A 56,617-nucleotide genomic window follows, 5' to 3' on the forward strand; every position below is an offset into this window, starting at 1 on the left:
GAACTTCCCCGAGAGAAATCTCACAGGGCACTTGAAGACGACAAGTTCGATAGGATGGATGTGTAAGCGCTGCGAGGCGTTCAGCTAACCATTACTAATCGCCCTGACGGCTTGAGAAAAATATCACTTAACTTATACGCTTTTCTCCTTTACTTTCTTTCTTCTTCTTATTATCTCTCTTCTCTATCTTAGTTTTTCGCTTTGGCTGTGCTGATTGCGACGGGGAAATACCGGATCCCATTCCGAACTCCGAAGTCAAGCCCGTCTGCGGCAATGGTACTGCACTCTTAAGTGTGGGAGAGTAGCTCTGTGCAGCCTTTTAATTCTAAAGCCCCTCGGTTTTTACCGAGGGGCTTTTTTTTGTTTGAATTTAAATTAATTACTTATAATTTGGGGTTCCGACCCGCTAATTGAAGTTATAAACCTGCCCTTAAAAGATTCTGTTATCAGAAAGCAAAAATTCTATATTTACTTTTTGTCCTTCTTCTAATTGTTCGCATTTACGAATTTTGGCAGGTAACGCTATAAAAAGAGGTCCCTCTTTTATAGGCATAATAGAACTTTTCCAGGATGTTTGATTTAAAGTAAACGATGCAGCTAGTAATGCGGGCCACCTATTTTTTACTAATGGGCGCAAGACTTCACTCATCTTCTTATTCAGCTCAACGTAAAACCAGCCGCCTTTTCCCGGGAATCTTTTAATTTTGCCTGTTACTTTATATTTCTTCATTGCATTCTACTATTTTGCTTTTAATAATAAAAAACACATTCACTAAAGTAAACTTTACACTACATTTATTATATTCAGTAGTGCTCTTCACTACAAACCGCCATTAATCCAAGCTTGTGCAAGTTCAGGTTTATCTTGTGTTTTACTTAAGTTTCTTGAAAATAGTCGAGATCAATTTTTTTAATTTTATAGACATCAACAACAGAGACTCCTGTGTTTGTTTCAATCATATATTCTGCGAGTTCTGTTCCGTTAATTAAGATAATTTTAATTGCATCGAGGCCTAAACGATCTTCTTTTATGATTCCATCAATTCCACCATCACCTGTGCTTTGAAATGCTTTGCCTGCTTCTTTTCTCGAGCCTCCATAACCCATGTTAATTAATAGATCGACTACGAGCTTTTCAAAGAAAAACGCTGAACAGTTCTCAATATTTGAAATTAAATCAGCAATTATCTCATTATTTAATGAACGATAAGCCGCTTCTAAAGCTTCCTGAGGTGTAGATAAATTCTCCTGCGATGCAACTATAATTGTCTCCTTTGCAAAGGTTTTGCTATTAGAAATTGAAGGGGATTTAAATTCTAAAAACTCATCATATCTTCTCAAATAATTCGGTGTAATTTCTGTTAAGTTCTCACTTAATAAAGCTTTTCCTTTTGAATTAATAAGGACAAATCCTCTTTCAGGATAATAAATAAGTCCTGCTTTTTTCAAATAAGTTTTTGCCCAACCGACACGATTGTCAAACACAGTTTGGGCGCCTGAAGGAAGGACTTCTCTTCTTTCTCTTTCATTTAAGTCAAAGTATTTTGCAATTTCATTTCCTAACTCAGAAACACGGTGTTTTTTTTCATCGGAAATTAATTTTAAAAATGGAAGCATTATTTGATGATATTTAGGTAACACCTTTATTTAATCCTTTCGGTAAATTTTAAACGAAAAAAATTATCTAAATTTTTTTCAGCAGTATTTTTTCAATGCCAGTTGCTTTATTATAAAAATAAAGATTTCAATTAATAAAACACAATCCATGGAGTTTTGCTAATAATATACATAGAGTAACATGAGAAATGGTAAAAATATAAGCATATTTATATGTTTTTATGTATTTTTAATAAAAATACATTTTTATTTATAAAAAATAAAATTTAATTTAACGTAAGTGGTATAATCTTCTAGAAAAAAATATCCCAAAAAATTGATATATTAAAAAATAAACTATAAAGTTTAGGCATATTTATTTTGCTATACACCGTGAGGAGGACTGTTGTTATGTTTCTGAGAAAACATGTACCAATTACCTTCGTTTTATGTTTGCTGCCGTTTGCCAGTATTGCCAAGACACCGTTTGGTATGGCTGGATGTGGTTTGGGATCACAAGTCATGGGAGCTGATGGAAATCAGGTTTTTGCATCTACGACAAATGGAACTTTAGCAAATCAGGTATTTGGGATAACATCTGGTACTTCAAATTGTCTTGCTCCTTCAAAGGCTGCTGCACTAAGCGCGCAAAAAAAATTTATATCAGATAATTATTCAACTTTATCTAAAGAAATGGCACAGGGCGATGGAGAAACTCTCCGCGCATTTTCCAGCACTTTTGGTTGTAAAAATGAGCTTTATCCACGTTTTGCTTCGCAAATGCAAAATTCATTTTCTAAAATTTTTATTGCACCGGGAGTTATGGCTGCGCTTGATGTTGTGCAGGAAGAAATTAAAGGGAATGAAGAATTGGTCTCAGGCTGTTCGTTGGTTATTTAATTTTACAATTCATAAGTTACGTGGGAGATCCCAATATGAAATATTTCAAATTAGTTCGTAACTCGTTCATTGGCTTAATTTTAATGACTGCACTGCCTTCCAATGTATATGCTGCTGTAGAGATCGGTAAAGATGGTAACTATAAAGATGTTGAGGCATGGGGCATGGGTGGCTGTGGTTTTGCTTCTTTATTTATAAAAGAAAAAGAAACGCTTCCACAAATTGGTGCGTCTTTAGTGAATGAAGTTATTTCAGGTTATACGCAATCCTCAGCAATAACTTCGGGTACTTCGAATTGTGTTGAATCTCGAAGCAAAACAGCATCAGTAGAACAAGAAGTTTTTATCACTGTAAACTTATCAAGCCTATCGAAAGAAGCTGCGCAAGGCACTGGTGAACATTTAATTGCATTGGCTAACGTTTTTGGTTGTCCAAATGAACAATTCTCTAAATTTAGTCAGATGAATTATAATAAAATTTATGAAACCAATGAGCCTAATACAGTATTGCAAAATTATTTGAGAGAAGTAAATTCTGATCAATTTATGGCAAAAAATTGTGTTAGAACGATTTACTGATGTATTGGAATAGTATTTTTTATCCTTTTCCAATTATAATTTTTTTTTTCTTAGGCAGTTTCATAGCTCCATCTTCGAAAGTTTATGCAGAATCAAATGCATATATTAGTGAAATTATAACACAAGCAGAAAACGAAAAACTATGGGAAAAGAGGGCATGGAAAAAATTATTATTTATTCCTGATAGATTTTTTAGTTCACAACCAAAAAGTTTAATGAGTGATAAAAATTTTTTTCTTTCACAAGAAGGGAAAATAAATCCAAAATTAGAACTCATTGAGACTCTTAAAGCTTTTGCTGTAGAAACCCCCAAAAAACCAGACGAAAATTATTTACATCCTCAATGCCGCTTCCCAGCAAGGTTTCATTGGTTAGTGGAGGAGCTTGAGATTAATCCGAATAAAATGCATTTTCAACCTTGTCCTGAGCTGCATAAATTCATCGATTATTTAGATTATGAGGGAGTTTCTCTTGTTTTTTCAAATTATGTAGCAGATGGTCCTGGCACTTTATTTGGCCATACTTTCTTACGCCTGCATAGAAATAAAGATTATAAAAATGAATCTGCAATTTTGGATGATGCGGCAAATTTTGCCGCACTCATTCCTGCAGAGAGGGATTGGTTATTTGCGATTAAAGGATTGGCGGGGGGATATCCTGGAAAATTTGCTGTTGTTCCCTACTATATAAAAATTCAAGAATACAATAATTTTGAAAGTCGCGATCTGTGGGAGTATAAATTAAATTTATCCAAAAAAGAAATACGTCTTTTAGAATTAATCCTATGGGAAGTAGGATGGACATATATTGACTATTATTATTTAGATGACAATTGTGCTTATGTAATTCTCGCAGTCTTAGAAGCTGCTAAACCAGAATTAAAATTAACAGAAAATATTAAAATATATGCTATACCCTCGGACACAGTTCGAGTCGTTAACAGAACGCCAAATTTAGTGGAACAAATTACTTATAGAGCTTCAGTTTTCTCAAGATATATAACAAGATTATCAGTTTTGAATGGCCAAGAAAGAAAAATATTGAAGGAAATTGTTGAGAATAATAATGTAAAGTTAACTCAATCCATATTTTCTGAGTGCCACAATCAATGTAAAACAAGAATTATTGATACTGCTCTTGAATATATCGATTATAAAGAAAAGCTCGTAGGTTCAAATGATGCGATTGAATATGGTGACTTGCGTAAACAATTATTGATTTCAAGGGCTCAGACGGGAGAAAAATCTGAGCCACTGGTGGACGCTCCGACATCAGCTCCTCCAAATCAGGGTCATGATTCAGCACTTATTTCAGTGGGCTATGGCTCAACCTTTTCTGGGACATGGTTTACTGATATAAGATGGAGGCCTGCATTGCATGATTTTGAATCTCAATCGAATGGATACAGTGATGCATTAGGAGTAGGATTTTTAGACACGATCTTGAGAGCGGATTATACAAATAAAAAAGTATATTTAAAAAATTTTCATTTATTAGAAATAACCTCACTTCCAGCACAAATTCCGAATATTAATTTCTTAACTTGGCACTTTGATTCAGGCTATGAATATGGATTTGGATTTGGCGATGCAGCGACTCAAGAACGTGGATATTTGCAATTAGGTTATGGTTTAGCATTGTATGAGTTGAATAACTCTTTAATTTTATATACTATTTTACATTGTGATTTAGGCTATTCTTCAAGTACTGCAGGCCATATAGGTCCGACTCTATCCATAGGGATGATACAAAATATTTCTAAGTATTTTAAATTCATAGCTAAATCTGAAATCGCTAAAAGATTCCATGCAGAAAAATCTATTGACTCAATTAAATACTCATTGAACCTTGCAGCATATGCAAATAAAAATTTAGAATTTCAAATGAATATAATAAATAATAATGCAATGCCTGAAGCTTCTTTTAATATCAGATATTATTTTTAGAATATTAATTCGCCCTTCTAATATAGAAAATTATTTTTTTAGCACTTTTTTGTGGTGTTCTGCTAGCATTGATGGTCACATCAAATAGTTTGCTTGCTCTAAATACAAATGCAATCTTTGCATCATGGTTTGCGCATGGAATAGGTGCATGCGTCATTTTAACAATCTTTCTATTTTCCTTTGTTATGCAATTTAAAAAAGATAAGACTCAAAAAGTTACAAAAAATATTAAATGGTGGCTTTATTTGGGTGGTGTGGTAGGGGCTTTCGTAGTTATTCTTTCTTCGCTTGTTATAAATAAGGGGCTTTCCCTCTCTGCAGCAATTTCACTTATCCTAGTGGGGCAAATTTTATTTGGCATGTTTTCAGACAGTATAGGCCTATTTGGAACAATAAAGAGAAAAATTCTGTTGAAAGATTTCATTGTTATTGTTCTTGTTTTAGCTGGGAGTTATTAAATTTTATTTTGGAAATAAAAATATATGAGTTTTCTATTTTTTTTGGCTGTTTTAAATGGCATGATAATAAACGTAAATAGACTTATAAACGGGCAATTAAGTACAAAAGTAGGAGCATTAAAAGCATCGTTTTGGAATCATATTGTTGGTTTTATTTTTTTGACAATTATTGTTTTCATATTAGGCGATTGGTTTTTAATAAATGAGAACATACCCAAATTTGCATATTTAGGTAGTGTCTTCGGAGCTTTTTTTGGAGCCATAAATAGTTATGTTATTCTTCGTATTGGCGCTATGAATACAACTATTTTAATTATATGTGGACAAATAATCACAGCTATACTTTTAGATATTCAACTTTCAGGAAAATACCCTTCATATATGCAAATCACTGGGATTATATTTATTTTATTTGCAGTTTATTTATCGAAAGTACAGCGATTCAGTATAAATTGGAATCATTTTAAAAAAGCGCAATAAGAAATGCGAAAGTATGCTCGAAATATTCCATAAAAATATTTAACGTTTATATTCATAGCAATCATATTCACCCATTTCAATAAAGCCTAATTTTTTATATATGCTTACTGCTTCTGGTGAAGACGCTGTGAGACCCATATATTTTGCCCCATGTTCTTTCGCAAAATTGAGAAGATATTTCATCATCTTTGAAGCATGCCCCTGATTTCTATAATTATCATGAGTAAGAACATCAAATATGCCACAGATTTCATCTTTAAAAAAGAGCGATGCAATACATGTTGAACAGCCATCCGCTTCATGGTAAAAAAAGCGATATGGCTTATTATCTTTGAAACCCAATTCATTGGCAATTTTTAAATAATACTTTCGCGCTTCTGGATCATAATTCTCGAGTACACTAATAAAAAACTTCATACTATTTTCATCGTTGATTTCTTTAATGATATTGGAATTTAAAATTTCATCGTATAATTCTTTTATATTGGCTGAATTAAATGAGTTATTTATTTGATTAAAGGCATATGTCATACCTGTTTCACTTGCTTCTTTGACAAAGCCTAAATTTTGTAAAATTTCATTTATTTGTTTAGGAGTCGAATTGGGGCCAATCCACAAGGCAAAAGGATTTGGTTTAAAATGATTTATCAATTTATTAAGAGAAGACTCGAGATGAACAGGATTGATGTTATTTAACCAAGCTATATTAAACATGGAACTTATATAAGGTGATTTTGTAATTTTAAAGCCTTCGTAGATTTCAACTGAGCAATCATTTAAGAATTGTGGTATGTAGAAAAATTTTTCTTTGACAGTATTTTCGCATAAATCAATTAGATTTTCCATTTTAAATCTCCTAAGTGATTTTGCTTAGAAGATTAATAGTAATTATAAATTAAATCAATTAATTTTTTAATAAAATAAAAATCGTAAGTGTGGACTAAAAAGGGAAGCGCAATACCAGCTGTCATAACAGGAAATGCAGCAAAAGCATTGCCTATAATCATTGAAAATAAAGTCATTCTACTGAAATAAATAGCAACTAATAAAAAGCGATTGTCTGGATCGACAATAAGTTTGGAATTTCTTAAATAGAGTTAACAGTTTGTGCAGCCGTAAAAATCCCTCCTAGCATTGCAAGCATCATGGGCAATATTGCAGCCCAGCCGATCGAGTCAAGCAAGCATCTCTTTTGCAAATACTTGCCATTGGAGAATTGACTTAATCCTGCAATGATTGACTTTGGTAAAGGACCATATCTATTTTGACTTGCTCCTTCTGTCATTGGGGTGATCAGGGGGCGGATTGTTTGAGCATGTCCACCTAACCCAATTAACCCCATAGCAGCGGATATTTCTCTTAGAAAAAAAGAGTTCAGCGGGTGGGGCAAGCTTAATGGTAAGGGAGCTTTCATTTAGAATAAAAAATCGCGCTGGCTTTACATTCAAAGAAATCCCCTTTCTTGTAAGCTTTTTTGTTAAAAAAATGCGTCTGCTGATGGACGAGTTAATATTATAGGTTCACCATCAGTAACAACGATCGTATGTTCAAATTGAGCCGCTTTATGTTGTTTTTTTATAAACAATGTCCAGCCATCTTTACTTTCTTCAGCATAAATTTCACCAGTTGAGAGAAAGGGTTCTACCGTTATGACCATTCCTTTTTTTAATATTCTTTTTTCTTTTGGATCGAAGGTCGATGATATATATTTTGGTTCTTCATGCAATGCTTTCCCAACACCATGACTACCTAAATTTTCAATAATCGAATATTTATATTTGCGGGCAATTTTTTCCACTGATTTTCCTATGGCGGATAACTTTTCTCCACTTTTAGTCGCATTTATTCCTGCATACATTGCTTCCACTGTTGCGCTGCACAGTCTTTCATTTTGAGGAGTTTTTATACCAACACTAAAAGACCCGCCTGTATCGGCAAAAAATCCATTTAATTCAGCAGAAACATCGATGTTAATTAAATCTCCAGCCATTATTTTCTTTTGCGATGGGATACCATGTGCAATTTCATGGTTTAATGAAATGCATGTGTAGCCTGGGAAATTGTATGTTAATTTAGGTGCTGAGACGGCACCAAATTTTTTAAGAAATGTTCCGCCCATTTCGTCAAGTTCTTGTGTGGTCATTCCTACTTCAACACTTTTCATCATAAAAACAAGTGTATCAGCTACTATTGTTCCGATTTTTTGTAATTTTTTTAATTCATCGTCATTTTGTAATATCATTCAATTTTCCAATATCAATAATATCTAAAAAAAAGTTCCAATTTTTCGTCTGATCGACGGAAAGTGAAATTTTCAAATTCAAAACATAAGGAATACTCTATGCTTTATAGAATCGCAAGATGACAAAATGAAAATCTTCTTAGAAGTATAAATATCCATATGAATAAAGCGTAAATTTTAAATTATCATAAATCACTTACTAATATTAAAATTATCTTTTGCTTAAATCCTGTCATTTATGTACTTAATATAAAATTAAATTAAGTACATATTCATATTTTTTAACATGTATAAATTTTTATTTAGTACTAAATTGAAATTATATTGTTTATTTTCGGGGTTTTTTATAATTATATTCGAATAATTTTAGTAATGATATAAAGTAAAATTTTATTTTTCAAGTGTTCAATTATTTACAGTGTTAAAAGAAAATAATCCTATAAATAAGTGAATTATTTTATTTAATATGAATGGGTAATTGCACTCGGTTTCACTAATGAAACGTATTCATATTGATAAATTTTTACTATAAGTTAATTAATTAACAGCGACTCCAGCCACAGTCGGCACAAGTCATACAGCCTGCTTGGTAAATAATATTTGATTTTTGGCAATTTGGACAAATTTCTCCAGTGAATTTTGTACCATCTTTAATATATTTTTTAAGGACTCGATTGATAGCACTCGCAAAATGTGTGACACTGCCTTCGGTTTTTTCGAGTTGTTGGACAATGTATTTAATATCAACTCCGTGCCTTAAATTTAAGGACACAAGGCGTGTGATGGCACTCTCAGAAGGTTTGTTTTGTAAAAGGTTTTTTAGATTTATCTCTTTTATGTTTTTAAATTTTAGAAAATATTTCTTATTTTTTCGTTTGATAATTTCTGAATTTATAAAGTTTTCTGGTAAAGAATTTGCATCGCAGTATCCACAAAATACTTCGTACGGATCATTTTCAAGTAAACCAATTAGAATAAGCCAGTTTTTCTTATTTAATTTAAAATTATGAATATCACATGATAAAACATTGGGACGTTTTACAGCAATTATTTTTTTTAATTTTTTCGAAATATTTTCACCATTGTCAGTAGGTAAGTTTTTTAATACCCCTTCTCTACTTTTGTCACGATAAACAGTAACTGATTTTAAGCCATATTGCCATGCAGTTAAGTATATTTTCCAAATGTCTTCTTTCCGTGCATTTTCTGGTAAATTATAAGTCACAGAAATGCCACTGTCGATATATTTATACAAAGTTGCGATTAATTTTAATTTATCAAGTGGATCTATATTTTTTTCAGGTTTTTTATTCCAAGCTGCAAAAATCCATTCATTTTCTTCAACTAATTTTTCGGCATTTTGTTTTGTTAAAGATATTTTCTTTCTATTTAGTTCATTAATAACACAGTTATCAAAAATTAAATGCGACTTGTACTCCCCTGTTAGTGTCCTTTCTCTCCGCTCTAGATAAGGTGCAAATGCAGGTTCACAACCGCTTCCTCCCACTCCGACCAGCATCGATAAAGTACCAGTCGGTGCTACAGTTAAGCAGCAAACATGGCGCATTTCTGTAAAGTCTTCAAGTTCTAAAGATGTGAGTTGGCATAGTCTTTTTATAAATGGACTTTTGATAAACCACTCTTTCTTAAATTCTTTAAAGCTTCCTCTTTCTTTACCCAATTGTATGGAAGTGCGATAAGCAGTTTCTGTGAAAACCTTCATTATTTTTTCTGTTACTGAAATACTTTTTTCAGATCCATACCTTAATTTTGATTTTATGAACCAATCATACAGTCCAGTAAATCCGAGACCAATGCGAGTCATTTCTTTTAATTTTTCTCGTTGAGTGGGATGTGGTGACCGATTTTCTTGATACTCAGCAATAATAACATTGTCTAAAAATCGTACACCAAATTCCACTCTTTCTTTTAGCCATTCTTGCCAATTTTCATTGAGCAAGGGCATATTATAAAAGTTAATAGAAGCAAGTACGCAGGTATTGAATGGATCTAATTTCTGTTCAGAACAGCCATTGGTTGAAACAATATGGTATTTTTTATCAGGATGATAATTGCTATTTGAATATTTTTCGCTCTGATCCCAAAACTCAATTCCAGGCTCGCCCGTTTTCCATGCTTGAAATGCTATTTTATGGAAAAGTATTTGGGCATTTATTTCACGCTGGACGCTTAAATTTGGCCCAGGTGAGTTGTCGTCAAATAATTTAGAACCAATATATATTTTATTTTCTTTTCTTTCCCAATTCATTAATATATTTTTATTTTCGATGACTGCATTTATAAATTCAGTATCTACTTTAACTGAAACATTTTGTGAAGTTAATTTTGTGATATCAGACTTACAAGTAATAAATTCTTCTGCATCCGGGTGATAGATCCATATGTCTGGTTTCGTAGCTCCTCTTCGATTTTCAGCACCAATAACTTGCATAGCTGCATCAAATATAGAAAGAAAACTCACAGCACCTGTGCTGGCTTTTGCGCAGTTTTGTGTGATTGCCCCACGGGGTCTGAGTCCTGAAATATCGATTCCATTTCCTTGACCATAGGAGGCAATGCGACTCCAATGAGTCAGTGATTGAGCAAAAATTTCTTCAATAGAATCTTTTACAGGTGCTTGAGTTGTGCAATTCACGTATGAAATTTTATGTGTTTTATTTCCGGCAGCACGCCAAATCCCGCCGGCAGGGCTAAAGTCTTTTGCTTGAATATATTGAATCGTTTTTTCCTGCATTTCGTCAAATGCACTGTTGTCGTATTTGTTGACTTCATAAGCAACACGTTGAATAGCCTCCGTAAATTTTTCTTTCCTTTTTTCTTTTGTCAAAGTGTCTACTATTTCAAAGCAGTACTTATTTTCAATTATGTTTTTATATAATTCAGAGGTAAATTGATATTCATTCAATATTTTTGAAAGCATTCTATTTGCTCTCCCTGAAGTTTTAATTCAATAATGATAAGTTGTTATATATTATATTAAAATCTTTTATCTTAAAAAAGAAATATACATGATATAGATTATTAAGTAAAGTCAACTTAAGCTAAGCAAATATTTAAAAGTCCTATTGCTTGGTTGTCTTGTTTTACTTCATTTGCTTTTAAATAATTATTTTCTGAGTCCTTAGGGTACGTATATTTTTTTGTTTTAATATCCATACAGACGACATAAAATTCTTTTAATTCATTAGCAAAAGTATTTTTTGATAAAAACATGATAATTGTGTATATGACAAATATTTTAATTTTTTTCCTCTAAAATAATAATACATAGCTGAAAAATTATTTTATTAACTTTTTTATTTTATTTAAAAACATTTATTAGTGCAAATGTTTAATTTGATTGCTTTTTGAGGAATAAATTCAATATTATAAAACTGAAGTAGGTTTGCCATTCTCATTGAGTGCAACCATTGAAAAAACACCGCTCACAGCAAGATCTCTTTGATTTGTATACATTTGTTCGATAAAAATCTGCACTTGAATTTTTAAACTTTTATTGCCTACAAAAATAACTTTACCATGTATATCAGCAAAGGTTCCTGCAGGAATTGGTTTTTGGAAATCCGTTTTGTCTAACGAGACTGTGACAATTTTTTTTCTGCAAAAGCGGGTTGCAGTAATAAAGGCAATTTCATCCATCCAATTGAGAGCTGTGCCACCAAACAAAGTATTATAATGATTTGTAGTGTCTGGAAAAACGCATTTGATCATTCTTGTTTCAGAAACGCGTATGAGTTCTTGAATTTTATCATTATCGGTCATTTTTTCTCCTTTTTAGAGTTGCTCTAAAAAAAATTTTTCATTTTTTGCAAGATAGAAATCGGAGAAATGTCTTTAAGACATTTTAAATTTTTAAAGTGACAGTCAGATTGGCCATGGCGGGTGCATGGGCTACAAGCAATATTTTCGTATTCTAAAGTTATATTTCTAAAAATCGGAACAAAACCAAAACTTGGGGATGTCGCTCCAAAAATGACTGATGCTGGTTTTTTATAAATATCAGCTGCATGTCCAGCAAATGAGTCATTCGAAATAATATAATTTGCATGTGAGATGAGATCGAGTGTTTCACCTAAGCTTGTTTTGTTTACTAAATTTAACACTCTTTTATTTTTGGGATATGCTAAGTATTCACCTAAGAATTCTTCACTTTTACTGCCGCATATTATAATGTTATTATTGGAATTAATAAGAATGAGTTGAATTAATTCTCTAAAGTTTTCTTTAGGCCACATTTTAATAAAGCCGCTCGCGCCAGGAAAAATACAAATATAATTTTTTAAAGGTAAGTGGTAATCTTTATTAAAACTCAGTAAAGAGTAATCATCATAATTAGGTTGTTTTATATTTACTTTATCATATTTTAAAATTTGATCGACTAAATTATCTTGTAAATCATGAATTCTTACTATTTCTTTTATTTTATCTCTTCTTTTTTGCCCAAATGAAAAATATGCAAGCATGATAAGAAACAGTCTGAATAACGTTCTTTTATTAACAAATAGAGAGTTCTCGAAAAATAGATGTAACTCTTTTTTGAGAAGTTTTTTTGCTCTTTTACTACGTCTAGTTCTTTGTAAATCAATTATTATTCTATCTTTATATGTTTTAAGAGAATTTATTTTTTGACAAAAATGTTCTTTAATTAAAATTTTAGAATCATAATAGCATTTAATATCGTTGTCTTTATCAATACAAATGTATGCTTTTAAGTCGTGCATACGCCGTGCGATCTCTTCGGTTGCAAACGATGTGACCAGAATTGGAAAATATCCATTTGCTTTTAGTTTCGTAATGACTCGGGAGGTGATGATAACATCACCGATAGCTGTCATTCTAGTGATATAAACTACTCTCTCAAATTTTATTGTTTCAATATTTGTCAATATGCTCATTTCAATTTCATTTTTTCATTGCACTAAAAATAAAAAGGGCGGACCAAATTCCGATAGAAATAATATAGAGAATTCCCCCTAGTGCTGCAATAGCCGTAACAGGTGAGATAGTTCCATTTGTATTGGGATTAAAAGCTTGCAGCACAATCCCAAGACCAAAAATTGGGATACTGATTGTATTGATAATTATAAATAAATTTGCATATTTTTGTGAAAAATATGTCTTTAAATGGCTGAGGGTAAGGCCTATCAGCACAGTTGTTATTCCCATTAAATTCATATGAGCATGCGCTGATCGTAATAGCGTTCTTTGCCACCCAATCAACCAAGCGGGATCTGCATTGGTTGCGCTCATTATTTCTATGCGTGAACCAAGTATGCTACCAAAAACACTCCAGGCAAAAATCCAAAAAAATCCGAGACCAATTAATAGTAATTTCGTCCTTTGCAAAGTAAAACCTCGTTTATGCATGTTGTGAGATTGTGTGGCATCTCAAAATCTAAAACCGACAAAATAATTTACTTTGTCTATAATGACTTTACATCTACGTCGACAGAAGTTTAAACCTCTATTACGATCATTTTGTAGCAAAATGATCAAAACTAAAAACGTATTGTAACTGGTAGAAATCAATGCACCTTCGACTTGAAAACTTTGATGGCCCTCTCGATCTTCTCCTGCATCTTATAAAAGCTCAGGAACTTAACATATTTAATATTCCTATAGCTATTATAACAGAGCAATATCTTAGTTTTCTTAAGCAAGTGCCAGAATTAGATTTTCATTCTGCAGGTGAGTATCTTGCAATGGCTGCTCAACTAATTGAAATAAAAGCGCATTTGCTATTGCCTGTGTTACAAAAGAGCACTGAAAATCTTGAAAGCTTAGAGCAAATTTCTGAAGAAGATCCGCGTCGTTTGCTTGTAGAACAGTTGCTTGAGTTTGAAGCTTTAAAAAAAGCTTCGGAAATTTTGGAATCTATGGGCACGGTTGCCGGCAATATATATCCAACAGCAGAATACAAGCGGCGTGAAGATGAGTTTTCTAACTTTGAGCATCCTATAAAAGGCAATCCTTTCGATCTTATTATTTCGTTAGAGCGCGTGCTCTTAAAGTTTTCAAATACATCTCGCCCCAAAGTTATTGTTAAAGCACAAAAAATTACTATACAGCAAAAAATGGAAATTGTTAAAAAGCGTTTAGAAGAAGTTCAAATTATTTTACTTCAAGATTTTCTTATGGAATGCATTTCTCGCTATGAGCTTATCGTAGTTATTATGGCTGTGCTTGAATTGTGTAAGGCAAACCAAGTGAATATTAGGCAAGACAATTTATTTTCTCCAATTGAATTAACTAAAGGCGAGAAATTTTATGATGAAAGTATTATTCTTCAAGATATTGAAGCAACTTTGTAATATGAGTTCTAAAGGCTACGCTTAAAGGATATTCATCATCATTTAAACGCATTTCTAACCTAGCTTTGACTATATTTTCTTTAGAAATTGATATATTTAACGAGTGTATTTCTTCATCGATCATTTCTCGGAATTTAATATGACTTGTATTTAGCTCAATCATTTTTTGTTCTAATTTTTTTATTTCAGAAATATTTTCATTTAGTTTTGATAATTGAATGCTTAATCTATTTGTATAAGAAGAATTCTCTTGTTCTTTGTTAAGGTTTTCTTCTGATTTCTCTATATTTTTATTATTTTTTAAAATAAGTTTTATAAGTCTTAATATAAAATGTGTTTTGTTATATATTTCCCTTATTGAGCTTGCGAAAATATCTTCTTTTATTGAGATGAGTGAGCTAATTATTTTATTATCTTTCATATTTGTAATATAGCTAAATGAATAAAGAGAGCATTCTATAAAAGATATGATTTGATAAAAGGATTTGCGAATTGATTCTTCTTCCCAGAAATTGAGAGGAGCATTTAATTCTTCTTTTTTGCTGTTTTTTTGTTTCTCTAATCGATTGAGAAATTGATTCATTATTTCTTCGTATGGTAAGATCTCAGCTTGTAATTTTTTCTTATTTTCGAGTAGAGAAAATGCCCTTGAAATCTTTAAGGGTAGGCTTGGTTTGTCTGAAATTCTATTTAGATTTATCTTTGTTTTTTCTATAAGATTCTTTTTGATCTTATCAATGATTTCATTTGCTTCATAATACAGATTCGTAAGCATCGATATGGCTAAAAATTGACGTGCGACAGGAGTGCCTTGGTAAAAATCAAATTGTTCTATTAAGTTATCTATTTGATTATACTGGATATTGTTTGTAATTAATTCATTTGCATGGATAAAATCTATAAACTGGGACTCACCATTTTCAATCAAGCCATACGAAGCTTTCACAATAAATTTTATGCACTCTAGATAGGGAAGAGTCGTTATTTCCTGATTTATTAAGATAAATGAATTTTCATTGTTGACCACAAGCAAAGTTCCCGATATAAAGCCCCTCTGCATGTTTTTTTTTGCAGGGCTGTGTGAATGAAAATGCGTTTCGCTTCATTCTACATCCAATGCGGGGTTGTGTCACTCCTTCTGCAGGAACTCCACACCTATTGGAGAAGTGGCACGAGTGATTTTTATTTCTCTATGATATCAGTATTTTGCGTTGGGATAACGCCCGATTTGCTGAAAGCTACGAGGAAAAGAGGAACGCTCGCAAGCGAATTTGTAATTAATTGAATTTACAGGGTAAATTCATTATTTTTTGTTAAGTGGAGTTCTTTATATGAAAACTTATTCTGCCAAAGCTTCTGAAATTCAGAAGAAATGGTTCATTGTCGATGCTGAAGGTAAAACTCTTGGGCGTCTTGCAACACAAATTGCTTATATTTTACGTGGTAAGCACAAACCAACATTCACTCCGCACATGGATATGGGCGACAATGTTGTTGTTATTAATGCCGCTAAAGTTAAGCTTTCTGCAAACAAAGAGCTTACCAAGCTTTATCATCGCCACACAGGTTTCTTTGGTGGGTTGAAAACCCAAACTGCTGCTGAAATCCGTGCAACTCAACCTGAGCGTTTGTTAGAACTTGCAGTTAAAGGTATGCTTCCCCACAATCGTTTGGGTGATGAATGCTATCGCCATCTAAAAGTTTATGCTGGTACTGAGCATCCACATGTTTCACAAAAACCAGAAGCTTTACCTGAGCGTACAATTAAAAACTAACAAACGATTAAATGAGGTAGCCCTAAAATGGCAGTTAAATATATTTCTGGCGTAGGCAAACGTAAAACTTCTATAGCCCGCGTTTATTTGGTTAAAGATGGCAAAGGTGCTATCACAATTAACCACCGTAGTCTTGAAGATTATTTTAAGCGTCCAACTTCTCGTATGGTTGTTGAACAAGCTTTAAACTTAACGCAAACTCTTGGTAAGGTTGACATCCGCGTAACTGTCGTTGGCGGAGGGCTTTCTGGTCAAGCTGGTGCAATTCGTCACGGTATTACCAATGCTCTGTTAAACTTAAACCCAGAATTCCGTTCTGTGCTTAAGTCTTCTGGGCTTATCACTCGTGATGCGCGTATCAAAGAACGTAAAATGTATGGTTTACGTTCCGCTCGTGCTCGCTTCCAATTCTCCAAGCGTTAAAAAGAACCGATTTTTCGGCTTCAAAAAAGAGTGCAAGTTATTCACTTGCACTCTTTTTTTTGTTTAAAATTTTATCACAGAGAAAAAAATTAAGAATTGAGTCCAGAGATTTTTTTTGCAATTTGCACTGATAATTGAACGCCATAGCCTGAGCTGCCTTTTTGCGTGTAACCTATGGCTTGGTTTTTATCAGAAACTCCAGCAATATCTATATGGGCGAAAGGAATATCTTCGGTAAATTCTTTTAAAAATGCCGCTGCAACCATGCTGCCAGCACCACCTGAATTTTTTCCTAAGTTAACAAGGTCGGTTATACTGCCTTTATTGTCATCCGCAATCTCTTCCCAAACAGGGAGTGGATATGCTCTTTCACCTGTTTCTTCAGAGGCTTTTATAACAATCTGTTCAAGCTCTTTATCGAAGGCAAAAACACCCGCTCCAACATGGCCAAGAGCTCCGATCATAGCTCCCGTTAACGTCGAATATTCTACAATATAATCTGGTTTTAAATCTTTAGCAGCATAATGAAGTGCATCGCTTAATACAAGGCGACCTTCGGCATCTGTGTTGAGAACTTCGATGGTTTTTCCGGAATATCCCGTGATGATATCTCCAACCCTAAAAGCCAATGCATCCACCATATTTTCGCAGAGGGCTCCAACGGCATAAACATGTATGGGTAATTTTTGTCGAGCTATGGCGAGAATAGAGCTTAAAGTAACAGCAGAGCCAGACATGTCGTACTTCATTCCTTCTTGATGAATAGACGGGGTTTTTAATGAATACCCACCCGTATCCACAGTTAAACCTTTGCCCACAAAGGCAATTGTTTTGCTAAACTTTTCAGGTTTATACTCAATAACTACGAATTGTGGTTCAAGCGCACTGCCCCCTGCAACAGCAAGCATAGCATTAAATCCCATTTCTTTGAGCTTTTGTGCACCCCAAATTTGGACGTTTAAATTCAGTTTCTTTGCTTGTTCTGCAATGTTTTCTGCAATGTATTTTGGAGTAGCGATATTAGGTGCCCCGTCTTGAAGCAGGCGGCAGGTATTCACAGAATTATTTATAATCTCAGTATGATTGAGTTCTTCTTGGCAGCCCGATATATTTGAAATATAAGTTACTTGAAGAGGTTTTTCGCTTTCAGCCATTGCTTGTGCTGTGGCATTGGAATTTGGGTATTTATACATACCTAAATTAAACCCAGCATGCACTTGAGCAATAAGTTCTTTAGAATTTATAAGTTTTGAATATGGTAAAAATGTAACTTGTTGGGTTTTGAGTGCAAGGGCAATTTCAGCAGACTTAATCCCAATTTGTCGAGCTCTTGATGGCTTAATATCTTGTTTTTTACCAGCACCAATCAGAACAATTCTTTTACTTATTTTTGAATTATCTGAAATTGAAACTGTGGATTGTAGCCATTTCCCTTCAAAATCACCAAATGATATCAGTTTTTGAATGATACCATTAAACTGTGAGTCAAGATTTGTGAGTTCTGAAGAATGAATTGTTCCCTTTTCGATATCAGTTTCATCTATTACGATTATAGCAAGGTCGGTATTGTTATTTTCAATGATAGGTTTGGAAATAAATTCAAGTGGTTTAATTTTAGGTAGTGACATAAAAGTACCTCATCTTAGGGTTAAAAAGCTGCCAATTTATTTTGCTTTAATCACTTAATCTTAGCAAGGAATTAGAATGAAAGTTTTTTCTACATCATTTTGGTTTATAAAACTTCCATTATTTTGTTTCGTTGCTTTTATTCTCTGGTTTATCCCTTGGGTTTTTTTATTATATTCTGGATTACTGATATATTTTCCTTATGAGAGTGATGGAAAATCAAGATATATTCGTATTACAGGTCCAGTCGTTAGTGTTTTTTCCCCTCAATCTTGGAGCTCATACAATGAAATCCCTAAAACCTGTAAAGCAGCCTTGATTGCAGCGGAGGATAATCGTTTTTATCAGCACAAAGGAGTGGATTTTGAAAGTCTAAAAATGAGTTTTATTACAAATCAGAAAATTGGAAAAAAAAAGCGGGGTGGAAGTACAATAACGCAACAACTTGTTAAAAATGCATTTCTTTCGCGTAAAAAAAGTTATTTACGGAAATCGAGGGAAATAATGGGTGCGTTTATTTTAGATGGAATCATGTTAAAAGATCAGCAGCTTGAATGGTATTTTAACGTTGTTGAATTCGGTCCAAAAATTTATGGACTCGAAAATGCTGCACAAAAATATTTTAACACGGAAGCGAAAAGACTCACTCCATCTCAATGCATTGCTCTTGTGGCAATTATTCCATCACCTAAAAAATGGAATCAAAGTTTGGTAACACAAAAACCGACATCGTTTTTTGTGCAAAGATATAAAAAAATCTTAAATACAATTCAAAAAATGGGTATTCTCAACAACAAGGATCTCGTCATAGCTCGTAACTATGAAGCTATAAAAGGCAAAGAACAATTGGACAATGCTTTGCTAAACAAAACAAAACTTCCTGATAATACTATAAAAACCATTGAGGGTGTGGAAGATTTTGATGAAAATGATGAAGATGAAAATTCAGAAGATTATTAAATTCTAAATTTTTAGTTGGATTATTGAAAATAATATCATAAAAACAATATCTTAATTTGTACTACTTGACCAGTTTGCGCTGCTTATGTATTAAGAACCAAGTTTGAGTAGAGAATATTTAAATTCGTTTATATTCTGGTCTCGTCCGCTTGGTAATGGATTATTAAAAGAGGAAATGAAATGAAATTAGGTTTTAGACAGTTCTTTTTGCATACCTTTTCCCTGCTTACTCTTATCCCTTCAATGAGTTCATTTGCCTTAACCGAAAAAAGTGTAACTCTTAAAGTAGCTCAAGAAAAAAATGATCAAGCGGATTCGAATAAATTAACAGAAAATGATAAAATTGATAAAAGTTTAAAAAAGGTTCTAGACGCAAAAGTCCTCAAAGTTTGCTCTGATGCAGGCTTTCTTCCATTCGAAATGAAAACTCAGACAGGTGAGTGGACTGGATTTGATATTGATATGATGAAACATTTTTCAAAATCTCTGAAGGTCGAATTAAAAATGATTCAAATTAGTTTTGACGGAATTATTCCAGCATTAATTTCTGGTAAATGTGATCTTATCGCGGCTGGTATGACAGTTACACCTGAAAGAGAAAAAATTGTTGCATTTAGTGATTCAACCTTTATCAATGGTCTGAGCATTGCACTCAAAAACACAGAAGATAATAAATCTGCTTATAAAAGCCTTGAAGATTTAGATAAAGATGATAACAATATTGCCGTTAAAACGGGATATACGAGCGATATTTATCTGTCAAAAACCTTGAAAAAAGCAAGAATTTTAAGATTCGATCAAGACTCTGATCTCGTTCTGGCTGTAACGCAAGGAAGAGCAAAAGCCTTTGTTACAGATACGACATATGTTAATTTAATGGATAAAGATAAACAAAATAAATTTATAATACTACCAACCAAAATTGTTTCAGATAGTTTTTCAATCGCAGCAAAAAAATCAAGTAAAGAATTGATTGGCTCCTTTAATGAGTTTTTAAAGACCTGGAAAGAGAGTGGCGGTTATGCGCGGGCAGAAAAATTTTATTTTCAAGATCAGCTTTGGAGATCTCAAGTTCTTGGGGTTAAGTAGATTTTAAAATAATATCTTTTTCGCTTACAAGCTGAGATTTTTTTGGATTTATAAAAAGAGAATTATAGGGTACGAATTTTCTTTCTCCAAAATACGGCACGAATTTTTGTGACCAATGATACCATTCTCTCTCGCTAAATTGCCAACTATAGTATTTATAAGTGAGTAGAGCATACAAATTTTTTAAAAGTCCATATGTTTTTTTAAAAGATTTATCCAGTTTAATGACTTGAGGTAGATTTGTATCGCCTGAGTAAGGGTCTATATAAATCTTTATCAAGTCAAGGTTTCGAGTGCTCGTTGAGTTTATAAGTTGTGATTCGAAAATGATATCAATTCTATCTCTGTATCTATTATTTAAGGATGAAAGTCTCCCAAAACTTAAGGTGACACCTTCGTATGCTTTATCTACCTCAATCCGATCGTGATAAAATAAGAATCCCTGAGCTCTCGTATCATGCAAAATATCTCTTATAAAAAATTCAGAATTATCATCAAAGTAATGTGTATTTTGTAATAAAACTGTTCTAAATAAAGTTAGTAAGTCATAATCAATTTTTGTATACCAACGATAACTTTCGAAAGTACAAACATTAATTTTATTCCATGGGCGAGACCAACCCATTTTTCTTTTGGCTCTATAATCTTCAAATTTTTGCATGAGGGAAGAAAGTAAATATATAGGAATATTTTTACTAGTTAATACTTCATAAGTATTTTTATAATTTGTTTCTGAATTTATTTCAGGGACACTATCGAGCATTTTACCCCTCGCATTTATTTTGCAATGTTGATATATTAATTTGAGTTGAGAAATAACTATAGCGTCATAGCTTTGTCATTCTTACTGAGCATATTTATTGATATAAGGTTTTCATACTTGCAGAAATATAATAACAAGATTCTATCAGATTTCAAACCTATTTGGTGGATGAGAAATCGACATTTACAGACGTTATTTCCCGCTCTTTTTTCATGTCAAAAAAATCTTTTATTAAACCGTGAAACCATTTATTTGCCAGATCATGATTTTATTGAAGTTGACTGGACGGCAAATAAACAGGAAGACAAACCGCTCATTTTGCTTTTGCATGGATTAGAAGGATCCTCGAATTCTTCTTATATTAGACGGACAATGCAGAAAGCGATTGATTCTGGTTTTCGCGCTGTATGTATGCATTTTAGAGGGTGTTCAGGCGTGCAAAATAAATTGCGCAGAGCTTATCACGCAGGAGAAACTGAAGATCTCAATTTTTTTATTAATTATTTAAGGCAAAAGGAAAAAATAAAATCTCAGGTATTTATTGTCGGTTTTTCTTTAGGCGGTAATGTTTTATTGAAATGGTTATCTGAAAATAATGAAAATGAATTTATTTCATCTGCAGTGGCTGTTTCAGTTCCATTTGAATTAGAAAATTCTGCTCAGAAAATGAACAAAGGTTTTTCAAGATTATATCAATGGTGGTTACTTAAAAGTTTAAAAAATAATTTGCTTAAAAATAATCGCTATAAAGATTTTAATTTATCTAAAGAAGAAATTGTTAGCATTAAGAATTTTTGGGAATTTGATGATAAAATAACTGCCCGTATTCATGGATTTAAGGGGGCTAAAGATTATTATAACAAATCAAGCTCAAGACAATATTTATCTCTTATCAAACATAATACGCTCATCATTCATTCACTTGACGATCCTTTTATGAGTGCGGCTTGTGTGCCACATCAAACTGAATTATCTCAATCAATTCAATTGGAATTGACATCGCACGGCGGGCATGTCGGTTTTATTTCTTGGCATTCTCTTTTAATTCCAATGTATTGGCTAGAAGCAAGAATAATAAAGTTTTGTCTTGCTCAAATTAAAATTTAATATGAATGTTTATTTTTATATAAGCTAACTTGCTTTTGTTGCTCAAGAGTTGTACTTCTATAGAGATGTATATCACCTTTAGTGGAGTGCGCTTAAAAATGAGGCTTCAAGTAAATCCGCATTCTTCAATTCCTCTCTATGCCCAAATTGTCGAGCAAATGAGAAATCAAATTCTCTCTGGCATCATTCAAGCTGGTACCGCTTTGCCTTCTGTACGTGAAATTTCAGAAATGATTGAAGTGAATTCACTGACAATTCAAAAAGCTCTTAAAATATTAGAAGTTGAAAAATTTATCATCATTCGTCGTGGTGTGGGTGCCTTTGTTTCCGAAAATATTAACTCGCTCAATCAAAATCAAAAAGAAGATCTTCTTAAACCTAGTTTGAGCAATATTGTATCGCATGCGCGTGAGTTAGGTGTTGAACAAGATAGATTTCAAGCTCTCGTTGAGGAATGTTGGAGTGGACAAGAAATATGATCGAAGTAAATAATTTAAAGCTATATGGCAAAACGCAAAATATAAGACTCGAGATTCCTCAACTTAAATTCCACTCGCCGGGTATTACGGCACTTGTTGGACACAATGGAGCAGGAAAATCGTCTCTGCTTAGATTGATGGCGGGTTTGGATAAACCGGATCTTGGCTCAGTTATTTATTTGGCAAAAGATATATTTAAGCATTTTGAATTATTGAAAGATAAAATTCATCTTATCTCTTGGAATCTTGAACTTTATCAAGGGCTCACAACTGCTGATCATCTTAAATTGATCAAGTCACTTGCGCAAAATTGGAATAGCGAAATTGAAAATGCTCTCTTACGGGATCTCGCTGTGCCTGCACATAAGCGCATCGATAAACTCTCCCGCGGTGAGCAAGTGCGTTTTCGCTTGTTATTAAGTTTGCCAAGAATGCCGATGGTGATTCTATTGGATGAAGTGACCAATGAATTAGACACGGATTCCAGAAGAACTATTTTTAAGAAGTTGGATGCATATTCTTACGATACAGGAGCCCAAGTGGTTGTCGCCACGAATATGGTCGAAGATATAGAGAGATATGCAACAGATATTATCCTTTTAAAAAAAGGGAAAGTTATTCTTCAAAGTGCACTAGATGCCATTAAAGAGGAGCATAGAACAAGCTTTGAAGAAATAATGCGAATTTATGAAAGAAAGGATTGTTAAACGTGATTGCAACATTCATGTTTCTGTTTAAACAGTATTGGTCTTTTTTTCTGTTGTGTTTAGTTGGCACTGTTGCGGGAATATATTTTGGCGGAATATGGTCTTTTCTTCCATTTATTTTTCTTATTTTATTTTTCTATGAATGGAATATTGCACCAAAAAAAGAACGGACTTGGAGTTTTATTGAATCTCTTCCTCTGACGTTTAATAAAAGATATTTTATCAGAGTCATTGTTCCCTTTACTTTAAGTGTGTTTATCATATTCCTGATAACTTTTTTTAAAAAAAATATAGAAAACGATTTGATCAGCAGTATTGCCGATGCGACCCGTATTTCATCGCTGTTTGTATTAAGTTCGATATTAGCAAGAAGTTTATCTGGTTTTATTGCTTGGATTATTTTTCTTTATCTCTCATCCTATTTTTTAGTAAATTATGTATGTTATGAATTTGCTATTTTCATTTTAAGTCTTTCATTTGCTTATTATTCTATGTCTGAAAAACGTGCATCAAAATTAAAAACTATAGTCTTGCCTTTAGTTTTATCGATTTCCATTCTTGTATCCGCTAATTATTTTAGATTAAATATATATGAGCTGGGTTTATCTATCCCAAATGAAAATTTACAGCTTACTGTTGCAAAAAAATTGTTAAAAGAAAAAGCTTTTGTTGGAAAAAGTGTTTCCATAGAATGGTTGGGAAATCGCAATGATGCGTTTTCAGAACCAATGCGTATTATTATTCCATCTTATTATAATGATAAATTACTTGAAAAAATGGAAACAGTTATTTTGCATGGAAATCATTGCACTGATGTTTGTAAATCACTTGCTGATTCTGTGTCTAATTATTCTAAAAATTGGAATCTTGAACGGATTGAAAAATACTTAAATTCAAATCGAGCGACCGAACAAATTTATGCTTTACGTATTCTAGAGAGTTCACCACAAGTCATTTATATCAGTCGTATTCTTCAGCTCGCAAAGAGCCCAGATGACGAAGTCAGTTCTATGGCAATTGATATATTACGGAACTGGGGAGATATTGATTTTTTTCATATTCCAAGCAATCCAATTTTTTAGAATTTCAATAGTATATCTCTTTATTTAATGTCTTTTATTGCATTTTACCAATTGAATCTTTAAATGTATCAGTTGGAAAAAGAGTCATTATTTGGACTTTTAGTGAGATATTATTGACAACATATATTTTATAAGAATATTATTATTTAAATAAAACAAATTAATTATTCAATATTTATTATTATATATTGTTTATTTATAATAAAATAGTGGAGCACATTTATTTATGCCTTTCTTGCTAAAAGTCTTTGTTATTTTATCTCCTATTTTTATTTTGACCTCATGTTTAAGCTCATTAACTTTAAACGAAACAGGTCGAACAGTGGGTAAAGGCAATCATGAGATTTCGATTGCTGCAGGTGTCCCTTATGCTTATGCCATAAAATGGAATTACGGTTTAACAGAAAATTTTGATTTTGGTTTAAAATTAGAGTCATTAACTCAAAGCTTCAGATTGAAATATGCTCTTATTCAAGGGAGTAGTGTTGATTCAGGTGCTTTAGCGATTGCAGGTGGTGCAGGAATAGGTGATGGAGGAAAATCCAAACACTATTATGGAGATATTATTGCAAGTGCTTTAGGCAGCAGTTGGGAGCCTTATGCTGCATTGCGATTGGGATATGTAGATGCAAAAACAGATATAAAATCAGATAACTATCCTTCTTTTATTATAAGTTTAACTGAAAATTTAGCTGCTGGCAGGACAACCTATGCCTATGGTCAAACATTTCTAGGGACGCGCTATTGGTTTTCCAAATCTACTTTTTTATCCCTTGAGGGGGCATATCTTTTTGTTTTTGATGAGAAAGGAAATATAGAACCCTCTGGGGCGGCAACAGGAGGTATAGCTTTGGGCTTCCGTTTTTAGTTATTGAGTTTTGCAGCAAATTGATAGAATCACAGAGAGTTGTATTAAAAAAGCCCACTTAAATATTTATTTAGGTGGGCTTTTAATATTGTTTGAACCTAATTATGAATTGGATTCAAACTCAGCGTCAACAACTCCATCTTTATTTTTGGAATTATTTTGCTTGTTGTTTGTATCGTCTGCTGTCTGTGCGCCGCCTGGTTGCGCGCCTGTGTTTTTATACATTTCTTCAGCAAGCTTGTGTGCTTTTGCTTCGAGAGAAGCAATTGCGGCTTCGAGAGCAACTTTGTCTTCGCTCTTTGTTTCGAGAACAGAGCGAGCGCTTGCAAGTTCAGTTTCAAGCGATGACTTCATTTCTGCAGGAAGTTTGTCACCATTTTCACGGAGATTCTTTTCTGTTTGGAAAATAATGCTGTCAAGCTTGTTGCGTACGTCGATTGTTTCACGACGTGTTTTGTCTTCAGCAGCATGACGTTCTGCTTCTTCCATCATGCGTTTGATGTCAGCTTCAGAAAGTCCACCCGAGTTTGTCACAGTGATTTTTTGTTCTTTACTTGTCCCAAGATCTTTTGCGGAAACATTCAAAATCCCGTTTGCGTCGATATCGAAAGTCACTTCGATTTGTGGAACGCCACGTGGTGCAGAAGGAATTTCAGATAAATTGAAGCGGCCGAGTGAGCGGTTGTCGCGTGCCATTTCGCGTTCACCTTGGAAAACACCAATTTCAACGCTTGTTTGATTATCTGCAGCCGTAGAGAAAATTTGGCTTGCACGCTTTGGAATGGTGCTATTGCGTTCAATAAGCTTTGTAAATACGCCGCCTAAAGTTTCAATTCCGAGGCTGAGCGGAGTTACGTCGAGCAAGAGAACGTCTTTCACTTCTCCACCGAGAACGCCTGCTTGAACGGCTGCTCCCACTGCAACAACTTCGTCAGGGTTCACAGAGCGGTTTGGTTCTTTTTTGAAGAATGCTTTTACTTTTTCGCCAACCAAAGGAATACGAGTGGAGCCACCGACCATAACAACTTCGTCAATTTGATCGATACTGAGGTTTGCGTCACGCAAAGCGCTGCGGCAAGGCTCTATAGTTTTGTCAATAATATCCATGATCATTTGTTCAAACTGGGAGCGCATAAGGCTCACAGCCAAGTGTTTAGGGCCTGTTTGGTCAGCAGTCAAATAAGGAAGATTGATATCAACTTTAGTTTGGCTAGAGAGTTCAATCTTAGCTTTTTCAGCAGCTTCTTTTAAGCGTTGCATAGCCATAGGGTCTTTAGAGACGTCCATGGATGTTTGTTTTTTAAATTCAGCAACGAGGAAGTCGATGAGGCGTTCATCCACGTTGTCACCGCCAAGGTGTGTGTCACCGTTTGTAGAAAGAACTTCAACAACGTTGTCACCAACTTCAAGTACAGATACGTCGAAAGTACCACCACCAAAGTCATAAACAGCAATTTTTTGGTTTGTTTTCTTGTCAAGACCGTATGCAAGAGCCGCTGCGGTTGGTTCGTTAATAATACGAAGAACTTCAAGTCCTGCGATTTTACCAGCATCTTTAGTTGCTTGTCTTTGTGAGTCATTAAAGTAAGCCGGAACAGTGATCACCGCTTTTGTTACTGTTTGGCCAAGATAACTTTCTGCTGCTTCTTTTAATTTTTGAAGAACCTTCGCAGAAATCTCTGGAGGAGCCATATCTTTGCCGCCAATTTCAAATAAGATCTTATCACTAGGACCTTTTTTTACAGTGTATGGCATTTTGTTGGCTTCTTCTGTGCGCTCTGCATAGTGGCTGCCGATAAAGCGTTTTGCAGAGTAAATAGTATTGCGTGGGTTTGTCACGGCTTGGTTACGTGCAGCGCGGCCTACAATAAATTCACCGTCTCGTGTATATGCTACAACAGAGGGAGTGGTGCGCTCGCCTTCTTGATTAGCAATTACGATGGGTTTGCCGTTTTCCATAACTGCAACAACTGAGTTGGTTGTACCTAAGTCAATACCAATAATTTTACTCATACTAAAAACCTCCGAGGTAAGGAAATGAAAATTAAGCTCTTTTTATTGAAATAGAATTAAGAAAAGAAATTAGTATTTTTAGCCGCTTGTCGACAAGCAAAAAACACAGGCTGCATTTCTTTTCCTGCTTGCGAGGAACATAAGCACCGATTTTATTGTGTCAACACAGAAAGTCAGAAATCTATTTTGAATGCGTAAGTATATGTTTGCGTGCTTTGCTAGTATCAGTTAAATGGGGATATGCTGAGTTAATTTTTTTTTACACAGTTTTGGAGTTACCGTGTTGTTAGATAGCCTTATCGAATTTTTTACAACTTATGGTTATATCGCTGTATTTGGTGTTCTTTTGCTTTGTGGATTTGGCCTACCTATTCCTGAAGATATTACCTTAGTTGCGGGTGGAGTTATCTCCTCTGTTGCTTGCGCCGTGGATGGGACATTTATGCAGGCCCTTCAATCTTGTCATCAGGTGCATTTAATGTTTGCAGTTTCCATGGCAGGCGTGTTGATTGGTGATAGCACAATGTTTTTTTTAGGATATATATTTGGCAATAAACTTTTAAAAGTAAAGTTTTTTGCTCGTATCGTGACACAAGATCGTTATAATTGGACCCAAAGCAAATTTGAAAAATATGGTTTTTGGTTTATTTTTGCAGCACGCTTTATGCCTGGACTCCGCTCACCTATTTACGTCGTTACGGGGATCACCCGCAAAGTTTCTTATATTAAATTTATTTTAACAGATGGACTTGCTGCTATTATCAGCGTGCCTCTTTGGGTCTATTTAGGTTTTTGGGGGCAAAGACAATTGACAGGTTCATCTGAGCTTGAGCATTATGTTAAAAAAGGGCAGATGGGTATCATTACCATAATAGGCATAGCAATTGTAAGTCTAATTATTATCTGGTATATAAAGAAAAAAATAAAAGAAAAAACAAATATATAATTTTTTAAAAAATAGGTGAAAATAAAATGGGATCTTTTTCAGAGTCTACAATAGCATTTGGTATTTTAAAATATTTAGGATTTTTAATAGCTATTATATCGAGTCAAGCTGCTATTGCCATTATGGCAAGAAGAAGGGGCGATAATTCGATGCAAACAAGTTCTATGGCGACCCTTAATCCTGTCCCACATATTGATCCATTGGGCACAGTGATATTTCCAATAATTACTATTTTAATGAATTCCCCAATCGTCTTTGGTTGGCCAAAAAGATTTAATATCGATACACGCTCATTTAGAAATATTAAAAAAGACATAAATATTATTTATTTGTCTGGTATTGGGATGAATTTTATAATCGCAATTATTTGTATGCTTTTATTGCGTTTTAGTGGCATGGGAGTGATTTTACCAACGAATTTATTAGACTTCACAAAGCCCGAGTTACAAATTGGCTTAATCGTTTCATTAATCGGGATATCAAATATAACAATTGGGGCTTTATCACTTTTGCCGATGCCAGGTCTGCCTGGTTGGAATATTCTTATCAATAATTTGCCATATAAATCTGCCAATACAGTGAGTAACAATGCAAATATGATATCGATTGCAGGGTTATTGCTGATTGTGTTTGGCGCTTTAAATTTCTTTTTTAAATTTTTCTTTTATTTATTTATATTAGGAACTAATTGATAATGGTAATAACATAATGGCACACGATAAAATCTATACGATCTACAGTCACTCCGATGCAGATGGGGGGATAGCGGCCGCATTATTTTCAAAATTTATAAACGATAAATATGCAAAATATGGTTGGTATATAAATGTGCAGCCTGTCAATCACGTGTCGAGTTTAGGTGAGTGGAGTTTAAATGAAATCAAATGGCCCTGCTCAATCTTAGATTTTACATTGCATCCTTCTTTACTAAGTGAAAGATTTTTCACGCAAAAATTTGCGCTCGAAAAAAGTGGCGAGTCTAAGAAATCTATACCGGACTGTTATTGGCTTGATCATCATCCAACGGGATCGAGTTATCCATTTTTAACCGAACAAAATACTGCCGAGATTCTCCCAAATGTTATCACAAAATGGGATATATCAGCGATTAGCACCCCTGGCCTTTTGCGCACGCATCAACATGAACTTGAGTTGCCTGCAAAACTAATGAAAGAATACGAAGAATTTATTGACTATGCCGAAATTATTGATGGAGCACTCTACGCGACCTGTGAAGCTGCACATGATTACTCTTCAACAGCTGTAAAGTTACAAGTTTTATTCAATCCAAGCCATCCGGCTATTCATAATGAAACGCTTTATAAAAGAATTGTAAAACAAATCACAAAAAGTCCATCCATAGAAGAATTATTTGATTCCGATTCGCTCTACTCAGCAATATTTAGCTTTGAAGAGCAAATTTTTAATAAACAACTGCGACTTTATAAAAAGAATACAAAGCTCAAAGGAAAAGTTGCTTTTGCAAATTTCAGTGAAAGTCGTGAATTTTCAGGGATGGGTCGCTTTGTGCCATATATGATATTTACTGAAGCCCAATATGCGTTGCATATCATGCCAAGTTTTAACAAAGGATATTCATCCCTTTCCTGTGGAATTAATCCATGGAATAAACCTGCAGATGCAAACAAACATTTAGGAAATTATTTTGCCAAGAATTTTTCTGGAGGTGGGCATGCGTTTGTTGCGGGTGGCAAAGTCATGAATCATGAATTTGCCAAAATTGAACAATTATTAGAGTTTTTAAATGAATGACTTTTTTTGGGATTTCTATTCTAATGAAAAAGTCATTTTGAGTGAAGTGTTAAATTCCGTTATAGTTGGTGATAATCTTTTTGTCTTAGAAAAATTAAATAAATATTACGCAAATAAAATAAAACTAATTTATATCGATCCTCCTTATAATACGAAAAAAAAATTTGTATACAATGATAATTTTGGTAGCCATCAGCATTGGTCGCAGATGATGAAATTGCGCCTTGAAATTGCCTATAAATTGTTAAAAGAGGATGGATTTATTTTTATAAGTATTGATGACAATGAAGTACATTATTTACGCATGCTCATGGACAGTATTTTTGGTGAAGAAAATTTTAGAAATTGTATTGTTGTTCCAAGAGGAATAAAAAATGTTCAATCACAGTTTTCTACCTCACAAAAAATTACTATTGGGCATGAATATCTTTTATTTTATAGCAAAAATAAAAATATAAAAATTAAAAAATTTGAATTTGATCGCAAAGAATTAAGAAAAGGGATTTGGAATAACCATTGGCGAGGCACGGAAAGGCCTAATTTGCGCTATGAATTATTTGGGATTATTCCTAAAAAAGGACAATGGCGTTGGAGCAAAGAGCGCAGCGAAAAAGCAGTAGAGAATTATCATCTTATGTTTCAGGATCTAAAAAAAATATTCTGCAATTTATTAATGGAAGATTTATTTTTAAAACAAGAATTAATTGACAACTGGTACATGGAAAATACTTCACATGGCAAAAAAATTGATCTTTTGCGTTTAAATAAAAATAATAAGCCAGAGCATTATATTTCTCCCTCATATAAAAGGATGGGAAATGATGTGTGGTTTGATATAAAATGCACCGGCAGTTATGATCTCAGAAAAATAATTCCTGAAGCACATTTTGATATGCCAAAGCCAATCGATCTTATTAAAAGAATTGTGAATTTAATCACAAATCCTCTTGAAAATGATATTATATTGGATTTCTTTGCTGGCTCTGGCACCACGGGACAAGCCGTTTTTCAGCAAAACATGGAAGACAAAGGTAATAGAAAAGTTATTTTAGTTCAGCTTTTTAAAAAAATAGAGGGGCTCTCTCAATACGAAATTCATTCTTTAGCAGAGCTTGCTTATAAAAGACTCGATCTCTTTATCAAGAAAAATAACTTAGATTGTTCCTTTAAATTTTTGCAGTCTTAGGTTTTTTAATAGGAATACTTAATAAAATCAATAAAAAACTATTTACCCCTAAAATATATAAAAATAAATGTGGATATTTTGAAAAAAAAGTATCACCCTTTCCTAAAGGAACAGCCACTATAGCATAGGTTGTTTTTGTTTCTGAGGTCGTTATCTTGCTTAATATTTTTCCTGTTTCATCACTCACCATTAATATTCCTTGAGCGGGAGCGCGTACGACTGAAAATCCACCCTCAATACCTCTAAAAATTGCTATTTTTCCGTGTAACCAGGCGTCTGTAACAAAATCCAAAGCGGGGACAAAAACAATGCTGGCTTTTTGCTCTGAGTTTGCCAGTGCTGTTGCTTGAAAATCCATATCTTTACAGATGGCAATTCCAAACTTATTTTGCTCATAGTTAAAACCTAAAAAACTCTTACCTGGCGTCAATTCAGGCAAGCTATTCTTTGTCTTTATTTCGAAACCTGGTAATAAATAATTTTTATTATATGTTGTTGTGAGAACACCTTCTTGAGAAAATATCCAGGCAGAATTATAATTTTTATTGTCTATATTCATGCGACGAATCCCTATGATTATCATCACATCATTTTTCTTGGCCGATTCTGCAATTAAGTTTGCAATTGAAGATTCATACTTAGTTGTTAGGGTTACAATTTTTTCCGGGAAGACTATAATTTGTGCACCATCCTTCTTAAGAGCTGGAATGAGTGCTAAATATTTATGAATTACTTCGGTTGCAGTTTTTTCATTTGGGATAAAAGATAATGCAAATAAACTATCGATGGAGGCTAATCCAACTTTAATTTTTTCTGATTTATTGTCTTCCAATGAATTTATTCGCCAGAAGCCAAATATAATTACAGAGAGAAAAATGATAAAAGTGGGTAGAAAAGATATAAGTGATTTTTTGCAGCCATTTATTACCAAAATATAGATTGCTTGTGCTAAAGAAAAAGAGAATAGATAAATTAAAAAGGTAACGGCATATAACCCTGCAATGGAAACAATCTGAATTAACGGTAGATTATCAATTTGACTGTATGCTAAACTGCCAAAAGTTCCATGGTCTGATATGAGTGAAAAAATAAATTCTGTAAAGGCAAAGAGCGAAGGTGGGAAAAATACGAGATACCATTTTTTGTTTAATAAAAATATATATTTACTTAACAAAATAAGACACGAATAAACTAATGATTTGAAAATAAGAGTTAAAATAATATCAGGCAATGTTTTAAAATATTCAAAATAGCTTAGGCTTCCTATAAAAAAGGATATAAGAGCTAGTAATGCAGTCCTTTTATAATTATTAAAAAAAGAATAAAGAAAAATTGGTGTGGCTGCAAACCAAATTAAAAAACCCGTATTATTAAAACCCGAAGAAAAATATGAGCTGTTCGAACTTATAAAAAGTGCAATAAAAAATACCAAAATTTCAATTTTCTTCATGAAAAAACCTGTAATAAAATAATAAATATTTAATTGAATTAATTATAAGAAGATTCAAGTCCCAAAGGTGATAAACTCTTCCTCGCCGGCTGGTGAGGGAGCGGGTGTTTCTGGTGCTTTAACTTCTTCAAATCCACCCATAATGAAATCCATTTGTGCACCTGTCAATAAATATTTTTCTTTGCTTTCTGGAGTTGGTGCTTCTTGGGGTTTAGGAGTTTGTGCAGGATCTCCTTTAGCTTCTTTTTGTAATCGATCTAAAAGTTTTTGAGGTTTAGTATATTCTTTAGGGGATTTTTCCATTGCTTTTTTTGCATAATCTAATGCTTTTGGATTATCGCCTAGTTTTGAATATGCGAGGGCAATATTATATAGTAATAAATGTTCTCTTACTTGGTCATCTAAAACTTTAATAGCATTTTTATATAAAGTAACGCCTTCACCATATTTTCCGGCTTTGACTAAAAGGATTCCTTTGTTATTAAAAAAACTTGCAAGTTCAGCTCCTTTTTTTAAGTTTGCTAGAACTTTTTTACTTTCATCCGTTTTGCCTTGAGTTGCGAGCGCGCGTCCTAAACCATAAGTTGCGCGTTCATCATTTGGATTTAGTTTTAAAATAGAACTAAAGTTTTCTTCAGCTTTATCAGCTTCTCCAGATCCTAAATGCAGTTCGCCAATCACAAGCAATCGATCGATATTATGTGGACTGTATAATTTTGCTTTTTCAAGAACTTTCATGGCATCGTCAAAGCGATTTGTTTTAATATATACTTTTGACATCAAGTTTAGAGCCATAATATGATTCTGGTCAATTTTAAGAACTTTATTTAAAAACTCTTCCGCTTTTTTTATTTGTTGAGCTCTTAGTAAGAGTTCAGCATATAAAGTCAAATAGCGAAGAGATTTTGGATCTTGCTTAATTCTTGGCAAAATAAGATCTTCAGCTTGTTTATATTTTTTATCGATAAGAGCATTGTTAAATTGAGTTTGAAAATTTTTATCACTATTGGGATTTTTATGTTGTTCACCTAATTCTTCGAGACGCGCAATAAATGCCTTTTCTGCAATAGGCTTAGTGACTGTTTCAAAAAAACTAAATTCAGAAAGAATGGCCTTATCTTCTCTGCCAATACTCCCAACTAATGGAACGCAAAATGTCTCTCTAACTTTTTTTTCAGAATGAGTTTTTATATATTGAACAAGGGCTATACCCGAAAAAATTGGCATACGCACATCGACGATCACTAAATCATAAAACTCTTGTGACTCTTCTAATTCCTTGAGTGCTTTATCAGCACTTAAAAATGTTTTGTAATTTTTATTTCCTAATTTAACAAATATTTTTTCAACTTGTGAAAGAATATCTGGATCGTCATCGACAACCATAATATGATTAAATGCAAATTGTGTCATTTTCTCCTCCGTCCGATCCTTTAGATTTTATCATAATCGCTCGATATCTCTTTATGTCAGTTAATTGCTACCAATGCTTACTAAATTCAGACAGAAAGAATGAAGGGATAATGTCAAGCCAAAACCCCTTAGAAAAAAAGTTAGATAGATACTATGAAGATATTATGAATAAAATTATGGAAATTTTGCAAACACAAAAAGATCTTCTTGGCGAAGAGAAAGACTTGAAAAAGGATGTTGCTAAATTAAAGGAACATGTATTAGAAATTAAAACCAATATTCAAGCAATTGAAGCAAAATTATCAAGTAAATCTTCTGGAATAAGTCATGTGAGTGGTTCTCATCAACCTCACCCCCCTTTAGGAACTTCGATCGCAAGTGCTGCGACACTTTCGTCAGCAGCGGGTTCAAATCAAGGTCAACAAACGGGTGCTCATTTGCCTGCTTCATCAAAAAGTCTAAAAGATTTTTTGGCGCAGGAGTTTGCAATATTTGATGTAAAAGTTTTAAACGCTTTTATAAAATCAACCAAAGAAGTGATAAAAACAAATACAAAAAATGATCCAACATTTTTGAAACCTGTGATTGAAGCTGGAATGACTTTACCAATCGTTATTGCGGGAAAAATGCCCTTATCTCGCGATAAAGGAAAGGGAGCAATGGCGTTTAGTATGGCGCTAGAAGCTGCACAGGCTATTACGAAGGCAGTTTTTATGATGCCAGAGGATGGGAAGGTGAATGATGCGGATATTAAAGATGTGACAAGTGAAATTTGCAATCAAATCTGTGGAAAATCAAAATTAACTTTAAAAAGCGAAGGGTACAGTTTTGAAATTGGCTTACCCGAAATTCATCAAGGAAATCCAACAGAATTATTAGCAAAACTTGGGCATCCCAAAGTTGCTTTACATTTTGAATATTTAAAGAAACCATTTTTTGTCTTTTTTTGGGGTTAGATTATTTAGATATATATATTATAAATAATTATATATATCTAAATAACTATATTTAATGTTGAGCGGTTGTAATTTATTCAAAATTTGGGTGCGCATGACAATTGAATATTTAAGTTTTGTTACGCTAAAGTCATAATATAATAATATAAGATTACCAGAAAAATAATATATCAATCCCTTGATAATTGAAAATACAGTGCTAGATTAAATTAGTCTCGTCTCTATTATAAAAGGAAATATTCATGAAATTAAAGTATTCTTTGCTATTGCTTTCAGCTATTTCAAGTACTGTTTATGCAAAAACCTATAATTTAGATACAGTTATTAATAAAGATAATATCAGTCAAATTATTTCTGCTATGACTAAATCTTTTGAAAAAGGCGAAGTTGATTCGACTTTTCCAGTAGGAATTTCTGGGACTTATGAATTAGATGAGCAAAATCGTTTGGTCTCGATAAATGTTGATCATGCTGTTTTTAAGATGATTAAAATCCCTCTCGTGGGAAGTTATCAGACAGATGTTTCAATCTCAGGAAAAATTAATGCAGGTAATTGTGGTAATATTGAGCAAGTAACTCATAAAGTCAATTCTGGCATACCAGAAGCTATCAATGCAAGATTTAGTGAGAGAGTTAAAGTTCAAGGGGCTAAAGCTCTTCAGCTTGGTATTGAAAATTCAGGCTTAAAAAAATATTGTATAACTCCTAAGTACGATTTATATTTCTATTAAAAATAAATAATTAAAAAAAAGTATACAGGGACGAGGCAAATTTAAAGATCAAAGAAAATGCTTTGATCTTTTTTAATTTATACTATTGATATTGATTGTTATTATAATTTTTTGCAATATTTTCATTTATTTCACTTTCAAAAATTTTATAACTCAAAATTTCTAGAAATCTATCCATAATATAATTTTCATTTTCTAAAGCGGCTTGAGCTAATACTTTTTTAGATTCTTTATTGCTGTATAAAAATAAACATGTTTCACATGGATGGGTCGATGATAAAGGTAAGTCAATATTTGGATTTATTTTTCTACTTGCTTCAAGCACTGCTTCAGGTCCATCGGTATGGATCCACATTTTTATCAAGTCATCAGGTGTCGTTTTTAGAATATCAATAAGAGATTTATTTCGTAAATTTCCGATTTTCATTTCACCGATTTTTTCTAAATGAAGTCCACAACAAGAGCTCAAGTCAAGATCGGGAGTGACTGTCAAAACGTTTAAAACAGTATTGCAACGTGTTTTATTTTGCTCTAAAAAGCGTGAGCGACTCGAGGGATGTGAAATCTCTTTGACTCCATCGGATTTAATCCAAACATTTCTTTGAATGATAAGTTTTTTATTTTCAATGAAGTTTTTTATGTCAGGGTCTGCAAAAAAAATATTATTATTTAATTCAAATGATTCATTACATATTTCAATATTTACAACTGTTAATATATCATTTCTTACTGCAGCTTTTACTCCATTTAAAATCCGTTCAATTTTTACATATTTCTGATGAAAATTGCCCGTGCTAAAATTTATTTCACTTAATCCACAGTTTTTTAAATCAGTCAGCTTTTTTTCAGCCGCAGCCTCTGAGTAAGCCCAGTAACCATTTGTTATGCAGCGGGTACGAAAACCAAGGGAATGTGCTTGAAAAACTCTTTCTTCAAGCTCCTTGCCCAGGGTAAAACACTCACCTCCCGTAAAACAAATTAGTTTTAGAGTCGGAATAAGTGCCGCTTCATCAATGAGGCTTTTTAAGTTTTCCTTGGGAATTCTTTTCGTAACTTTAGGATTGCAAGCAAAACAGCAATGTTCGCAGGCTGCAGTGCAATGATGAGTGGTTATCAATGAAAGAGTTGTGGGAAGTATAAACATATTTTTTCTTTTAATTTAGATGATGAAAACAGCTAATACAACAAAAACTTCAGCAGCAACAACTGCATTTGTGACACCTGCCACATTGGAAACGGCAACAGCATTGGCAATGGCCACTGCATTGGCATAGGCTTCTGCGTTTACAGCCGCATTGGTGTTTGCTGAATTGCTGTAAAGTAAAATTTGATTTGTTGGTGAACCTTGGTTTTTAATTTTTGAAAGAGATGGCTTATCTTTAGATATGAGTGAAAAAGTGTTATAAAAACTTGGATATGTTTTATTTATATATGATTTTAACTCATTTGAATCAGCAACTAGTTCTTTATAATCATCTGAGTTTTTATCTATGCTTTTTTGTTTTAATGTTTTTTCATCTTGTGAAATAATTTGCATTCTTCTATGAATTCTCGAAACGAGCTCTATGAAATATTGATCTTTAGACATATTTAATAGATCTTGATTGTTTTTTTCGATATCAAAATTTTTGCCACTTTTGCTTTTTAGATTTTTCAAAAATTTTATATAATTAGCAATTTTATTTGCACTGTTTTCTTGAGGTTTCACCAAAATTTTATCGGAATTTTCATTAACAGTGTTTTGGGCAAAAGTTGAGTTTGCTGAAATCAATGTTAAAAAAGCTAAAATTTTTTTTAGATTTTTAGAATTCATGATGATATACCTCAGAAATATTTTATATTATAAAGCTATATGATGAGTATAAAATTCGTCGGAAAATTGACATTCGTATGGGTTTCTAATTATTCAAATTTAATATCAACATTTGCTATATAATTTTCTATTTTTTCAATTGATTTTAAAATATTTGGTTCTTTTTTTATCTTTGCAGCGTCTTCAATTTTTTTCCCTAATACACTTAACTCCTTAAAGCCATAAGAGCCACAGGTGCCTTTCAATTTATGCCCTAGGGATTCTATTAAAGAAAAATTTTGCTCTTCTAATGCTTTGCGTATCATTGCGATATCGCTTTTACGTTTTATAAGAAATTCAGGGATTATTTCTTCAAAATCTTTATCTAAAACAAGCGAGTTTTTTTTCCCCATATTGTCCATCCAGTTTATAGAAAAAATTATGAATCTAGATATTTTTTTATTTCGCTGAGAAAATCATTTTTTTTAATCGGTTTTGTTATATGTGCATTGCAGCCAGCCTTCAAGGTTTCCCCACCTCGTTCTTGTAAATCATTTGCTGTGATTGCAATAATTGGGATTGCGTTTCTTTTTTCATCAACCTCCCATTTGCGAATGGCACGGGTCGCTATGAGGCCATCCATTATCGGCATTTGTACATCCATTAAGATCAGATCATATTTTTTTATTCTAATTTTTTCAAATGCAATTTCACCATTTTGGGCAAATTCATATTTATATGCTGATTTCTTCAGATAAATAGACATGAGTAGACGATTCTCTTCATTATCGTCTACTATAAGAATTGTTTTTTCTGTTTTACTGGGAAGATTCTTTTCATCCATAATATCCTGCTATAAGAGTAAATTGTTAGGATGAAATATATAATTCATCCTAACAAACGGATTGCGAGTGCTGGTGTTTGATTCGTTTGTGCGAGAACAGCAACACCAGATTGTTTCAGTATGGAAGTTTGTGCGAGTTTTGCTGTTTCTTCTGCAAAATCAGTGTCTCTAATGCGGCTGTTACTTGCAGCATTGTTTTCAGCTTGAATACTGAGCTGATTGATGGTAGAATTGAGACGACTTTGAATCGCACCCATTGTTGCACGATAACCTGAAACTTTTGTTATCGCGTCATCGATGACACTTATAGATCTTTGTGAATGATCTTTTGTATTCACACTTGATTTTTCATCTTCTTCAGATGTACCAAGGTTAAGTCCTTCTTCATCAACCGTTGCATTTACATTACTTAAGTCAATGCGGATGATATCAGTTGGATTGATTTGATCTTTACCATCAATACTTTCAAAAAAGTTTTTACCAACTTGAATTTCGAGTGGGTATTCATTTGATCTCTTTTTAATTTCATCAGGCACATTGTCCTGATTACCTACGAGCAAAAGTGTTCCGTTAAATTCTGTAGTTTTTGAAATTCGTGTGATTTCATCTTTTAATTGTGAAAATTCTTTATTAAGGAATCCTCTTTCAATATTACCGATCGTATCACTTGCACCTTGCACAGAAAGTTCACGCAAACGACTTAAAATATTTCCAATTTCATTCAAACCACCCTCAGCTGTCTGAATTAACGAAACACCGTCACTCGCGTTACGTCTAGCCATTACAAGCCCGCGATAGTCAGCTTTTAATTTTTCACTAATTGCGAGTCCAGCAGCGTCATCAGAGGCTTTGTTAATTCTAAAACCTGAAGACAGTTTTTCCATTGCAAGATTATTCATATCATTGCTAATATTTAAGTTACGTTGTGCATTTAAAGATTGTACGTTAGTTGCAATGCGGAAACCCATAGTTTTTAACCTCCTGACTATGAACCATGATCCTGCTGCGCGAAAAAATCTTTAATTTTTTCTTATGCAGGATGCAATAATTTTGACTGCATCAAATTTGCATTCCTTTAATCGAATTAATGTTGGTTCACTTTAGGATTTATTAATAAAAAAAATGAATTATATTTTTATTTATAAAATTATGTATTTTAAATGAATGAGATTATTTTTATTATTTATTTTTTTATCAAATTTTATAGAATACGATTCCGAGCTTCTAAATATTCCATTTTTAATTTATGAACTAATTTGGTACAACTTAAAATTTCTTTAATTTCAGAAACAATTTGACCTATTTCAAGCTCGCCTTCTTGCAAATTGCCATTGAGCATTCCTTCTTTAGCTCTTCCTTTGCCAAGAAGTTTAAGCAGTTCTTCATTTGAAACGCAGTTATTTTCTGCTTGGGCTACTTTTTGGGCAAAGTCATTTTCAAGCAAACGCACGGGCACAATTTTTTTCATGCGAAGAAAAGTAGAATTGTACTGAGCATTGCACATAGCTTGTTTGAAGTTTTCATGAGCAGAGCTTTCTATTGTTGCTGCAAAGGCTGTGCCAATTTGAACTCCTTCCGCACCCATGGCAAGAGCTCCAAGAATGGAGCTGCCTGTCGCGATCCCTCCAGCTATAATAAAAGGGATTGCTAATTTATTTTGCAATTGTTGCAGCAAAACGAGGGTTGTTATTTCGTCACGTCCATTGTGCCCTCCCGCTTCAAAGCCTTCTACAACCACGGCATCGACGCCTGCATCTTGGCTTTTTTGGGCAAACTCTGGGGTGCTTACAACATGAACGACAGTACATCCTTCCTTTTTTAAAAAAGGAGTCCATTTTTTAGGGGAACCTGCACTGGTAAAAAATATTTTTATCCCAGCGTTTAGGGCGACTTTTATTTGTTCCTCGGTTTTGTCATATAATAGAGGGATATTTACACCAATAGGTTTTTGCGTCAGTGCATGAGCCTTATTAATTTGTGTTTTTAATAAATCAGGATTCATACTTCCTGCGCCAACAAGACCTAAGCACCCTGCATTTGCTGCTGCTGCAGCTAATTTCCCACCACTTACCCAAACCATACCAGCTTGGACAATTGGATTTTCAATATCAAATAATTCAAGAATTCTTGATTTTGGCCATTTAATTAATTCTGTATTCACTATTATTCTCCATTCATCTAAGTTGAGAGAAGATTATTCACTTTCTTTTTTAGCAGATGGAGCTTCTTGATTGGAAGAGTTTTTCTGAGATTCTTTTTTCCGCTTATTTGTTTCTTCCTCAATTTTTGAAATATGAGTTGGATAAAGAGGCGATGGATCGAGTTTAAAACCACAGGAATAAAAAGAACAAGAAAAAAGAACGAGTATAAAGAATTTGGTTGGTTTAATCTTTTGCATTGTTATTTCTTTTTGCAAAGAATGTAGTTATTCTTTTTTTATGTTCAAAATTTAAAAAATATTTATTGAAAATCTCATTGTCATATTCTTCAAGTTGATATGTTTCTTTAATATTAAGTCTATGCATAAGATCATTTCTGATATCAAGGGGAGCCTGTTCAATATTATCACGCCATTCATTGAGAGCGCGGTAACAGTTTTTTATGTTGAGAAAAGTGTTGTCGATCAAATTGAGATTGACCATCTGCTCGTAAAAAATGGAATGTCTCCCTATAATCATGGCAGATATTTTTTTGTGTGAGAGTTGCGGACAAAGTTCTGCAAGTCTAGACATTCCTCCCCACCCTGCAGGAATCGCAAATCTCATTTGGGTGAAATGCAAATCTGATTTTTTCCCAATACTCCATCTAAAATCAGTCGCTAAAGCTAATTCTGCTCCGCCTCCATAGGCTGAGCCCGCTAATAAGGTAACGGAAGGGATGGAGCAGCTGTGCAGGAGTTTACAGAATGCTTTTATGGATGAAGCATAGTTTTGGCAGAGTTCCTTGGAAGCATTTTTGAGGTCTGAAAGGTTTCCACCACTAGAAAATATGCCTTTGACAGAAGATTGAACCACAATTAATAGACAATTATTATCGGCAAGAAATTTTTGAAATATTGATAAATTGTTTTCTTTTTTCCAAGATATTTCTTGCATAACAGCTGACATGCGCAGACTAATAGCATTGCGCGTGGATGGAGAAGAAAATGTAATAAAGCATATATTATTGATTATATTTATTGAAAAATCTTCTCCATCAACAAGTTTTATCATCTATTTATTTCCTGACGTAAGCTTACTGAGTTCGATATCTACAGTATCTTTTTTATTATATGAAATGTTAGAACTGCTTGGTAATTCTGCAAAAGGGTCATTTTTAATCGTTGCTTTTTTAGAACTCACAGCATCGTCGAATGCGGACAGATGTTTAGAACGAGATCCCGCTAAACTGAGTTCTTTATCAAGATCTGTTTTTTCGGCACCTGTTAATTCTGTCGATAATTTTGCCACAGCTTTTGATTTTTGCCGAGCATTGCGGATGGCTTCAAGATTTTTAGAAGAAGAATCTACGGATAATCCTGAAAGGCGATCGTTGAGCTCTTTAATTTTTTGACTGCTGATAATATCTGCAACTGTTTCTGCCTCTTCCTTATTGAGGGAATCTATTTGTGTTTGCAGTTCTAATAATCTGACTTTGTAGCGCTCGATCGCTTGTTGTTGTTCGATGATTTCAGCTTCAAGCTCTTTGACCCTTTGCTCATTCTTTTCAGATTTATCAGCTAGTTGTGTATAAGCTGCTTTATATCGCTCATCGGGATTTTTTTTATACAGTTCGATCGCACCTGCCATTTTTTGTTGAAGTTCTTCGGATTCCCTAGAGATCTTTTTAACTTCTTCTGCCTTCATTTCACGTATACGAATGAGTTCTGCAACGGCTTCACGCATTTCTTGGTAATCTTTGCTCCAATCTTCTTTTGTTTTGCGAAATTGTGAGCGAATGGCATCGGCATTGGAAGTGACCATTTTGTCAGCCATCCTTTGTGTTTTACCTTCTGCAAGTCCAAATGCGCTTGAAAAAAAACGCCCTAAGCTATCTAAAAAACCCATATTTCCCTCCAATATTCCTAGTTTCCCCCGATTCGTATTCCGTCTCAGTGGCGAGTTGCTCGGAATAATACCAGTCATTTTTAATTCTGTTAAGGATCCAATATAATTTCTAACTTTATTTAAGATTCATCATTTTCTGAATAACCGATATCTTCTACAGTGGGAGGGGCGTCGTCTTTTTCTTCAAGAGAGTTTAGAGCAAGAGTAGCTTTTTTCTGTTCATCCAAATTTAATTGGAGTGAACGTAAGTTTGGTAATTCATTGAGGCTTGTGAGGCCAAAAACTTCTAAAAACTTAGTTGTTGTTTTGTATTCCAATGGATTGCCAACTTCTTTTCGAGTTCCAGATGCGTAAATAAGATCTTTTTCTTTCAGAGTTTGGACAATTGAGGAGCTATCAACCTGCCTTAAAGCATTGATTTGTGCGCGGGTAACGGGTTGGCGGTAAGCAACGATCGCTAGGGTTTCAAGCGCATTTTTACTTAATGAGCGAGCTTTCCCTGCATATTGTTTTTTAATTAACGGCAGATGCTCTTCGCGTGTCCGTATTTGGTATTTGTGATTGACCTCAACGAGTTCAAACGCTCTGTGTTCATAATCGAGAGCGATCGCTCGCAAAGCCATGCGCACATCCGAAAGAGAAACTTCCCCAATCCAAGCGCGAATTTCACCCGCTTCCAAAGCTGAATCGGCAACGAATAAAATGGCTTCAACCCTTGTTTTTAGAATATCGAAAGCAGATTTTGTATAAATACTGCTTTCTTTTTTGGGAAGTTTCTCTGTGTTTTGTAGTAAGTTTTCTTCTTCCATAATTTCCTAATGCTTAATTAATTTTCTTTTTTGCTATGCTCTTTTTTTTTGAGTTTTTTTTTCAGGTATAATTTGCGCGTCGATAATATTTCTATCAGCAATGCGTTTTTTTGCATCAGATATAAGTGTTTGCCCAATATTTTTTTTGAAGTTTTTAAATGCCTCAAGGCTTGTTGGTGCATTATTTAGCAAGACACTATTAACATATTTTACTATAGGAAGAAGATTTTTACCATTGTTATGTTCAACAAGCATTTTGGTAATTTCTTTTCTCACTTCTTCCGTTGCTTGATCTTGAGGTTGTTCTTTTAAAATATTTTTAACAGCAGAAGTCACAATCTTTTCTATTTCTGCATTTGTTTTTTGTCCAAGATCATTTGCTTTACCAAGTAAAACATTAATTTCTTCTTTGGAAAAAGAACGGGCTGAATCCACCGCTTTACGGGCAAATTGGAGGACGGCTTTTGGATGCAGATTCTCTTGGTTTTTTTTGAACGTATCGACGATTGAAGCAGAATTAATATTTTTAATATTGCTTATTAAAGCGCTAAATTTGCTTTCCATTTCATCATTCCTTGTGTTTTTAGCAAGCTTCCGCCGAGCACACTTACCTGACAGTTACTATTGCTGAGAAACTAAACCTCTAAGTATTCTCATACACCAAAACAGCGCATCATCAAATGACTAAATCAATGATTTTACAGATTTAATTTTAACTGTTTCCCTCTCAATCCATTTTGAAAATCAACAGCAGAGATGACCTTTTTTCCGGGAAGCTGCATCTCGAGTATTTCAAGGATTTGGGAGTCTCCACAGCAAATATTTAATGACTTTTGTGTAAAAATCAAATCACCTTTTTTCATATTTGTTAAGTTCTCAGAAACTCGGGTGGTAATGATTTTCATCTCAATAGATTCATTGTTCAAATTAAATGAAGATTTTGTATTTGGCCAGCCTGCAAAGGCACGAACTTTGTTATGGAGAGTCAAAGCAGGCTGGGAGAAATCGAGAAAACTTTCTTCGACTTTAATTTTATCTGCTTGAGTTGCTTTTGTGTGGTCTTGCTCATGCGCAGTTAAAGTGTTTGAGAAAAGTTTTGGCAAGGTTTTTAATAGAAGATGTGCCCCTTTTTCAAATAAAATATTGAGCAGATCTGGAGCTTTTATGGAGTTATTCAATTCATATTCTTCTTGAGCAGCAATAGGCCCTGCGTCCATTGCTGCCACAGAAAAGAGGATGCTCACACCTGTTTGACTCACACCGTCAGCAAGAGCTCTTTGGACAGGTGATGCTCCTCTGTAAAGAGGTAAAAGGCTTGGATGAATATTCAAGGTTCCATATTTAGGAATTTCTAAGAAGGCTTTGGGCAAGTAATTTCCATAGGCAGCAGTCACGCAGAGGTCTGGTTCTAAAGCTTTAATTGCAGCAAGAAACTCGGGATCTTTTGCGGATTGAGGAGTGAGAACGGGAACACCCTTTTCAAAAGCTAGCTTATGGGTGGGTGAGGGGGTTTCCCCTTTTCCGCGGGCAGAGCGACTCGGGGGTTGACTCACAACAAGAATAACTTTTAAAAATTGCTGGGCTTCGAGTAGAATTCGCAGAGCAATTTCTGCCACTTGAGGGGTTCCAAGAAAGACAATTTTTTTTCGGTTATCTGTATGCATAAGTTGAATAACTCTAGTTAATAATTAATTAAAAAGCACTAAAATGAGGTGCTGAGCGCTACTTTAGCTGAATATTTGCTATTGTTAAAGGGCGTCAAGGCTTTTTTAAAATAATTCTGTTTTAAAATGCCTTAGTAAAGTGGCTTCATTGATTTTAAGTTCATTTTCGACCTGTTCACGCCAGAAATCACGGTTTAAATAATCAACGTGTGGCACAGAAAAATCGGGTGCTTTTTTAAATGGAAAGGGTGTGCAATTGGCAAACTCTTTCGAATCATTTCGTGCACAAAAGAGGAGATCGATATCGAGATTGCGTGGCATCCATCTACTTTCTCTGGAATGACCGATGAGATCTTCAATTTCTACAATAAAATCATAAAGTTCATCGGGAGGTAGTGCAGATTCTGCGATACATACGAAGTTCAAATAATTTTCGTGATCATCGGTATTGTAAAGTGCATGGACAAGTGGTTTTGTCTCTATCCATTCACTTTGGGTGCGGATTTTAATTTTATTATCTAGTAACTTTATAGCTTTATAGAAATTCTTCCTTCTGTCGCCTAGATTGGAACCAAAGGCTAGAATGTATTTATAAGCGAAATTATAGTTGCTTTTCATAAAAAGAATGGGGTCCAAAAAAAAAGACGCAAATGAATGCGTCTTTTTAAGCTTGTAAATGGCTCATTTACTTGGAGTAAACGGTTGCCGCAAGTTGAGTGCGACCTTTTGAACGACGACGTTTGATAACGTTGCGTCCATTTTTAGTTGCCATGCGCGCACGGAAGCCGTGTTTGCGTTTACGAACTTTATTGCTAGGTTGAAATGTTCTTTTACTCATAGTGAAAATCCTCTCAAGTCACAGGAATCCTGTTGCTAGCACAAGCCTAAAGTTAGCGCAAGAGTAAAATTTAAAAATTGCAAAAAGGGAATTATTCTTCTTTATAAGTTGTTAAGCGAAGATAGTTTTTGACATTGTTGTATCCTGTGGCATAGCTTGTTTTCCTGATGCGTTAACATCATTTTACTTTAGTACGAAAGAGATTTAAAAATGGTTTTTAGAAAAAGAGAAGAGCGTTCACCTAAGAGAGAAGAACGTGTTGGCAAAGCAAAACAATCTTCAAGGTCACAAAGGGGTGAAAAGCCTTCCTTTTCAAGAGAATCAGCGCGTAAAAGCGATGATTCACATAAAAAACCACAAAGAACTGAAAGATCAAACCGCTCAGAAAGACCGCTCAGAACAGAGCGGTCAACAAGAACTGAAAGACCTGTTCGCACAGAAAGACCACAAAACCCAAGAAGTCGTTTTACCCGTGAGGTTAAAGAAGGTCGCAGCACTCTTGAAAAATCAGCAAACTTTTCAAAAAGACCAGAAAGAAGAGAACGCTCAAACGACAGAGCGCCGCGTGAGCTCTTTATTTGGGGTAGACGGACAGTCGAAGCATTTTTGTCAAATTTACATCAAAATAAAGAAATCGATAATCAAAAATACACACTGCACATCATTGTAGACAAAGCGGGCAAAGCGCCTTCACAGTTGAAACCAGCAGTCGAATCTTCACAATTGCTTGGCATCAAAGTTATTCCGCACACTTCAGCTGAAGAAACCTGGCCTCTTGCCGATGCTGCAGAAGATTTAAACCACCAACGTGTTTGTCTCAAAATTCCCGAATATCCAACGCAAAATATCGTTGATGCCATTGAATTTATTAAAAGTGCCAACGAGAATTCGGAACATGGTTGTGTCGGACTTGTCCTCGATCAAATCCAAGATCCACGCAATTTTGGTGCTATTATTCGCAGTGCAGCCTTTTTTGGCCTCAAATTTATCGTTTATGGCAATGACAGACAAGCGGATATCACTTCCCTCGTGTTAAAAACTTCGGCTGGTGGAGCTTTTTCAATTGCTCTTATTCCGACAGTGAATATCAATCGCGCGCTTATTCAATTGAAAGAAGCGGGTTCATGGATTGCAGGAGCCGCTTTAAGTGAAGATGCTACCTCGCTGAATGACCTACCTAAGGACAGAACTTGGGTTGCTGTGATGGGCAATGAAGGCAAAGGTTTGCGCAATGAAGTCATTAAAAACTGTGATTATGTCGTAAAAATACCGGGTGGACATGGTACAGTTGATTCTCTCAACGTAAGCGTGGCGACAGGCGTATTGGTGCATTCACTCAATAAATAATGTTGGTTTTATGCAAATTTTAGTTTCTTTAAACTTAAATGATTATCCAACTTATATCCCGCAATCTTTTGTACAGCGGTTTTTGCCAAAGACCGTTGTACTAAAAGAGGCTCCATTTTCTCAAGATTCTAATAAAAATATTCCAGTTTCTGGGCTCAATTGCCCAATTGCTTTTACTTTAAATGAACCTTTAACAAGTTCCTATTTATTAAAAGCGTGTCACAGCAATCGGGTGGTGCCAGCAGGTGACGAAAGCGAGGCCGATTCTCACTATATTTGCCTTGAAAAGTCTTTATCGACTCAGCCTTTACATGGAATGAAAGAAAATTTAGCAATTCGCACTGCGGATTGTTTAGCGGTGGCTTTCAGCTTTGAAGATAAATACTGCTTTATTGGGGCATTAGCGCATGCGGGTTGGCGGGGTTTGAGTTCAGGAATCTTACAAAACACTTTAGATAAAATTATACAGGAAGCTTTGCGTCTCGGTTATGCAGAGCAAGATTTTTTGCAAAATCTGCACATTCATATTGCCCCAGCTATTTTTGCTGTCAGTTATGAATGCGGAGAAGATGTTTTGCAGGCATTGACGCAACATAAAGATCTTCTTTTGCAAAAGTATCAAAACCAAGATTCCTTTGAAGATCTTTATCTGGAGCTGATTGATCTTAAAAAGGAGAATTCTTTTAAGAGTTTGATTGAAAGTAAGCATATATCTTTGGCAACACCCAATAGCAATGTAGTTAAAATTTTTCCCGATCTGCAACTTCTTGCTGCCCTTGAATGCGTGATTTCAGGGATACCTGAACGAAACATTGAGATTTTACGCGAGAATACGTATAGTCATCCAGTCCTATTTAGTTTTCGAGAAGCGACTCACAAAAAGACTGACAAGAGTTTTCGCCAATGGACACATCTTAGACTCCCCTTGTTAAATCGAAATTTATAAGGAGATTCTCATTTTTTGGCAGCTTTGTGAGCATGATTTGTCTTGCTCAATAAAATAGAACCGTGTTAGCTCTCACACTTATGGTACGTTTGGCTGAAAAGCTTGACTCGACAGGAGAACAAAAGCAAATGAATGAAGTTTCGAACATTGCCTATCGTTATGCAGCTCTTTTGTATGGTATTATAGCAGCATATTTCTGGTATATTTTTTATTCACTTTGGGTCTTTCTCGGAAAGCATTATTTCCCACAAAATGTATCAAGTATTTTTAGTCTTCAGAATCACAATTTTACGACTGTAAGCATAGTCGTAGCAACGGTTTTAACTTTGCTAGTGACCGTTGGTTTGATTCTGAATAAAAAGTTAAAGACATTCATAGTTGATGTTGGGGATGAGCTTTCTCGCGTAGCATGGCCAACTTTTAAAGAAGCGCAAAAAACCACTGCAATCGTTATTGCTTTGGTTATCGTTGCATCTATTGTGCTTTTTTTAGCGGACACTGTCTTTTTAAAGATAATTAATTTAATTATGTCTACAGCAGCATAATAATAGAGTAAAATTTTTGAGGAAAAAAACTCATGGTAGAACACAAAACAAATGAAACAGACGCATCCACTGCGCCATCTTCTTTTTCTCATGAAAGATTCAAATGGTATGCTGTTTTGACACAGTCAGGTATGGAAAAGAAAGCAAAAGCGACTCTTGAAGAGCGTATTAAAAAGCTAAAGATGACAGATTATTTTGGGCAAATTTTAATTCCAACCATGACCATCGAAAAAATCGACGAAAGTGGAAAGAAAAAGAAGGTTGAGCAAAAAATGATGCCTGGCTATCTATTTGTTCAAATGGATCCTGTGCATAAAGCGACTTTTGGTTGTGTGAAAGACACACCAAAAATATCTTCATTTATAGGTTCTGCTGCCAATCAAGATCCAAAACCAGTGCCCGATGAAGAAATCAGCCGTATCTTTAACCGTGCTGCAGAAGCCACCAAGGCATCGCCTGCGAAACCAGTTACAGCCTTTGAAAAAGGTGAAAAGGTTAAAGTTATTGACGGGCCATTTACAAACTTTGTGGGTGATATCGACGAAGTTAAGGCTGACAAAATGAAATTGCGTTTGCTTATTTCTGTGTTTGGTCGTGCAACACCGGTTGAACTTGAGTTCAGCAAGGTTGAAAAACTAAAAGACGGTGAGTGATTTAAGAATCAATTCATTTTGTATCTAATAAAAAAAACGAAAGCTCTGACTGTAAAAGTTGGAGCCTTCGTTTTTTTATGCGGAAAAAAATTCTGTATTTTATAATAATGCTTTCAAATTTGCCCAGCACGGGAAGTTCTCTCACTCAATGTTTGTGGTTCTGAAAATAAAGCGATTTGGGTCAGTTTATTATCATTAAGCTGGCTTTGGGCGAGTCCATGGGAAGAGGGGGGCTTGGCATATTGTTATATGGAAGACTCAATAGTTGCAATGATTATTGACTCTCTCTATCAACTGCTACATTTACTACGATAATTTAAATCTATTTTTCGAAGTATTTAATCAGTCTTATGAAAATCCATGAAAAATTGATCGAACAAATAAATTAATAAATTTAATTTTGAGGTTCTATTTTATCAATAGATTCATTCCATTCGTTATATGCAGTCATATCAAGGAAATAATTAATTTTTGGAACCTCAAAGGTGACAGATTTGTCTCTATAAGTATATAAAATAGGATTTAATATTTTATTTATATTTTCTATAATCTTTAAATATATTTTTTTAGGGATTTTTTTATAAGCATAAGCTAATGTAATATGAAAAGGTTTTGGAATTTTACTTTCTAAAGAGAAATGAGCTGCAGTCATTTGAATCTTTTCCATTTGCGCATACTCAAGAGGAACCTTTAATGATATTACGCTAGTGACTCTTGTTTTTAATAATTCAACACGTTTTAAATGAGGTTCAAAAGCATTTTTTTCGAGATATATTTTTAAATTTTTAAGTAAGGGTTTTTTTAATTTTATAAAAGAATTCCAATCTTTTCCGTTTTGACCACCATGATTTCTTTTTGTAAAAAGGTTAATTGTTGTCATATGATAACTTTTTGCTGGAAGGAGAGAGAAATATTTAGTTATTAATTGATCTTGACTTAGTTTTTGTTCAATTTCGTCCCACATTTTATGATTATCTTTATTAACTTTAGAAATCACTGTAATGCCAGGAAATTGAGAATATTTACCTGAAGAATCAATTTTTTTCAATTCAGCATAGGATAATTGCGCGAAAAATAAAGAAATTAATATCAAAAAGATAAAAATAAGTCTAAGCAGTATAGTGAATGCAAAGAGGATCCGCGAGTACATACTCATAAATAATTTATCCTACAGATTAGAGTTGATTACATTTGATTATAAATGAAGAAAAAAAATATTCATAGAAGATTAAACAAATTCTTTTAAAATATGCCTTGAATTCAATTTGGGATTCTTTTTTGCAAATATCAAAATTTAAGTTTATAATTTTACTAAAAAAAATCATTATATCTTCCAAAATGACCAAGTTTCGATTTCTTACTCATCTGCTCATCAGTATTGACATATATATGGTTTCCATTGCAGAAAAAAACAGTTTTTCATTTGTATTTTGAGCGTGTGATAGCTTCTGCTCTAAGTTTAAAACTCTGTTAAATTCATGAGCATATTGGCACGTATTTTCGAAAAGATATTAAAATTAGAGGTGCCTTTTAATTCGTTCCGACTGCATGCTGGAAAAAAAAGTATGGAAGAATACATATTGAAATAATAAGATTTTTTATACGATGATTTCATCGAAAAATCCTTAATATTTTATAATTATTGGATAATAATAATTATTTTGAGAAAAGAATGCACTCATCAAATGATCACATTCTTTTTATGCTAAGAAGTAACTTTAAGAAAACAAGTAAGTTCATACTCAACCTAAATCTAGCAGAAAGTTTTTTAGGAAAAATAGGAAAATTACACGCTCTTCAAATTTTTTGAGAAACTTGCAAAAAGTCAAGTAATCTTCAGTATTTTAGAATATTTCGCGAATCAATCCTATGAAAATCCGTGAAAAATTGTTCGAACAAATTAATTGCTGAGAAGCTCCTGAGGAGCAAGGGCATACACTCGGTGCTATAGATTCTAAAAATTTTTTCAAAAGAATAGATTCCCAAAAGTATAAAATTAATCAAAAATGGAATTAGAGGCAAAGTTTTATAAATTAAAACTCTTCGTGTAAAAGGTATGCAGCACTTCATCTACACTTGAAATAATAAAGGAATGCTGCAAATTTTGAAGATAGTAACTCATTTTAACGAAACTTTAAAGAGACATCTTAATAAAAAATTCTCCGCACAACTTCTAAGAAGATTTGTTATAATTCTGCTCTATTTAAGGGACATTAAAGTGAAAGAAATATCAGCGTTATTGAAGTGCAGCGCCAAAACGTTGTACCAAAAAATACGAAAATTAAAATGAATTGGAATGATGAATCTTTTAGAAAAAGCAAGTATGGGTAGGAAAAGTTTGTTAAACTTGGTAGATGTTTCTGATTTAAAAAAGCAGTTAATTTTAAAAAACTCTCAGGATTCACATGCAAAAGTTGTTCGTGTTGAAATTATAAAAAATCTTATATATAAAAATAATAGTAAAAAGTTTAGTAGATCTGGCATTTATTCATTTTGTAAGAAAATAGGTTTAAGAAAAGTCAAACAGAGACCATTACATGTTAAAAATGATCCAGAAATTATTGCAGAATGGAGAAAAAACTTATCTAAATTTTTAGATAAGGTAAAAAACAAGTATTCGGATAACAAAGTTATTCAATATTATTAAGATAAAAGTAGATTTGGGCAATAGACAATTACGTCAAGGATCTGGAGTCCAAAAGGGATTCTTTCTGAGTATAAGAATGAAAATAGCTTTTTAAATTCTTGGATATACGGAGCAATAAATATTGAAACTGGGAAAAGATTCGGGCTTGTTCTGCCAACTTTAAACAGTGAGAATATGCAGATTTTTTTAAATGCTTTTTCAAGAAAAATAAAGAGGAGTGAACATGTACTAATGATATTGGATGGCTCAAGAGCGCATAATAATTGCAAGATTGTTGTACCTAAAAATATTACTTTACACTTTCTTCCTCCCTATAGTCCGCAATTAAATCATATTGAAAGATTGTGGAGTTATTTAAAGAGAAATTATTTGTCTTTTAGATTATACGAAAAAATAGAAGATATTATTCAAACATTAATTGATAATTTTAATAAAATAATGTTTAAATTTATTATATAAATAATTATTTAATAAATTTAAAATTGTTATTATGAATTTTAAAATAATTTCTTATAATGATTGATGTAATAAATTTAATTTGATACTAAAAAAATTGATTCACAGATGTTTTAAAAAAAATTTTCAAAAAATGGAGTAAAGTATATGAAAGCAGAAAATTCAATTAATAACTTAATTTATGATTTATTTGGTGAGGATCTTGCCGCAGAAGAAATGAGTTATGGAGATTATGGATGGATAGATGAACCGACTCCAAATTTTATTTCAGCAATTGATAAAATTTCGGACACAGAAAAATAGGTAGCACTCTGTTGAGATTAAAAGGTATTTTCTTATTATCTATAATTGAGTGCATAGATTTTTTAGAAACGTAAAATTGTTGTAAGGCTATATTTTAAAATGTCTGTGAATGTTGATATGTTATTAAATGAACAAATTATTCGACAAATTGAAGAAATGAATGAAATTAGACGAAAAATTTTTAATTTTATCTCATTATTAAAACCGAAAGCAATATTGAGTGTAGGTGAAGGAGTTGCAAAAAAGCAAACTTGTATCGGACAATGCATTTTGAATAAATGCTTGCCTAATACTGTAAGAACAATTGTTTTAATTGATCTTCTTAATCGAAGCTCGGATTCATTTTTTTCAGATCCTGACTTGTGCCTTTCGAGTAATGTACATATTGTTCCAGTATATGGAGATGCTACTAAATTACCATTTCCTAATAATTTTTTTGAATTAACAGTTGCCCCATTTATGATTGACGATTGTGCTGATCATTATAAACTTTTTAACGAACTCTTAAGATGCACTAAAAAAAATGGTTATATTATTATTTCCGGTCATGGTCTAGATACAGTGAAAATGAAAGATAAATCTTTTAGTTTACTTGGTTCTTGTCATAGAAATCAAGCTGACCCTAATGAAATAAATACATTTGCAGCCTTAAATGGTTATAACATAATTCAATCTGTTCAGAATAATCATGCTTGGTTTAGAATTATAAAAAAAGAACAAATTAATTGTAAAAATTAATTATTAATTGGAAATATTTTTGTTTTATTCGATAAAATATGAAGTTTATAATGCTGGAAAAACTCGATGAATATTTCAAAAAAAATAGAAGATATTAATTTTAATCAAATATCATGTATGTTTCCCTCAAATGAATTTGATTTGAGTATTGCTGAAAATGAACAAGAAATAATAGGAAAAATATTTTCTAAAAAATCAGTAACTCTTTATATACCCTATGTACAACATGCATTAACTTGTGAAAATAGAATGCCAACTCTAGGTATGTGTATTATTAAATCTTATTTAGAAGAAAAAGGCTGTCAGGTTAAATGTTTAGATAATTATATTTGCCAGTTCGAAGATCATAAGCTCTCAAATATATTGCATATTAATCCTACCACATTAATATGTGGATATATTGCAAATAATTTTATGCTAAAAGAATTTTTGAGAACAATTTTGTTATTAAAAAAAGAACATGGAAGTATATCTTTTAAATATGTTTCGATAGCAGGGCCTTTTGCAGAAATGAATTCATTAGAGTTGATTAGTAAGCTGAAAGGTCTAATTGATTTCATTCATGTAGGTGATTGTGAAAACTCGATTTTATCAACATTAAAAGCGTTAGAGAATAGTAATGATATAGACTTTGAAAAAATTGATTCTATTGTTTATTTTAATAAATTAATAGAAGCTCCTACCAAAACTAAAAGATTTGATTCTAAATACCTTTTTCATTTAAAAAGGCCAGATTATTCTTACTATTTAAAGAAATTTGGATCAAACTTAACATATACAGTATCATTAGGAAGAGGTTGTGCTGGAAGTTGTACATTCTGTACAATTATAACTATGTCTCGTCATAAATATAGAGATTTTTCAGAAGAATATTTTTCAGATATTTTTAACCTTTTTCAATCTGAAAAAATTGAAAATTTTACTGTAGTTGACGATAATTTTTTTTCTACTTATGATGTTGATGCTAAAGTAAATATGTTATTAACTGGTGCAAAAAAACTAGGAAATCCTAAATTTTCGATTACTACTAGAATTGAAGATATTAATACTTATCAAAGTCAGATAAAAATTCTATGCGAAAATGGTCTAAAAAATATTTTTTTTAGCATTGAAAATTTTTACCCAATTACTCAAGTTTTATTTAATAAGAAAATTTCAATTGATGATATATATAAATGTCTAGAATTTACAAATAAAATGAGAATAGGAGTTAAATTTGGATTTATTTTTTTTCATCCGTGGGTTACTAAAGAAGAGATGCTTTTTAATTTGAATTACTTAACAGAAATATTTGAAAAATATGATAATATACAAACTACTGCACCAATGCTTAAATTGGATATATTCAAAGGAACACCCATATATTTGCGAGCAAAAAGGCAAAATCTTCTTTCTGGTGATATTTTTCGAGGATTTAGTTGGGATTTTATAAACGAAGAAGCTCGAAAAATATTTTATATATGGAAAGATTTGAATCGAACGTTTATCTATGAATATCTTAAAAATAAGCAGATACGTCCCTTAGTGTTTAAGCAGATTCAATCATTAAGATCAATAATAAAATCGGTAGAACAAAAATGAAAAACTTCTCAGAAATTAAGAAATCAATATATTTTTCCATTAAATTATTATTAGAAAACAAGAGCTCTTATCTTTATTTATATTTTGCTCTTTTATTGGTGGAAGCTTTTCTCGGGACGTGTATCTTTATTTTTCAATATGAACGGATGGGGATCGGAGGCAACGATCTTATAAAGGACACGACAAGCGTAATTATCATTCCTCTTATATTAATTTATTTTGCCATTACAATTTTAAATCCTTTGATAATTCAGTTAACAGAATTGTGTTTTCAAAGAATGCAGGTTTTTATTAAAGCAAGAGTGGCTTCAGCTATTTTAACAATGCCGTATGACAACTTTTCGCAATATGAAAAAGGCTATTATACTTCTGTTTATACAAAAGACACTTACTTATTTGCTCAATTTAATACCAAAAAATTGTTACCTAACTTAAGTTTGCTTATACGTCTTATACTTTCTTGTATCCTAATCTCCTTGTTGGATTTTAGAACGATATGCATAGAAATTTTTGCGCTTTCTGTAATTCTTGGTTTTCGAAAACTTAATCAAGTCAAACTCGAAGCGGCTCTTCCTGGAATGTATATTGCCTTTGATAAAGTAACAGCATTTTATCATCAGATCATAGACAATGCCGCATCTATTAGGATGAATCGTATTGCCAATATGTATCAATTAAAATACGATAATGCGTCAGAAAAATTAAAAAATCACAATGATTTTATTTATACAACACATGGAAAAATATCTATGCTTACTGCTATTGTGAGCTTCGTAACAATCATAGCAATATTAGCGATGAATTATTATTACCCGGCTGGTTCTTTGTCATGGGTTAATTTATTTTTGTTATTTTTATTATCGAGAGAGTTCTTTATTTCTGCAGATAGAATGATAGAATTTTTCTTTGAGATTGATAAATGCGCGACATCAGTTGAGCGGATCAGGAGAATGCTTGAGGCGGCCGAAAATCTTTTAGTTTTTAAGCAATCTTCTTGGGAAACTCCAGAAAATACTAGCTCCTTAGATTCAAAAATAGTATCGTTAGAATTAAATAATATTTGGTTTCGTTACCCATTTACCTCTCAAGGGGAGAAACAATGGTTATTTTCTGAGCTTAATTTATGTTTCGAATCTGGGAAAATTTATGGGATTTCAGGGGAATCGGGAGGAGGAAAGTCAACTCTCCTCCATCTTATTGGGGGGCTTTATTCCCCAACTCAAGGATCAATAGTGGTGAAAAATGCAGGCAGCAGTGTGGACACACAGATAGCGCATATTGGCCAAAGACCCTTTTTATTAAAAGGGAGTATAAGGGAAAACCTATGTTATGATTCTTTTGATAGCAGCACAGAAGAGCTCAATAAAACTCTCTTAGAGGTAGGTTTGCTAGCTTCGTTGAGTCAATTTTCTCGTGGCCTTGAAACCGATCTCGATGAGTACTTAGGTGGCCTGTCCGGAGGGCAAATACAAAGGCTTGAAGTTGCTCGAGCTATGCTGCGAAAAGCTACAATCTATTTGTTTGACGAG

Annotated in this window: 61 protein-coding genes, 2 rRNA genes and 2 pseudogenes (2 of these 65 cut by a window edge); 34 read left to right on the forward strand and 31 right to left on the reverse strand. The window is 33.3% G+C overall.

The genetic code is table 11. The annotated features are described in order from the left end of the window. Both EZS29_RS02095 and rrf read left to right on the forward strand, forming a co-directional pair. Positions 1-119 (forward strand): 23S ribosomal RNA (locus tag EZS29_RS02095) (it extends 2,776 nt beyond the left edge of the window). Between the two features lie 84 nt (positions 120-203). Further along, positions 204-318, forward strand: a 5S ribosomal RNA gene (gene rrf / locus EZS29_RS02100). Positions 319-430: 112 nt separating this feature from the next. Here rrf and EZS29_RS02105 read toward each other — a convergent pair. After that, positions 431-730 carry a DUF1905 domain-containing protein gene (locus EZS29_RS02105; RefSeq protein ID WP_130606051.1) on the reverse strand — a complete coding sequence of 100 codons (300 nt, stop codon included), beginning with the start codon at positions 728-730 and terminating at the stop codon, positions 431-433. Positions 731-876: 146 nt separating this feature from the next. Then, complete coding sequence (locus EZS29_RS02110; protein ID WP_216678702.1) at positions 877-1,641, reverse strand: restriction endonuclease; 765 nt, start codon at positions 1,639-1,641, stop codon at positions 877-879. Between the two features lie 366 nt (positions 1,642-2,007). Between EZS29_RS02110 and EZS29_RS02115 the strand changes: the two genes are divergently transcribed. Genes EZS29_RS02115 through EZS29_RS02135 form a run of 5 tightly spaced genes read left to right on the forward strand, consistent with a single transcriptional unit; the run spans position 2,008 to position 5,958 of the window. Next, a complete protein-coding gene (locus EZS29_RS02115; RefSeq protein ID WP_130606053.1) occupies positions 2,008-2,496 on the forward strand; it encodes a DUF3015 family protein in 489 nt (162 codons plus the stop codon). Between the two features lie 35 nt (positions 2,497-2,531). Continuing rightward, entirely contained in the window at positions 2,532-3,074 is a 543-nt protein-coding gene (locus EZS29_RS02120) for a DUF3015 family protein (protein WP_130606055.1), read from the forward strand. Beyond that, on the forward strand, positions 3,074-5,020 hold the full coding sequence (locus tag EZS29_RS02125) for an Lnb N-terminal periplasmic domain-containing protein (protein ID WP_130606057.1): 1,947 nt from the start codon (positions 3,074-3,076) through the stop codon (positions 5,018-5,020). Before EZS29_RS02120 ends, EZS29_RS02125 begins: the two co-directional genes overlap by 1 nt. A 32-nt stretch (positions 5,021-5,052) precedes the next feature. Beyond that, positions 5,053-5,478, forward strand: coding sequence for a DMT family transporter (locus EZS29_RS02130; protein ID WP_281276327.1), 426 nt, complete (start codon positions 5,053-5,055; stop codon positions 5,476-5,478). Between the two features lie 24 nt (positions 5,479-5,502). Then, a complete protein-coding gene (locus tag EZS29_RS02135; protein ID WP_130606061.1) occupies positions 5,503-5,958 on the forward strand; it encodes a DMT family transporter in 456 nt (151 codons plus the stop codon). Positions 5,959-5,997: 39 nt separating this feature from the next. Here EZS29_RS02135 and EZS29_RS02140 read toward each other — a convergent pair whose 3' ends face one another. From EZS29_RS02140 to EZS29_RS02170, 8 genes and pseudogenes are all read right to left on the reverse strand, one after another. Then, on the reverse strand, positions 5,998-6,804 hold the full coding sequence (locus EZS29_RS02140) for a GNAT family N-acetyltransferase (RefSeq protein WP_130606063.1): 807 nt from the start codon (positions 6,802-6,804) through the stop codon (positions 5,998-6,000). Positions 6,805-6,896: 92 nt separating this feature from the next. Then, a pseudogene (locus EZS29_RS16285) lies at positions 6,897-7,153 on the reverse strand (5-oxoproline transporter, DUF979 family subunit); the annotation flags it as partial. 39 nt (positions 7,154-7,192) lie between these two features. Beyond that, positions 7,193-7,321 (reverse strand): annotated as a pseudogene (locus EZS29_RS16290) (5-oxoproline transporter, DUF969 family subunit); the annotation flags it as partial. 114 nt (positions 7,322-7,435) lie between these two features. Further along, entirely contained in the window at positions 7,436-8,200 is a 765-nt protein-coding gene (gene map, locus EZS29_RS02150) for a type I methionyl aminopeptidase (RefSeq protein WP_130606065.1), read from the reverse strand. 541 nt (positions 8,201-8,741) lie between these two features. Then, positions 8,742-11,141, reverse strand: a complete 2,400-nt coding sequence (locus tag EZS29_RS02155) for a TSCPD domain-containing protein (RefSeq protein ID WP_130606067.1) — start codon at positions 11,139-11,141, stop codon at positions 8,742-8,744. 446 nt (positions 11,142-11,587) lie between these two features. Then, a complete protein-coding gene (locus tag EZS29_RS02160) occupies positions 11,588-11,983 on the reverse strand; it encodes an acyl-CoA thioesterase (RefSeq protein ID WP_130606069.1) in 396 nt (131 codons plus the stop codon). A 23-nt stretch (positions 11,984-12,006) separates the two neighbouring features. Next, positions 12,007-13,116 (reverse strand): glycosyltransferase family 9 protein, encoded by a 1,110-nt coding sequence (locus tag EZS29_RS02165; protein WP_130606071.1) that lies wholly within the window; start codon positions 13,114-13,116, stop codon positions 12,007-12,009. A 7-nt stretch (positions 13,117-13,123) separates the two neighbouring features. Beyond that, positions 13,124-13,567, reverse strand: a complete 444-nt coding sequence (locus EZS29_RS02170; protein WP_130606073.1) for a hypothetical protein — start codon at positions 13,565-13,567, stop codon at positions 13,124-13,126. 182 nt (positions 13,568-13,749) lie between these two features. Between EZS29_RS02170 and EZS29_RS02175 the strand changes: the two genes are divergently transcribed. Beyond that, positions 13,750-14,532, forward strand: coding sequence for a segregation and condensation protein A (locus EZS29_RS02175; RefSeq protein ID WP_130606075.1), 783 nt, complete (start codon positions 13,750-13,752; stop codon positions 14,530-14,532). Here EZS29_RS02175 and EZS29_RS02180 read toward each other — a convergent pair. Next, positions 14,501-15,559 (reverse strand): PolC-type DNA polymerase III family protein, encoded by a 1,059-nt coding sequence (locus EZS29_RS02180; RefSeq protein WP_130606077.1) that lies wholly within the window; start codon positions 15,557-15,559, stop codon positions 14,501-14,503. The two genes, EZS29_RS02175 and EZS29_RS02180, sit on opposite strands and share 32 nt — an antisense overlap. Positions 15,560-15,863: 304 nt before the next feature. Here EZS29_RS02180 and rplM point away from each other — a divergent pair, with 304 nt between their 5' ends. Together rplM and rpsI are read left to right on the forward strand one after the other, a co-directional pair. Then, positions 15,864-16,307: a 50S ribosomal protein L13 gene (gene rplM / locus EZS29_RS02185; RefSeq protein ID WP_130606079.1), complete on the forward strand. Its 444-nt coding sequence runs from the start codon at positions 15,864-15,866 to the stop codon at positions 16,305-16,307. Positions 16,308-16,334: 27 nt separating this feature from the next. Further along, entirely contained in the window at positions 16,335-16,730 is a 396-nt protein-coding gene (gene rpsI, locus EZS29_RS02190; protein WP_130606081.1) for a 30S ribosomal protein S9, read from the forward strand. Positions 16,731-16,819: 89 nt separating this feature from the next. Here the strand turns inward: rpsI and EZS29_RS02195 are convergent, their stop codons facing one another. Continuing rightward, complete coding sequence (locus EZS29_RS02195) at positions 16,820-18,358, reverse strand: leucyl aminopeptidase family protein (RefSeq protein ID WP_130606083.1); 1,539 nt, start codon at positions 18,356-18,358, stop codon at positions 16,820-16,822. A gap of 76 nt (positions 18,359-18,434) precedes the next feature. Here EZS29_RS02195 and EZS29_RS02200 point away from each other — a divergent pair, with 76 nt between their 5' ends. Next, a complete protein-coding gene (locus EZS29_RS02200; protein WP_130606085.1) occupies positions 18,435-19,316 on the forward strand; it encodes a biosynthetic peptidoglycan transglycosylase in 882 nt (293 codons plus the stop codon). 180 nt (positions 19,317-19,496) lie between these two features. Beyond that, entirely contained in the window at positions 19,497-20,405 is a 909-nt protein-coding gene (locus EZS29_RS02205) for a transporter substrate-binding domain-containing protein (RefSeq protein ID WP_130606087.1), read from the forward strand. On the opposite strand, the gene EZS29_RS02210 is transcribed toward EZS29_RS02205, so the two are convergent. Then, complete coding sequence (locus EZS29_RS02210; RefSeq protein ID WP_130606089.1) at positions 20,398-21,168, reverse strand: hypothetical protein; 771 nt, start codon at positions 21,166-21,168, stop codon at positions 20,398-20,400. The two genes, EZS29_RS02205 and EZS29_RS02210, sit on opposite strands and share 8 nt — an antisense overlap. Before the next feature lie 117 nt (positions 21,169-21,285). Here EZS29_RS02210 and EZS29_RS02215 point away from each other — a divergent pair, with 117 nt between their 5' ends. The 5 genes from EZS29_RS02215 (at position 21,286) to EZS29_RS02235 (ending at position 25,411) form a co-directional block, all read left to right on the forward strand. Continuing rightward, entirely contained in the window at positions 21,286-22,275 is a 990-nt protein-coding gene (locus EZS29_RS02215; protein ID WP_130606091.1) for a hydrolase, read from the forward strand. Between the two features lie 98 nt (positions 22,276-22,373). Beyond that, a complete protein-coding gene (locus EZS29_RS02220) occupies positions 22,374-22,754 on the forward strand; it encodes a GntR family transcriptional regulator (RefSeq protein WP_172603728.1) in 381 nt (126 codons plus the stop codon). Beyond that, on the forward strand, positions 22,751-23,461 hold the full coding sequence (locus tag EZS29_RS02225) for an ATP-binding cassette domain-containing protein (protein ID WP_172603729.1): 711 nt from the start codon (positions 22,751-22,753) through the stop codon (positions 23,459-23,461). Before EZS29_RS02220 ends, EZS29_RS02225 begins: the two co-directional genes overlap by 4 nt. Positions 23,462-23,463: 2 nt before the next feature. Then, positions 23,464-24,543 (forward strand): hypothetical protein, encoded by a 1,080-nt coding sequence (locus EZS29_RS02230; protein ID WP_130606097.1) that lies wholly within the window; start codon positions 23,464-23,466, stop codon positions 24,541-24,543. 226 nt (positions 24,544-24,769) lie between these two features. After that, positions 24,770-25,411 (forward strand): hypothetical protein, encoded by a 642-nt coding sequence (locus tag EZS29_RS02235; RefSeq protein WP_130606099.1) that lies wholly within the window; start codon positions 24,770-24,772, stop codon positions 25,409-25,411. A gap of 102 nt (positions 25,412-25,513) precedes the next feature. Here the strand turns inward: EZS29_RS02235 and dnaK are convergent, their stop codons facing one another. Then, positions 25,514-27,424 (reverse strand): molecular chaperone DnaK, encoded by a 1,911-nt coding sequence (gene dnaK / locus EZS29_RS02240; protein WP_130606101.1) that lies wholly within the window; start codon positions 27,422-27,424, stop codon positions 25,514-25,516. Between the two features lie 283 nt (positions 27,425-27,707). Here dnaK and EZS29_RS02245 point away from each other — a divergent pair, with 283 nt between their 5' ends. Genes EZS29_RS02245 through EZS29_RS02260 form a run of 4 tightly spaced genes read left to right on the forward strand, consistent with a single transcriptional unit; the run spans position 27,708 to position 31,329 of the window. Continuing rightward, on the forward strand, positions 27,708-28,370 hold the full coding sequence (locus EZS29_RS02245; RefSeq protein ID WP_130612719.1) for a DedA family protein: 663 nt from the start codon (positions 27,708-27,710) through the stop codon (positions 28,368-28,370). A 26-nt stretch (positions 28,371-28,396) separates the two neighbouring features. Then, entirely contained in the window at positions 28,397-29,062 is a 666-nt protein-coding gene (locus EZS29_RS02250; RefSeq protein ID WP_130606103.1) for a site-2 protease family protein, read from the forward strand. Positions 29,063-29,078: 16 nt separating this feature from the next. Next, the gene (locus EZS29_RS02255; RefSeq protein WP_130606105.1) at positions 29,079-30,143 is read left to right on the forward strand and encodes a hypothetical protein; all 1,065 of its coding nucleotides are present in this window, start codon (positions 29,079-29,081) and stop codon (positions 30,141-30,143) included. Continuing rightward, positions 30,136-31,329 carry a site-specific DNA-methyltransferase gene (locus EZS29_RS02260; RefSeq protein ID WP_130606107.1) on the forward strand — a complete coding sequence of 398 codons (1,194 nt, stop codon included), beginning with the start codon at positions 30,136-30,138 and terminating at the stop codon, positions 31,327-31,329. Before EZS29_RS02255 ends, EZS29_RS02260 begins: the two co-directional genes overlap by 8 nt. On the opposite strand, the gene EZS29_RS02265 is transcribed toward EZS29_RS02260, so the two are convergent. Next, the gene (locus EZS29_RS02265) at positions 31,310-32,779 is read right to left on the reverse strand and encodes a nitrilase-related carbon-nitrogen hydrolase (RefSeq protein WP_130606109.1); all 1,470 of its coding nucleotides are present in this window, start codon (positions 32,777-32,779) and stop codon (positions 31,310-31,312) included. The two genes, EZS29_RS02260 and EZS29_RS02265, sit on opposite strands and share 20 nt — an antisense overlap. A gap of 54 nt (positions 32,780-32,833) precedes the next feature. After that, on the reverse strand, positions 32,834-34,192 hold the full coding sequence (locus EZS29_RS02270; protein ID WP_130606111.1) for a tetratricopeptide repeat protein: 1,359 nt from the start codon (positions 34,190-34,192) through the stop codon (positions 32,834-32,836). A gap of 110 nt (positions 34,193-34,302) precedes the next feature. Here EZS29_RS02270 and EZS29_RS02275 point away from each other — a divergent pair, with 110 nt between their 5' ends. Both EZS29_RS02275 and EZS29_RS02280 read left to right on the forward strand, forming a co-directional pair. Next, entirely contained in the window at positions 34,303-35,148 is an 846-nt protein-coding gene (locus tag EZS29_RS02275) for a chemotaxis protein CheX (protein ID WP_172603730.1), read from the forward strand. A gap of 242 nt (positions 35,149-35,390) precedes the next feature. Next, on the forward strand, positions 35,391-35,879 hold the full coding sequence (locus EZS29_RS02280) for a hypothetical protein (RefSeq protein ID WP_130606115.1): 489 nt from the start codon (positions 35,391-35,393) through the stop codon (positions 35,877-35,879). Between the two features lie 82 nt (positions 35,880-35,961). On the opposite strand, the gene EZS29_RS02285 is transcribed toward EZS29_RS02280, so the two are convergent. The 14 genes from EZS29_RS02285 to rpmH form a co-directional block, all read right to left on the reverse strand. Continuing rightward, on the reverse strand, positions 35,962-37,023 hold the full coding sequence (locus EZS29_RS02285) for a radical SAM protein (protein WP_130606117.1): 1,062 nt from the start codon (positions 37,021-37,023) through the stop codon (positions 35,962-35,964). A 15-nt stretch (positions 37,024-37,038) separates the two neighbouring features. Next, positions 37,039-37,692, reverse strand: coding sequence for a hypothetical protein (locus EZS29_RS02290; protein WP_130606119.1), 654 nt, complete (start codon positions 37,690-37,692; stop codon positions 37,039-37,041). A gap of 89 nt (positions 37,693-37,781) precedes the next feature. Next, complete coding sequence (locus EZS29_RS02295; RefSeq protein WP_172603731.1) at positions 37,782-38,084, reverse strand: Hpt domain-containing protein; 303 nt, start codon at positions 38,082-38,084, stop codon at positions 37,782-37,784. A gap of 26 nt (positions 38,085-38,110) precedes the next feature. Continuing rightward, positions 38,111-38,515: a response regulator gene (locus EZS29_RS02300; RefSeq protein ID WP_130606123.1), complete on the reverse strand. Its 405-nt coding sequence runs from the start codon at positions 38,513-38,515 to the stop codon at positions 38,111-38,113. 44 nt (positions 38,516-38,559) lie between these two features. After that, on the reverse strand, positions 38,560-39,483 hold the full coding sequence (locus EZS29_RS02305; RefSeq protein ID WP_130606125.1) for a flagellin N-terminal helical domain-containing protein: 924 nt from the start codon (positions 39,481-39,483) through the stop codon (positions 38,560-38,562). 233 nt (positions 39,484-39,716) lie between these two features. Then, positions 39,717-40,676: an NAD(P)H-dependent flavin oxidoreductase gene (locus EZS29_RS02310; RefSeq protein ID WP_216678704.1), complete on the reverse strand. Its 960-nt coding sequence runs from the start codon at positions 40,674-40,676 to the stop codon at positions 39,717-39,719. 33 nt (positions 40,677-40,709) lie between these two features. Then, positions 40,710-40,913 (reverse strand): hypothetical protein, encoded by a 204-nt coding sequence (locus EZS29_RS02315; protein WP_130606127.1) that lies wholly within the window; start codon positions 40,911-40,913, stop codon positions 40,710-40,712. Further along, positions 40,900-41,727, reverse strand: a complete 828-nt coding sequence (locus tag EZS29_RS02320) for an enoyl-CoA hydratase/isomerase family protein (protein ID WP_130606129.1) — start codon at positions 41,725-41,727, stop codon at positions 40,900-40,902. The genes EZS29_RS02315 and EZS29_RS02320 overlap by 14 nt, the downstream gene beginning before the upstream one ends. Continuing rightward, on the reverse strand, positions 41,728-42,561 hold the full coding sequence (locus EZS29_RS02325; protein WP_130606131.1) for a PspA/IM30 family protein: 834 nt from the start codon (positions 42,559-42,561) through the stop codon (positions 41,728-41,730). 119 nt (positions 42,562-42,680) lie between these two features. Continuing rightward, positions 42,681-43,370: an SMC-Scp complex subunit ScpB gene (gene scpB, locus EZS29_RS02330; RefSeq protein ID WP_130606133.1), complete on the reverse strand. Its 690-nt coding sequence runs from the start codon at positions 43,368-43,370 to the stop codon at positions 42,681-42,683. Between the two features lie 33 nt (positions 43,371-43,403). Further along, positions 43,404-43,934 carry a hypothetical protein gene (locus tag EZS29_RS02335; protein ID WP_130606135.1) on the reverse strand — a complete coding sequence of 177 codons (531 nt, stop codon included), beginning with the start codon at positions 43,932-43,934 and terminating at the stop codon, positions 43,404-43,406. A gap of 134 nt (positions 43,935-44,068) precedes the next feature. Continuing rightward, on the reverse strand, positions 44,069-45,034 hold the full coding sequence (gene fmt / locus EZS29_RS02340; RefSeq protein ID WP_130606137.1) for a methionyl-tRNA formyltransferase: 966 nt from the start codon (positions 45,032-45,034) through the stop codon (positions 44,069-44,071). Positions 45,035-45,139: 105 nt separating this feature from the next. Then, the gene (gene folK / locus EZS29_RS02345; protein WP_130606139.1) at positions 45,140-45,652 is read right to left on the reverse strand and encodes a 2-amino-4-hydroxy-6-hydroxymethyldihydropteridine diphosphokinase; all 513 of its coding nucleotides are present in this window, start codon (positions 45,650-45,652) and stop codon (positions 45,140-45,142) included. Positions 45,653-45,719: 67 nt separating this feature from the next. Next, positions 45,720-45,872 (reverse strand): 50S ribosomal protein L34, encoded by a 153-nt coding sequence (gene rpmH, locus EZS29_RS02350; RefSeq protein ID WP_130606141.1) that lies wholly within the window; start codon positions 45,870-45,872, stop codon positions 45,720-45,722. A 210-nt stretch (positions 45,873-46,082) separates the two neighbouring features. Here rpmH and rlmB point away from each other — a divergent pair, with 210 nt between their 5' ends. The 4 genes from rlmB (at position 46,083) to nusG (ending at position 49,363) form a co-directional block, all read left to right on the forward strand. Further along, positions 46,083-47,219 carry a 23S rRNA (guanosine(2251)-2'-O)-methyltransferase RlmB gene (gene rlmB, locus EZS29_RS02355; protein ID WP_130606143.1) on the forward strand — a complete coding sequence of 379 codons (1,137 nt, stop codon included), beginning with the start codon at positions 46,083-46,085 and terminating at the stop codon, positions 47,217-47,219. A gap of 10 nt (positions 47,220-47,229) precedes the next feature. Further along, on the forward strand, positions 47,230-48,165 hold the full coding sequence (locus EZS29_RS02360) for a laccase domain-containing protein (protein ID WP_130606145.1): 936 nt from the start codon (positions 47,230-47,232) through the stop codon (positions 48,163-48,165). 128 nt (positions 48,166-48,293) lie between these two features. After that, positions 48,294-48,710 (forward strand): preprotein translocase subunit SecE, encoded by a 417-nt coding sequence (secE, locus tag EZS29_RS02365; RefSeq protein ID WP_172603732.1) that lies wholly within the window; start codon positions 48,294-48,296, stop codon positions 48,708-48,710. Positions 48,711-48,742: 32 nt separating this feature from the next. Beyond that, positions 48,743-49,363 carry a transcription termination/antitermination protein NusG gene (nusG, locus tag EZS29_RS02370; protein WP_130606149.1) on the forward strand — a complete coding sequence of 207 codons (621 nt, stop codon included), beginning with the start codon at positions 48,743-48,745 and terminating at the stop codon, positions 49,361-49,363. Between the two features lie 394 nt (positions 49,364-49,757). On the opposite strand, the gene EZS29_RS02375 is transcribed toward nusG, so the two are convergent. Further along, positions 49,758-50,519 (reverse strand): DUF1868 domain-containing protein, encoded by a 762-nt coding sequence (locus EZS29_RS02375; protein ID WP_130606151.1) that lies wholly within the window; start codon positions 50,517-50,519, stop codon positions 49,758-49,760. Between the two features lie 936 nt (positions 50,520-51,455). Here EZS29_RS02375 and EZS29_RS16295 point away from each other — a divergent pair. From EZS29_RS16295 to EZS29_RS02405, 7 genes are all read left to right on the forward strand, one after another. Further along, on the forward strand, positions 51,456-51,653 hold the full coding sequence (locus tag EZS29_RS16295; protein WP_130606153.1) for a helix-turn-helix domain-containing protein: 198 nt from the start codon (positions 51,456-51,458) through the stop codon (positions 51,651-51,653). Positions 51,654-51,659: 6 nt separating this feature from the next. Further along, positions 51,660-52,010, forward strand: coding sequence for a COG3415 family protein (locus EZS29_RS02385; protein ID WP_130606155.1), 351 nt, complete (start codon positions 51,660-51,662; stop codon positions 52,008-52,010). 39 nt (positions 52,011-52,049) lie between these two features. Next, positions 52,050-52,469: an IS630 family transposase gene (locus EZS29_RS16300; protein ID WP_425460365.1), complete on the forward strand. Its 420-nt coding sequence runs from the start codon at positions 52,050-52,052 to the stop codon at positions 52,467-52,469. A gap of 144 nt (positions 52,470-52,613) precedes the next feature. Next, a complete protein-coding gene (locus EZS29_RS15840; RefSeq protein ID WP_172603734.1) occupies positions 52,614-52,769 on the forward strand; it encodes a hypothetical protein in 156 nt (51 codons plus the stop codon). Between the two features lie 99 nt (positions 52,770-52,868). After that, positions 52,869-53,507 (forward strand): methyltransferase domain-containing protein, encoded by a 639-nt coding sequence (locus EZS29_RS02395; protein WP_130606157.1) that lies wholly within the window; start codon positions 52,869-52,871, stop codon positions 53,505-53,507. Between the two features lie 66 nt (positions 53,508-53,573). After that, the gene (locus tag EZS29_RS02400; protein ID WP_130606159.1) at positions 53,574-55,088 is read left to right on the forward strand and encodes a B12-binding domain-containing radical SAM protein; all 1,515 of its coding nucleotides are present in this window, start codon (positions 53,574-53,576) and stop codon (positions 55,086-55,088) included. After that, a protein-coding gene (locus EZS29_RS02405; protein WP_130606161.1) for an ATP-binding cassette domain-containing protein crosses the window boundary here: on the forward strand, positions 55,085-56,617 show its 5' portion. It continues 165 nt past the right edge of the window; the window shows 1,533 of its 1,698 coding nt (coding positions 1-1,533); the start codon lies at positions 55,085-55,087; its stop codon lies off the right edge, out of view. The genes EZS29_RS02400 and EZS29_RS02405 overlap by 4 nt, the downstream gene beginning before the upstream one ends.

Source organism: Fluviispira sanaruensis, assembly GCF_004295685.1.
In the GTDB taxonomy this organism is placed as follows: Bacteria; Bdellovibrionota_B; Oligoflexia; order Silvanigrellales; family Silvanigrellaceae; genus Silvanigrella; species Silvanigrella sanaruensis.

What these genes read in the sequence shown, in the direction of transcription:
- EZS29_RS02275 (WP_172603730.1), top strand. Translation starts at nt 34,303, where the DNA reads ATGTCAAGCCAAAACCCCTTAGAAAAAAAGTTAGATAGATACTATGAA.
- EZS29_RS16295 (WP_130606153.1), top strand. Translation starts at nt 51,456, where the DNA reads ATGCTGCAAATTTTGAAGATAGTAACTCATTTTAACGAAACTTTAAAG.
- rlmB (WP_130606143.1), top strand. Translation starts at nt 46,083, where the DNA reads ATGGTTTTTAGAAAAAGAGAAGAGCGTTCACCTAAGAGAGAAGAACGT.
- secE (WP_172603732.1), top strand. Translation starts at nt 48,294, where the DNA reads ATGAATGAAGTTTCGAACATTGCCTATCGTTATGCAGCTCTTTTGTAT.
- EZS29_RS02400 (WP_130606159.1), top strand. Translation starts at nt 53,574, where the DNA reads ATGAATATTTCAAAAAAAATAGAAGATATTAATTTTAATCAAATATCA.
- EZS29_RS02225 (WP_172603729.1), top strand. Translation starts at nt 22,751, where the DNA reads ATGATCGAAGTAAATAATTTAAAGCTATATGGCAAAACGCAAAATATA.
- map (WP_130606065.1), bottom strand. Translation starts at nt 8,200, where the DNA reads ATGATATTACAAAATGACGATGAATTAAAAAAATTACAAAAAATCGGA.
- EZS29_RS02125 (WP_130606057.1), top strand. Translation starts at nt 3,074, where the DNA reads ATGTATTGGAATAGTATTTTTTATCCTTTTCCAATTATAATTTTTTTT.
- dnaK (WP_130606101.1), bottom strand. Translation starts at nt 27,424, where the DNA reads ATGAGTAAAATTATTGGTATTGACTTAGGTACAACCAACTCAGTTGTT.
- EZS29_RS02205 (WP_130606087.1), top strand. Translation starts at nt 19,497, where the DNA reads ATGAAATTAGGTTTTAGACAGTTCTTTTTGCATACCTTTTCCCTGCTT.
- EZS29_RS02285 (WP_130606117.1), bottom strand. Translation starts at nt 37,023, where the DNA reads ATGTTTATACTTCCCACAACTCTTTCATTGATAACCACTCATCATTGC.
- EZS29_RS02315 (WP_130606127.1), bottom strand. Translation starts at nt 40,913, where the DNA reads ATGCAAAAGATTAAACCAACCAAATTCTTTATACTCGTTCTTTTTTCT.
- EZS29_RS02155 (WP_130606067.1), bottom strand. Translation starts at nt 11,141, where the DNA reads ATGCTTTCAAAAATATTGAATGAATATCAATTTACCTCTGAATTATAT.
- EZS29_RS02360 (WP_130606145.1), top strand. Translation starts at nt 47,230, where the DNA reads ATGCAAATTTTAGTTTCTTTAAACTTAAATGATTATCCAACTTATATC.
- EZS29_RS02250 (WP_130606103.1), top strand. Translation starts at nt 28,397, where the DNA reads ATGGGATCTTTTTCAGAGTCTACAATAGCATTTGGTATTTTAAAATAT.
- EZS29_RS02210 (WP_130606089.1), bottom strand. Translation starts at nt 21,168, where the DNA reads ATGCTCGATAGTGTCCCTGAAATAAATTCAGAAACAAATTATAAAAAT.
- EZS29_RS02195 (WP_130606083.1), bottom strand. Translation starts at nt 18,358, where the DNA reads ATGTCACTACCTAAAATTAAACCACTTGAATTTATTTCCAAACCTATC.
- EZS29_RS02395 (WP_130606157.1), top strand. Translation starts at nt 52,869, where the DNA reads ATGTCTGTGAATGTTGATATGTTATTAAATGAACAAATTATTCGACAA.
- EZS29_RS02105 (WP_130606051.1), bottom strand. Translation starts at nt 730, where the DNA reads ATGAAGAAATATAAAGTAACAGGCAAAATTAAAAGATTCCCGGGAAAA.
- rpsI (WP_130606081.1), top strand. Translation starts at nt 16,335, where the DNA reads ATGGCAGTTAAATATATTTCTGGCGTAGGCAAACGTAAAACTTCTATA.
- EZS29_RS02120 (WP_130606055.1), top strand. Translation starts at nt 2,532, where the DNA reads ATGAAATATTTCAAATTAGTTCGTAACTCGTTCATTGGCTTAATTTTA.
- EZS29_RS02200 (WP_130606085.1), top strand. Translation starts at nt 18,435, where the DNA reads ATGAAAGTTTTTTCTACATCATTTTGGTTTATAAAACTTCCATTATTT.
- EZS29_RS15840 (WP_172603734.1), top strand. Translation starts at nt 52,614, where the DNA reads ATGAAAGCAGAAAATTCAATTAATAACTTAATTTATGATTTATTTGGT.
- EZS29_RS02175 (WP_130606075.1), top strand. Translation starts at nt 13,750, where the DNA reads ATGCACCTTCGACTTGAAAACTTTGATGGCCCTCTCGATCTTCTCCTG.
- EZS29_RS02260 (WP_130606107.1), top strand. Translation starts at nt 30,136, where the DNA reads ATGAATGACTTTTTTTGGGATTTCTATTCTAATGAAAAAGTCATTTTG.
- folK (WP_130606139.1), bottom strand. Translation starts at nt 45,652, where the DNA reads ATGAAAAGCAACTATAATTTCGCTTATAAATACATTCTAGCCTTTGGT.
- EZS29_RS02300 (WP_130606123.1), bottom strand. Translation starts at nt 38,515, where the DNA reads ATGGATGAAAAGAATCTTCCCAGTAAAACAGAAAAAACAATTCTTATA.
- EZS29_RS02290 (WP_130606119.1), bottom strand. Translation starts at nt 37,692, where the DNA reads ATGAATTCTAAAAATCTAAAAAAAATTTTAGCTTTTTTAACATTGATT.
- EZS29_RS02305 (WP_130606125.1), bottom strand. Translation starts at nt 39,483, where the DNA reads ATGGGTTTCCGCATTGCAACTAACGTACAATCTTTAAATGCACAACGT.
- EZS29_RS02385 (WP_130606155.1), top strand. Translation starts at nt 51,660, where the DNA reads ATGATGAATCTTTTAGAAAAAGCAAGTATGGGTAGGAAAAGTTTGTTA.
- rpmH (WP_130606141.1), bottom strand. Translation starts at nt 45,872, where the DNA reads ATGAGTAAAAGAACATTTCAACCTAGCAATAAAGTTCGTAAACGCAAA.
- EZS29_RS02295 (WP_172603731.1), bottom strand. Translation starts at nt 38,084, where the DNA reads ATGGGGAAAAAAAACTCGCTTGTTTTAGATAAAGATTTTGAAGAAATA.
- EZS29_RS02270 (WP_130606111.1), bottom strand. Translation starts at nt 34,192, where the DNA reads ATGACACAATTTGCATTTAATCATATTATGGTTGTCGATGACGATCCA.
- EZS29_RS02235 (WP_130606099.1), top strand. Translation starts at nt 24,770, where the DNA reads ATGCCTTTCTTGCTAAAAGTCTTTGTTATTTTATCTCCTATTTTTATT.
- EZS29_RS02220 (WP_172603728.1), top strand. Translation starts at nt 22,374, where the DNA reads ATGAGGCTTCAAGTAAATCCGCATTCTTCAATTCCTCTCTATGCCCAA.
- EZS29_RS02255 (WP_130606105.1), top strand. Translation starts at nt 29,079, where the DNA reads ATGGCACACGATAAAATCTATACGATCTACAGTCACTCCGATGCAGAT.
- EZS29_RS02165 (WP_130606071.1), bottom strand. Translation starts at nt 13,116, where the DNA reads ATGAGCATATTGACAAATATTGAAACAATAAAATTTGAGAGAGTAGTT.
- EZS29_RS02115 (WP_130606053.1), top strand. Translation starts at nt 2,008, where the DNA reads ATGTTTCTGAGAAAACATGTACCAATTACCTTCGTTTTATGTTTGCTG.
- EZS29_RS02140 (WP_130606063.1), bottom strand. Translation starts at nt 6,804, where the DNA reads ATGGAAAATCTAATTGATTTATGCGAAAATACTGTCAAAGAAAAATTT.
- scpB (WP_130606133.1), bottom strand. Translation starts at nt 43,370, where the DNA reads ATGGAAGAAGAAAACTTACTACAAAACACAGAGAAACTTCCCAAAAAA.
- rplM (WP_130606079.1), top strand. Translation starts at nt 15,864, where the DNA reads ATGAAAACTTATTCTGCCAAAGCTTCTGAAATTCAGAAGAAATGGTTC.
- EZS29_RS02320 (WP_130606129.1), bottom strand. Translation starts at nt 41,727, where the DNA reads ATGATAAAACTTGTTGATGGAGAAGATTTTTCAATAAATATAATCAAT.
- EZS29_RS02325 (WP_130606131.1), bottom strand. Translation starts at nt 42,561, where the DNA reads ATGGGTTTTTTAGATAGCTTAGGGCGTTTTTTTTCAAGCGCATTTGGA.
- EZS29_RS02375 (WP_130606151.1), bottom strand. Translation starts at nt 50,519, where the DNA reads ATGAGTATGTACTCGCGGATCCTCTTTGCATTCACTATACTGCTTAGA.
- EZS29_RS02280 (WP_130606115.1), top strand. Translation starts at nt 35,391, where the DNA reads ATGAAATTAAAGTATTCTTTGCTATTGCTTTCAGCTATTTCAAGTACT.
- nusG (WP_130606149.1), top strand. Translation starts at nt 48,743, where the DNA reads ATGGTAGAACACAAAACAAATGAAACAGACGCATCCACTGCGCCATCT.
- EZS29_RS02265 (WP_130606109.1), bottom strand. Translation starts at nt 32,779, where the DNA reads ATGAAGAAAATTGAAATTTTGGTATTTTTTATTGCACTTTTTATAAGT.
- EZS29_RS02335 (WP_130606135.1), bottom strand. Translation starts at nt 43,934, where the DNA reads ATGGAAAGCAAATTTAGCGCTTTAATAAGCAATATTAAAAATATTAAT.
- EZS29_RS02160 (WP_130606069.1), bottom strand. Translation starts at nt 11,983, where the DNA reads ATGACCGATAATGATAAAATTCAAGAACTCATACGCGTTTCTGAAACA.
- fmt (WP_130606137.1), bottom strand. Translation starts at nt 45,034, where the DNA reads ATGCATACAGATAACCGAAAAAAAATTGTCTTTCTTGGAACCCCTCAA.
- EZS29_RS02135 (WP_130606061.1), top strand. Translation starts at nt 5,503, where the DNA reads ATGAGTTTTCTATTTTTTTTGGCTGTTTTAAATGGCATGATAATAAAC.